Genomic DNA, 54,779 nt, shown 5'->3' with positions numbered 1-54,779 from the left:
ACGGTGCGCTGCATTTCCGTCACTTCTTCCGGGCGCTCGTCGACGAGCAGCACGATCAGGTGCACGTCCGGATGGTTGGTGGTGATGGCGGTGGCGACCTGCTGCATCAGCATGGTCTTGCCGGCCTTCGGCGGCGAGACGATCAGGGCGCGCTGGCCCTTGCCGATCGGCGCCATCAGGTCGAGCACGCGGCCGGTGATGTCCTCCGAGCTGCCGTTGCCGCGCTCGAGCTTGAAGCGCTCGCGCGGGAACAGCGGGGTCAGGTTTTCGAACAGCACCTTGCCCTTGCTGGCTTCCAGCGGCTCACCGTTGATGGTGTCGAGCTGGTTGAGCGCGACGTAGCGCTCGCCGTCCTTCGGGTTGCGGATGCGGCCGGCGATGTAGTCGCCGGTGCGCAGGTTGAAGCGGCGGATCTGGCTGGGCGAGATGTAGACGTCGTCCGGGCCGGCGAGGTAGCTCGCCTCGGCGCCGCGCAGGAAGCCGTAGCCGTCGGGCAGGATCTCGAGCACGCCGTCAGCGGCGACGCCGTTCGGGTGGCGCGACAGCACCTTCAACAGCTGGAAGATGACGTCCTGCTTGCGCATGCGGGCGACGCCCTCATGCTGGTTCAGGCGCTCGGCGAGGTCGAGCAGCTTGAACGCCGGCATCCGCTTCATCTCGGTGAGCGAGGGCACCACGAAGCCTTCCGGGAACTGGAAGGACGGGCGCGGCTGCCAGTCGTTGCCGCCCTGGCCCTGGCTTTGGCCTTGGCCGCCACTTGACTGACCCTGACCCTGGCCGCCCTGCGGCGGGCCGCCGGCCTCATCGCCCTCGGCGTCGTTCTGGAAACCGCCGCCGCCGTTGCGGCGCTGCTCCTTCTGGCGCTCGCGGCGCTCTTTCATGCGCTGCTTGAAGCGCTCGCGGCGCGACATGCGCGGCTCGCCATTGGGGCCGGTGGTGCCGCCGGCGTTCTGGCCGCCGGGGCCGCCGTCCTGACCGTCGTCGCCGTCACCGTCGCCGTCGGCATCATCGCCATCCGGGCCGTCGTCGTCTTCGTTCATCGCATCGGCGATGACGTCGCGGACAGCCGCGCTGGTGGAGGCCGGCGTGCTGGCCGGGCTTTCGGGGGCCGGAGTGGGCGGTGCGACGACCGCTTCAGGCGCGGTGTCGGGGCTTTCGGCCGGGGTTTCGGCAGCGGCTTTGCTGCGGGTGCGGCGCGGCTTTTTTTCCGCGGCTTCGGCAGGCGCGTCGGCGCCTTCGATCTCGTTTTCGGACACGGGGACTTCTCGCGATGGCGAGTGGAGAAAGCTCAGGGGATGAGCTGGAAGGGGTGTGCGGGTGGCGTCGCGGAAAGGGCGTCGCGACCGCAGAATTCGCCGGGACACTACACCCGGCAGAGGCCGCCCGGCAAGTCTCGGGCGGCCTCCGGTTCAGCAGGGGAGCCTCAGAGGCTCTTGTCGATGAAGGCGGTGAGCTGCGGCTTGCCGGCCAGGCCGACGTGGGTGCCGGCGACCTTGCCGCCCTTGAACATCATCAGGGTCGGGATGCCGCGCACCGCGTACTGGCGCGGGGTCTGCGGGTTGTCGTCGATGTTGATCTTCACCACCTTGACCTTGCCGTCGTAGGCCTTGGCGACGTCGTCGAGCAAAGGGGCGATGGCCTTGCACGGGCCGCACCACTCGGCCCAAAAATCGACCAGCACGGGGACGTCGCTGCCGAGCACCGCGGTGGAGAAATCGGCATCGCCGACGTGGGAGATCTTGTCGCTCATGGGAGGTCCTCGATGGGCTGCCGCGGGCGCTGCGGCCATGACTGGTACACTTGGGGGCCCTCGGAGCGGTTGGCAACCCCGAGGTGCCGGCCCCCGCGGCCGCAGTGTGCGACCGCGCGTGAAGCGGGCGCAAGACCGAACCGAACCGGTTCACTCCGCAGGCGCGCCGCGCCGCGAACCACGTGCTCCACGCAAGGAACACACGCAAGGATCCCATGAGCGACAAACCGCTGACCGACGTCACCCTGTCCAGTTTCGACCTTCACCCGGCCCTGATGGCCGGCCTCGAGGAAGCCGGGTTCTCCCGCTGCACCCCCATCCAGGCCATGACCTTCCCGGTCACGCTGCGCGGCGGCGACGTCGCCGGCCAGGCCCAGACCGGCACCGGCAAGACGCTCGCCTTCCTCGTGAGCATGGTGAACCGCCTGCTCACCCGCCCGGCGCTGGCCAACCGCAAGGACAGCGACCCCCGCGCCCTGATCCTCGCCCCGACCCGCGAACTCGCCATCCAGATCCACAAGGACGCGCTGAAGTTCGGCTCGGCCCTCGGCCTGCGCTACACGCTGGTCTACGGCGGCGTCGACTACGACAAGCAGCGCGAGCTGCTGCAGGCCGGCACCGACGTGATCATCGCCACGCCCGGCCGCCTGATCGACTACGTGAAGCAGCATGTCGTCAGCCTGCACGCCTGCGAGGTCTGCATCCTCGACGAGGCCGACCGCATGTTCGACCTCGGCTTCATCAAGGACCTGCGCTTCCTGATGCGCCGCCTGCCGGCCCGCGAGGAGCGCCAGACCCTGCTGTTCTCGGCCACGCTGAGCCACCGCGTGCTGGAGCTCGCCTACGAGCACATGAACGAGCCGGAGAAGCTGGTCGTCGAGACGGAGACGATCACCGCCGCCCGCGTTCGCCAGAAGATCTACTTCCCGGCCAACGACGAGAAGATCCCGCTGCTGCTGGGCCTGCTCTCGCGCAGCCCGGGCAACCGCACGATGGTGTTCGTGAACACCAAGGCGATGGTCGAGCGCGTCGGCCGCGCGCTGGAGCGCGGCGGCTACCTCGTCGGCGTGCTCAGCGGCGACGTGCCGCAGAAGAAGCGACAGAGCCTGCTGGCGAAGTTCCAGCGCCGCGAGCTCGAGATCCTCGTCGCCACCGACGTGGCCGCCCGCGGACTGCACATCGACGGCGTCAGCCACGTCTACAACTTCGACCTGCCCTTCGAGGCCGAGGACTACGTGCACCGCATCGGCCGCACCGCGCGCCTCGGCGCCGAGGGCGATGCCATCACCTTCGCCTGCGAGCTGTACGCGCAGCACCTGCCGGCGGTCGAGACGTACATCGAGCAGAAGATCCCGGTCGAAGCGGTCACCACCGACCTGCTCACCGCCCTGCCGCGCCCGGAGCGCGAGGCCCTGCCGGAGGGCGCCGAGCCGGTCGAGCGCGTCAGCGACATCTTCCGCGAAGCCCGCGCCGAGATGGCCGAGAAGGACGCCAAGCACGGCCGCGGTGGCCGTGGCGGCGCTGGCGGTGGCCGCAGCGGCGGTCCGCGTCGCGAAGGCCGCGATGACGGCCGAGGCGACCGTGGCCCGCGTCCGCCGCGTGCCGAGGGTGAGCGCGGTCCGCGCCCCCCGCGTCCGGAAGGCGAGCGTGGCCCGCGCCCCGAGCGCGCGCCGAAGCCCGAGGGCGAGGCGGTTCCGATGCAGGCAACGGACGTCCCGAACGCCGCCGAGAGCCCGGCGGAGGCCGAGCGCCGCCGTCGCCGCCGCCGCCGCAAGCCGCGCGGCGAGCGCGGCGCCGAGGGCGCTTCGTCCGAAGCCGCTGCCGTGGGACCGGTCGGCGTGTCGAAGGACAGCTTCTTCGCCCGGATGGCCGCCCGCGTGAAGGGCTGGTTCGGCGGCTGACGATGCCCCTGCTGCGCTTCGACGCGGTCCACAAGCAGTACCCGGGCGGCCGTGCCGCCCTGCAGGACGTGAGCTTCGGCGTCGAGGCCGGCGAGGTGCTGTTCGTCACCGGCCACAGCGGGGCCGGCAAGAGCACCTTGCTGAAGCTGCTGCACCTCGCCGAGCGGCCCGACCGCGGCGCGGTGCTGCTGGAAGACCGCAACCTCGCCGCCGTGCGCGGCCGCGACGTGGCGCGCTACCGCCGCCGCGTCGGCGTGGTGTTCCAGGACCACCGCCTGCTGCCGCACTGGAACGTCGCCGACAACGTGGCCCTGCCGCTGCGCATCGCCGGTGCCCCGGAAGCCGAGGTGCTGCCGCGGGTGCGCGAGGTGCTGGCCCGCGTGGGCCTCGGCGACCGTCTCGCTGCCTTGCCGCCGCAGCTCTCCACCGGTGAGCAGCAGCGCGTCGGCATCGCCCGCGCCATCGTCGGTTCGCCGGTCCTGCTCGTGGCCGACGAACCCACCGGCAACCTCGACCCGCAGCTGGCCGCGGAGATCATGGGCTTGTTCCTCGAACTCCCCGAGCGCGGCACGACCGTGCTGATCGCCAGCCACGACCTCGCGCTGATCAAGCGCACGCGCCAGCGCACCCTGGTGCTGCACGACGGGCGGCTGGTGGACGACATCGCCGCGCAGGACCTCGCCGCATGAGCGCGAACCGCAGCGCGTCGCGTCGCGAGGTGTACGGCGGCCCGGGCGTCGGGGCGTGGGGGCGCAGCCACCGCCGTGCCTTCGCCGATGCCGTCGCGCGCCTTCGCGCCGCGAAGCTCGCCACCGCGGCGACGCTGGCGGTGTTCGCGCTGGCCCTGCTGCTGCCCCTGCTCCTCGGCCTGTTCCTCGCCAACGCCTTGCGCTTCGCCGGCACGCTCGACGCCGCCCGCGAGATCAGCGTCTTCCTCGACGCGGAAGCCGACGCGGCCGACGCGCGCCGCCTCGCCGAGGCCTGGCGCGCCCGTCCCGACGTCGCCGGCGTGGTGCTGCGCACGCCGGACGAAGGGCTCGCCGAGTTCCGGCAGATGAGCGACCTCGCGGGCGCGCTCGATCTGCTCGACGGCAATCCGCTCCCCTGGGTGCTGGTGGTCTCGCCGCGGGAGGACGTGGCTGCCGACCCTTCGGCCTTGGCCGCGGCCCTGCAGGCCGAGCCCGGCGTGGACAGCGTGCAGTACGACGCCGCTTGGCGCGCGCGCCTCGACGCCTGGCTGGCGCTGGGCCGTCGTGCGGTGGGCCTGCTGGCCCTGCTGCTGGCCGCAGGCGCGGTGCTGGTGGTCGGCAACACCGTGCGCCTCGACCTCGCGACGCGCCGCGAGGAGATCGCGCTGTTGCAGCAGCTCGGCGCCGACGATGCCGACATCCGCCGCCCGCTGCTGCATTTCGGCGTGCTGCTGGGCGCGCTGTCCGGCGCGCTGGCGCTGGCCGGCGTGTTCGCCATCGGGGCCCTGCTGCGCGCGCCGATGGCCGAGCTGGTGGCGACCTATGCCGGCGGATTCGCGCTGGCCGGCCCCGGCGTGGGCGAGGCGGCCGCCGTCCTGGCCAGCGCCGCGGTGCTGGGCTGGCTTGGCGCGCGGGTGGCGGCGGGCCATTATCTGCGGACTTCGCTCCCGGCCGGCTCATGAGCACACCCGCGTTCCGCACCTTCGACAACACCTCGCCACGCATCCTCGTGGTCGATGGCTCGAAGGTGGTGCGCAAGATGATCGAGGGCGTGCTGCGCCAGCAGTTGCCGCAGGCCGAGATCATCCTCTGCGAGAACGGCGACGAGGCGAAGGTGGCCCTGCAGCAGGGCGCCATCAACCTCGTCACCACGGCGCTGCGGCTACCCGACATGGACGGCCTCGAGCTCGCGCGCTACCTGCGCGAGCACACGCCGCAGGCCTACATCCCGATCATCGTGGTCTCCGGCGACGTGCAGGACCGCCTCGAGACGCGCTCCATCACCGACGACGTCACCGACTACTTCGACAAATCGCTGGGCTTCACCGCGCTGGCCGCTTTCATCAAGGGCTACGTCGCGCCGGAAGGCGCACCCGGCGGCGAAGTGCTCTACGTCGAGGACAGCAAGGTCGTGGCCGTCGCCACGCGCCGCATGCTCGAGAAGCACGGCCTGAAGGTGATGCACTGCAGTGGTGTCGAGGACGCCATCGCCTGGCTGGAATCCGCGCTGACCCAAGGCCGCGTGCCCGGCTGCGACGTGGTGCTGACCGACGTCTACCTGAAGGGCGAGCTCACCGGCAAAGACCTGGTGAAGTCCATCCGCAACGATTTCGGCTACCCGAAGGGCCAGCTGCCTGTGCTGGTGATGACCGGTGACGCCAACCCCGCCAACCAGACCGAACTGCTGCGCAGCGGCGCCAACGACCTCGTGCTCAAGCCGATCGAGGAGCGCCTGTTGATCACCAAGCTGCTGTTCCAGCTGCGCGTCGGTCGTCTGCTGCGCGAGCGCCACGGGCACTGAGCGGCGGCGGTCGGCCAGCGTCGTCCGCGCCGCTCCCTTTTCCGTTTCCCCACCACCAAGGCCCCCCGCATGTCCGTTCGCCTGCTCGCCCCCTTCGCCATCGCCCTCTCCCTTGCCGCGTGTGGCGCTCCCAACGCCGACGGCACCGAGGATGTGGGTGTGTTCGACCTTGCGGTCGGTGACTGCTTGATCGACGACACCTCGGGCGAAGTGTCGGAGACGGTGAAGATCGCCTGCGACAAGCCGCATCTGTCCGAGGTCTACCACCTGTTCGACCTGCCGGGGGGCGCGTTCCCGGAAAGCGGCGTGATGGACAAAGCCGTCGAAGGCGGCTGCTTGGCCGCGTTCGAGTCCTACGTTGGCCTCGACTACGACAGCTCCGAGTACGTGTTCACCACGCTCGAGCCGACGCCGGAAAGCTGGGCGAATGGCGACCAGGAAGTGGTCTGCATGCTCGCCACGCAGGACGGCAGCAAGGTCACCGGCAGCCTGCGCAACGCCAAGCGCTGAGGCCGGAGCGATGGCGGCCGCCTTGCATCCCGGTTGGGCGGTGCACCTCGGGGCCTACTTCGAGCGCCCCGACATGCAGGCGCTCGCCGCCTTCCTGCGTGCGGAGAAGGCCGCGGGCAAGCGCGTGCATCCGCCGGGCCGGCAGATGTTCGCCGCGCTGGACGCCGTGCCGTTCGACGCGGTGCGCGTGGTCATCCTCGGCCAGGACCCGTACCACGGGCCCGGGCAGGCGCACGGCCTGAGCTTCTCGGTGCCGCCCGGCATCGCCATCCCGCCGTCGCTGCTCAACATCTTCAAGGAGATCGAGCGCGACCTCGGGCTGCCGATGCCGCGCCACGGCTGCCTGCAGCATTGGGCGGCGCAGGGCGTGCTGCTGTTGAACGCGGTGCTCAGCGTCGAGGAAGGGCGCGCCGGCAGCCACGCCGGCAAGGGCTGGGAAGGCTTCACCGACGCGATCATCGGCGCGCTCTCCCGCGAGCGCGAAGGCCTGGTGTTCCTGCTCTGGGGCAGCTACGCGCAGAAGAAAGGCGAACTGATCGACCGGCAGCGCCATTGCGTGCTGAAGGCGCCGCATCCGTCGCCCTTGTCCGCCCATCGCGGCTTCCTCGGCTGCGGCCATTTCGGCAAGGCCAACCGTTGGCTGCAGGGCTTGGGTTCGGCCCCCATCGACTGGTCGCTGCCGCCGGCCTGAGGCGGGGCGGCGCTCAGCCTTCGGTGCCTGCCCGTAGGGCGTCGCGGCCGAGCTCGAACGCACCGAGTACCCCGGAGGCCGTGCCCAGCGCCGGCGCCACGATGAAGTCGTCGCGCGACAGCAGGGGGCTGTCCACATAACCGCCCAGCCAGTGCTGCGCACGCGCCCGCAGCCGCGTGAACAGTGCTTGCTGCGCCATCACGCCGCCGCCGAACACCAGGCGCTCCGGCGCGGCGAGCAGGACGACCTGTGCCGCCAGTTGGCCGAGGTAGTCGGCCTGCAGATCGAAGGCGCGATGGTCGGGTGGCAGCGCGTCGAGCGTGGCGCCCCAGCGTGCCTCGATGGCGGGCCCGCTGGCCAAGCCCTCGAAGCAGTCGGCGTGGAACGGGCAGAGGCCGGGGAACGCATCGTCTTCCGCGCGACGCGGCCACAGGTGGCCCGCTTCGGGATGCAGGAGGCCGTGCACCGGGCGGCCGTCGAGGATGAGGCCGACCCCGATGCCGGTGCCGACGGTGATGTACGCCAAGGACGCGAGGCCGCGGCCGGCGCCGTGGCGCTGCTCGGCAAGCGCCGCGGCATTGACGTCGGTGTCGATGGCGAAGGGCGCGGCGCGCAGATTGACGGGCAACATCGCGCGCAGGTCGGTGCCGCCCCAGCCTGCCTTTGGCGTGCGGCGCAAATGCGCGTAGTCGGCGGCGTGCGGATCGAGCGTGAGCGGGCCGAAGCTGGCGACGCCGCAGGCGTGCGCGGTGCCATGGCGAAGCTGCGCGGCTTCGAGGAAATCACGCACCTCGGCGAGCGTGGTTTGCGGATCGCGGGTGGCGATCCGCGCCTGCTCGAGCGGTGCGCCGTCGGCGTCGCAGAGTGCGACGACCACCTTCGTGCCACCAGCTTCGATGGCGGCGATACGAACCGGATCGGCCGCACTCATGCGGGCACCCACCAGCCCTGATCGTAGGCCGAGAGATGAACGTCTCCGACCGCGGCATCGTCGTTGGCTGGCGCACAACCGTCGATCGCGAGTCGCCGCCAACGGCCGCCCGGCAGCGTCACGGTGGCGCCGTCGCCGCCCAGGTTGAAGGCGGCAAACAGTCCGGTACCGCGCGCCAGCGTGAGCACGGGGCCGTGCGCGCCGGCATCGACCGCGCGGTCGGCCAGCGCCGGCACCATGGCGCGCGCTTGCCGCATGCCGCGCAGTGCGCCGAACACGCGGCCCGCGTCGCTCGTCGGGTCATGCCGCTGCGCTGCGGCCGCGTTGTCGAGGGCGGGGCGGTGCAGCCAGCGGCCTTCGTGGCGGCGCTCGGGATCGGCGCGGAAGCTTTCGTCGTTGCCTTGGGCGAGTTCGTCGCCCATGTAGATGAGCGGGATGCCTGGCAGCACCATCGCGATCCCGTAGAGCAGCAGGACGCGTCGCAGTGCCCGCTCGCGCTCGGCCTCGTCGTCGTGTTCGTGGGCCCAGTCCAGCCCGGCAAGGGCGCTGGCCATGCCGTTGCTGCCGTGGGCGTGGCCGCCATCGCTCTGGAAGGCCTCGCCGCGCGCGGTGCTGCCCGGCGCGTCGCCGGCGTAGTGGCGCGAGAGCGCCGCGAGGTCGAAGCTCGGCACGCCGCTGCGGCCGGCCGCCTCGTCATCCAGCACGGGCCACACGATGTCGTCGTGGCAGCGCACGTAATGCAGCCATGTGGCGTCGTCCGGCAGCGTCGGCGTGCGTTTCAGCACGTTGGCGACCAGGTCGGCGCGGCCCAGCGCCAGCCCCGCCCAGCCCGCGGCCATCAGCGAGCTCTGGTAGGCGATGTGGCACTCGGGCGCCCCGGCGGTTCCGAAGTAGGGCGGCAGCTCGCGCATCGGCACGATCGCCTCCGCCTTCAGCACCACCGAAGGCATCGCGAGGTCGACGACGGCGCGCAGGGCCTGCAGCAGCTGGTGTGCCTCCGGCAGGTTCATGCACGGCGTGCCTTCGCGTTTCCACAGGAAGGCGGTGGAGTCGAGGCGGAAGCACTCGACGCCGCGGTTGGCGAGATCCAGCAGGGCCAGCGCCATGGCGCGGAAGACCTCCGGGTTCGACCAGTTTAGGTCCCACTGGTAGGGATAGAACGTCGTCCACACGTGGCCCAGACCGGAGACGAAGGTGAAGTTTCCCGGCGCCGTGCGCGGGAACACCTGGCCGAGGTGTGCCTCGTGACGCGCGACCGCCGCTTCGTCGGGCAGCACGTGGAAGAACGCGTGGTAGAACGGATCGCCGGCGCGAGCGGCCTTCGCCCACGCGTGGTCGTCCGAGCAGTGGTTGAGCACGAAGTCCGCGCACAGGTGGATGCCGCGCGGGCGCAAGGTGGCGGCGAGCGCTTCGAGGTCGGCCATCGTGCCGAGGCGCGGTTCGACATCGCCGTAGTCGCGCACGGCGAAGCCGCCGTCGCTGTCGCCCTCGCGCATGGCGAGGAAGGGCAGCAGGTGCAGATAGCGCACGCCCAGCGCCTCGAGGTGGTCGGCGCGCCGCGCCACCCCGGCCAGCGTGCCGCCGAAGCGGTCGACGTAGGTGCAATAGCCGATCGTTTCCGGATCGGTCAGCCACGCCCTTGGCGCGTCGGCATCGAGGGCACGGAGCGCGGCGGGGCGAGCCGCCGCGCGTTCCGCGATGTCGTCGACCAGGCGCGCGTACCACGCGGGATCGAGGGCGCCATACACCGAGGCCAGGGCCGCTTCGAGCCGCGGGCCGAAGCGTGCCTGCCGCGCGGCCCAGCCGGGGTCCGGCGTGGGCCCGGTGGAGGCGTTGGCGGTGCCAGTCCGCATGTGCAGCATCACGTCAGAAGTCGTAACGCAGGGACAGCGCCGTCGAACGCCCCGGGATCGAGCGCGCGCGGATGATGTTGGCCGCGTTGTCGACGATCGCGCCTTCTTCCGACTCGGTGATGCCGAACTCGTCGAAGACGTTGTTGACGTTCAGCGTCAGCGTCAGCGCATCGGTTACCCGCCAGTCGGCGAACAGGTTGGTCTGCACGAAGCCCGGCATCACCAGCGCGTTGTTGTCCTGCGCGTAGCTGTCGGTCGTGCCGATCACGTTGGCGCCGATCGTCCAGCGCTCGAACGCATAGGCCGGCGTCACCTGGTAGACCCAATCGGCCTGGCGGCGCGGCGTGTTACCCACGTTCGCCGGGCTGATCTGGTCGCGGGAGATCTCCGCATCGGTCCATGTGGCGCCACCGTTCAGCGAGAACGCGCCCGAGCGCCACGCGCCCTCGATCTCGATGCCCTTGGCGATGTACGTGCGGTTGAGGAAGCGCTGATTGGTGGCCTCGAAGTTCTGCTCCTCGGTCTCCGCGCGGAACGCGGTGAGGTAGAGGTCGAGGCCGTCCCAGCGCCACTTCACGCCGGCTTCGACCTGGTCGACGAGATCGACGGCGTCTTCCGAGCGCACCGAGCCGTCCGCGCGCACCACGCCGAACAGCAGGCGGTCGGCGTTGGCGCGGCCGCCGCGGCTGGCGCGGGCGAAGTAGGCGAGGTCGTCGCTGGCCAGCCAGTTCGCGCCGACCGACCACGAGGTGTAGCCCCAGTCGTAGTTCACCGGAGACACCGCGGCGTTGTTGATGGTCGAGACGCTGCGCTCGTTCGGCTCGATGCTGCCGTTGCCGTTGACGTCGAGGTTGGCGACCTGCACCGAACCCGCGTAGTTGCCCGTCGCCTCGCCATTGTCGCGGCGGACGCTGGCGTCCACGCTCAGGCCGTCGTTGGACCAGGCCAGCGAGAGGTAGGGCGCGTCGATGACGTACTTCGTGTTGTAGCTGCGCGTGCAGCAGTTGCCCCAGAACGGCACGCCGTAGGCGTAGAGGCCGTTCGTCGAGAGCCGCTGGCCCGTGGCGCTGATGACGTCGAGCAGGCGCGCGTCGTTGCCGTCCAGCGCCAGCACGTAGCTGTTCCAGACCCAGTCCATGTCGATGTTCTGGCGCGAGCGGTACCAGCCGCCGGCGAGGTCGAGCGTGCCGCCGGCGGTGTCGAAGGCCCTCGACAGCTGCAGGTTGTTGGCGTAGTTGCCGAAATCGTTGATCTCGGTGTTGAACAGATGCTCGCGGATCGCGAGGCCCGTGTACGCCGGGCTGGTCGCCGCGCTGCCCGCGGTCACGAGGTGCGCGCCGGCGCCACCGATCGAGGCGGCGATGTCGGCGCCATCGTCCACCTCGGCCGGGAACGGCGAGACGAAGCGGCCGTCGGTGTCGGCGTAGCGGAAGCGGTTGTCCAGCGTCCAGCCGTTGTCGAAGGCGTGCTGGAACTCGAGGCCGAAAGCCGTCGACTTCGGCCGCATGCCGTCGGCGATGTCGGTGCGGCGGCGCTGGTTGTTGCCATCCAGGCCGATGTCGGTGAGGAAGTTCGGGCTGTGCGGCGTGTCGCGGCCCGGATCGAAGCCCGGGAAGCCCGAGAAGCGCGGGTTGCGGTTCGTGCCGGTGACGCGGACCGGCATCGGCAGGTAGCCGATGGCGCGGTCGTCGAGCAGCTTCAGGTGGAAGCGCAGGAAGCCACCGTCGTGCTCGCGGGTCAGGTTGGCCTTGATCTGGCCGCCTTCTTCCGCGGTGTAACCGGGGTCGCGCACGCCATCGCCGCGGCGGTAGAAGCCGGCCACGTGGAAGCGCCACTGGTCGTTGATCGGCCCGCCGTAGCGGAAGTCGGTGCGGAAGCTGTCGTAGTCGAGGCCGGCGGTGAGGCCGATCGCGCCGCCCTGCACCTCGCCCGTGTTGCTGACGAAGTTGATGATGCCGCCGGGCGAACTGCTGGCGAAGGTCGAGGCCGAGCCGCCGCGAAGCGCTTCGATGCGATCGAGGCTCCAGTCGGCGCGCAGGAAGATGTCGGCGTTGCCGAAGGCGATGTCGCCGAACTCCAGCACCGGCAAGCCGTCTTCCTGCAGTTGCAGGAACTTCGCGCCACCGGCCGCGACCGGCAGGCCGCGCACGGCGATGTTGGCGTTGCCTTCGCCACCGGTGCTCTCGGAGCGGACGCCGGGGATGTTGCGGAAGATCTCCGCCGTCGAGCGCGGCGCCGACTGCTCGATCCGTTCGACGCCGATGGTCGAGATCGAGAAGCTTGATTCGAGCTTGGTCTGCGCCGCCGGCGTGCCGGTGACGATGATCGCGTCGAGGCTCTGGGGCGTCGGCGTTTCGTCGTCGGGCCCGGGCGACGCGGCAGGTGCCTGCGCAGCGGCGAAGGGCGCGGCGAGCAGCAGGGCAATGGCGGCCGCGAGCGCGCGGCGATTGGGTGTGCGTGGTGTGTGGTGCATGGCCTCCCCTCCCAGGAACGGCATGATGGTTTCGCCAGCGGCGGCCGCTGGTGGGCTATGGATACGCTCGAGAACAAACGATTGCAAGCTCTCGACGTGAAGGTGATTTTCTTCCGGTTGCTTGGCCTTTGGTGCTTCTAATTAGAGGGATTTCGATTTTCGCGGCCTTCATTGGGTGATCGTGGTGCGGCGCCGCATGGATCTGCGCAGCAACCGATTGCATTCGTTGTTGGCTGGGTGCATGGTGCGCCGGCGGGGAGGGGCCCGCGCTACCGGTACGATCCGCACATGGGCAACGTGAACCCGCAGCTGGCCGGCATCGACTACGCGATCGTCGCGCTCTACTTCCTCGTCGTCATCGGCCTGGGCTTGTTCGTCGCCCGCGGCAAGCAGAGCGCCCAGGACTATTTCCTCGCTTCGCGCTCGATGTCCTGGCCGGTGATCGGCTCGGCGCTGCTGGCCTCGAACATCTCGTCGACCACGCTGGTGGGCCTCGCCGGCGCGGCCTTCGCCTCCGGCATCGCGGTCTACAACTACGAGTGGATGGCCACCGTGGTGCTGGCCTTCTTCTGCGTGTTCTTCCTGCCGTTCTTGCTTCGCTCGCAGGTCTACACGCTTCCCGAGTACCTCGAACGCCGCTACAGCCGCGCGTCGCGCACCTATTTCTCCGGTCTCACCATCTTCCTCAACATCGTCGTCGACACTGCCGGCGCGCTCTATGGCGGCGCGCTGATGCTCAGCCTGGTGCTGCCCGACGTGCCGCTGTGGCAGATCGTCGTTGGCCTCGCCCTGTCGGCCGGCGTCTACACGGTGCTGGGTGGCCTGCGCGCGGTGATCTACACCGAGACGCTGCAGGCGATCATCCTTGGCGGCGCGGCCATCGTCATCGCCTGGTTCGCCTTCGACAAGGCCGGCGGTTGGGACCACGTGATGGCCAGCGTCGACCCGGAGAAGCTCTCGCTCGTCCGACCTGCCGACGATCCGCACCTGCCGTGGACCGGCCTGGTCCTCGGCGTGCCCCTGCTCGGCTTCTACTTCTGGTGCACCAACCAGTTCATGGTGCAGCGCGTGCTTTCGGCCAAGGACGAGAACCACGGCCGCTGGGGCGCGCTCTTCGCCGGCTTGCTGAAGCTACCCGTCCTGTGGGTGATGGTGCTCCCGGGCACCTGCGCGATCCTGCTCTACCCCGAGCTGGCCAAGCCCGACCTGGTCTACCCCACGCTCGTCTTCGACCTGTTGCCGGCGGGCCTGCTCGGCCTCGTCATCGCCGGCTTCTTCGCCGCGATCATGTCGTCCATCGCCAGCACCTTCAATTCGGCGGCCACGCTGGTGACGATGGACTTCATCCGCGTGTGGCGGCCGCAGATGGATAACGACGCGCTGGTGCGCACCGGTCGCCTCGCCACCGTGGGCTTCATGGTGCTGGCGGTGCTGTGGGCGCCGCAGATCGCGCGCTTTGAATCGCTGTGGCAATACCTGCAGGCCGTGTTGGCCTACGCGGTGCCGCCGATCTGCGCGCTGTTCCTGGTCGGCCTGTTCTGGCGCGGGGCGAACGCCCGCGGCGCCGTGGCCTGCATCGTGGCCGGCGTGGTCGGCGGTGGTGCCCTCTTCTGGACGAACGTCGTCGCCGCCGAGCCGTTGGGGCTGCATTTCCTGCTGGTCGCCCCGCTGCTGTTCGTGTTCTGCGTGGTGGTTCTGGTGACCGTCTCGCTGCTGTCCCCCGCCCCGGCGAAGGACGGCGTCGACGCCATGCTCTGGACCCCGGACTTCTTCCGCGCCGAGACGCGGGCGCTGGCCGGCGTGCCGGCCTGGCAGAACTACCGGCTGCAGGCCGTCGCGCTGCTGGTGCTCACCGCGGCGATCGTCTGGGTGTTCCGCTGACGCCGCGCGGGCGGCGTCCGTCCCGACTCACGCCGATTCGCGGATGACCAGCGACGGCTCGATCGGCGCCGGGCGCGGGTCGCCGCCGTTGAGCCGTTCGATCAGCGAGAGCGTGAGCAGTTCGGCACCGCGCTGTAGGTCCTGTCGCACGGTCGTCAGCGCCGGGTGCGTGTACTGCGCCAGCGGCACATCGTCGTAGCCCACCACCGAGACGTCCTGGGGCACGCGGATGCCGCGGTCATTGAGAGCGCGGATGGCGCTGATCGCGATCACGTCCGAGGCCGCGACCACGCCGTCCAGGGGGATGTCCTGAGCGAGCAGGCCTCGGAAGGCGCGGTAAGCCTCGTCCGGGTCGAAAGGCGCGCGCAGGTGCCGTCGCGGGTCGTCGTCGATGCCCGCCGTCGCCAGCGCTTCGCAGTAGCCGGCGTAGCGTTGCGCCACTTCCGGCAGCCGCTCGTCGCCGAGGAAGGCGATGCGGCGGCGGCCCTGCCGGATCAGGTGCCGGGTGGCGATCAGCCCGCCGGCGTGGTTGTCCGATCCGACGCACGGGTAGGCCTGGCCGGGCATCTGCGCGCCCCAGGCCACCAGCGGCGCGCCGCGCTCGGCGGCGGCGTTGATCGCCTCGTGTTCATGGCTCTGGCCGATGATCACCAGCCCCTCGGCGATCGACTGCGCCAGCGTCGCGTCGAGCCACGCGCCGGATTCCTGCACGGCCTTCGAGAGCAGCATGCTGTAGCCGCGGCTGGTCAGCTCGTCGGCGAGGTAGGTCAGCATCGTCATCATGAACGGGTCCGTGAGGTGCCCGCTGCGGTCGTGCTGCAGCGGCACCACGACGGCGATAACGCCGGAACGCCCCGCGCGCAGGCTGCGCGCGATGGGGTTGATCCGGTAGCCGAGCTCGCTGGCCAGGGCCTTGATCCTCACCCGGGTGGCCTGGGCTACCGTCGGGTGGTCGGCCAGCGCGCGGGAGACCGTCGACTCCGAGACCCCTGCGATCTTCGCGAGGTCGCTCATCTGAAGAGGGCCCTTGCCCTTCGTGGCGGCTTTCTTCGGCATGCGTCCTCGTCCGGATGGCCGCCTGCCCGGGCGGTCGCCCCAGTATGCGCGGGCCCTGCGCTGGCGGGCGAGGGCTGGTCGCAAGGTCGGATGAGACGAGGGGATTGCTGCTGCCGGTGGAACGCTGTGGAACTTTCCGGGGTCTTAGCACTCGTAGCAGGCGAGTGCTAAATTGCCCCCAGGACCCCCCGAGGGACGCAGGAATGACCACGACCTTGATTACCGCCAACTACCCCATCCCCAGCGCGCTCGGCTCGCTGGAGGCCTATGTGGCGGCCGTCCACCAGATCCCCGTGCTCAGCGTCGAGGACGAGCAGGCGCTCGCCCGCCGCCTCCGCGACGAGGGGGACCTCGAGGCCGCCAAGGCCCTCGTCGTCTCGCACCTGCGCTTCGTCGTCCACGTGGCCCGCGGCTACCAGGGCTACGGCCTCGGCGTCGGCGACCTCGTGCAGGAAGGCAACATCGGCCTGATGAAGGCGGTGAAGCGCTTCGACCCCGACCAGGGCGTGCGCCTCGTCAGCTTCGCCGTGCACTGGATCCGCGCCGAGATCCACGAGTTCATCCTGAAGAACTGGCGCATCGTGAAGGTCGCCACCACCAAGGCGCAGCGCAAGCTGTTCTTCAATCTGCGCAAGAGCAAGACCCGCCTTGGTTGGATGAACGATGCTGAGGTCACCGCCGTGGCCAAGGACCTCAACGTCTCGAAGCGCGAAGTGCTGGAAATGGAAGCGCGCCTGTCGGGCCGCGACATCGGCTTCGACGCCCCCGCCGGTGAGGACGACGACCACGCGCCGCCGGCGCCGATCGCCTACCTCGAACAGGGGGACGCCGACCCGGCCGCGCTGTTCGAGCGCGAGAACCACGAAGAGAAGCAGCTCGACGCGCTGGGCGAGGGCCTCGACAGCCTCGACGCCCGCTCGCGCGCCATCCTGCAGCGCCGCTTCCTCGCCGAAGAGAAGGCCACCCTGCAGGACCTCGCCGTCGAGTACGGCGTGTCGGCCGAGCGCGTGCGTCAGATCGAAGCCAACGCCCTGAAGAAGCTGCGCGGCCTGCTGCTGGCCTGAGCCCGCGGCCACCGGCCGGGCAACCTAACGACGGCGCCTTCGGGCGCCGTCGTCGTTTCGGGCTGCTAGCATCGTCCGGCCTTTCCCCACCCCCACAAGGAACGAACCCATGAGCACCCCCTTTCCGCCGCCGCCCGCCGCCCCCGAGAAGAAGCGCAAGCTTTGGCCGTGGTTCCTCGGCGGCTGCCTCACGCTCCTCGTCGTCGGCGGGCTCGCCATCGCGGCGATGTTCTACTTCGGCGCGAAAGCGGTTTCCGCGGGTGGCAAGGAAATCGTCTCGCAGGTCCCCGCCGTGCAGGAACACTTCGGTGCCGTAACCGAAGCAGGGATGGACTTCGGCGCCATGATGGAAGCCAGCCAGGCCGGCCAGAGCGTCATGATCTTCAACATCACCGGCGAGAAAGGCGAAGGCCGCCTCGTCATCGAGACGGACCAGGCGACGCAGGCCTTCAAGTCGGCCACCTTGACCCTGCCGAGCGGCGAGACTCTCGAGGTGGACGCCGCCACGATGAAACAGCTGCAGGCCCTGCAGCCCTGACGGCTGGCGTTCCCCCTTCGTAACACCCGACGACCGGCCTCGCGCCGGTCGTCGCGTTTTGGAGGTCGTTCGCGGACGTCAGTAGAGGTCGATCGGATCGACGTCGATCGACCAGCGCACGCGGCGGGCCTCCGGCAGCGCGTACCAACCGGAAGCCGCCGCGCCCAGCGCGGCCTGCAAGACGCGACGCTCGTCGGAGCGCAGCAGCAGCTGGAAGCGGGCGCGTCCGGCGCGGCGCGGCATCGGCGCGGGTACCGGCCCGGCCCACTCTAGGCCCGGCACGCGCTGGCCGTCACCGGCCGCAACGAGCAGATGGCCGCGTGCGGCGGTGAGGAAGGCCTCCGCGTCCGTGGCGTCGTTCGCCTCGGCGCGCAGCAGCGCCCAATGCGCGAACGGCGGAAGTGCGGCGGCTTCGCGTTCCGCCAACAGGGCGGCCGACAGCGCCGCGTAGCCGCCGGAGAGCAGCAGGGCCAGCCACGGGTGCTCGGGATGGTGGGTCTGCAGCATCACTTCGCCGGGGCGCTCGCTGCGCCCGGCGCGTCCCGCCACCTGCACCAGCAGCTGGCCGAGCCGCTCGCCGGCGCGGAAGTCGGCGGAGAACAGGCCCTCGTCCATCGAAACGACGGCGGACAGCGTGAGCAGGGGCAGGTCGTGGCCCTTCGCCAGCATCTGCGTGCCCACGAAGATGCCGGGGCCGTCGCCGAGTTCGGCCAGCCGCTTTGCGAGGCCGTCCTTCACCGCCGTGGTGTCGCGGTCGACGCGGACGATGCGAGCTTCGGGGAAGCGCGCGGCCAGCGCCTCCTCCACGCGTTCGGTGCCCTGGCCCTGCGGCTGCAGGGCGAGGCTGCCGCAGTCGGGGCAGGCGTCGGGCTTCGGCGCGCGGAAACCGCAGTGGTGGCAGATGAGCCTTCGACCCACGCCGTGCACGGTGAGCGGCGCGTCGCAGCGCTTGCAGGGCGCGCTCCAGCCGCAGTCGTGGCACAGCAGCACCGGGGCGTAGCCGCGGCGGTTGCGGAACACCAGCACCTGCTCGCCGCGTTCCAGCGTCTTTTCGATCGCGTCCAGCAGTTCCGGCGCGAGGCCGGCTTCGAGCTTGCGCTTGCGCACATCGAGCACGCGCACCGACGGCGCCCGTGCCCCGGCCCGCGCCCGCGCGGGAAGCACCAGCCGTGTGAGCCGCCGGGACAGGGCCTGGCGCTGCGTTTCGAGGGCGGGCGTGGCGCTGCCCAGCACCACCGGCACGCCGCAGGCCTGGCCGCGCCAGAGCGCGAGGTCGCGGGCGTGGTAGCGGATGCCGTCCTGCTGCTTGTAGCTGGCGTCGTGCTCCTCGTCGACGAGGATCAGCCCGGCCTCGGGCAGCGGGCAGAACACCGCCGAGCGGGTGCCGACGAGCACGCGGCCCTCGCCGCTGCGCATCGCCGCCCAAGCCCGGGCGCGGGCGCCGTCCGCGAGGCCGGAGTGCATCGCGTGCACCTCGACCGGAAGGCCGCGCTGGAGCCGGGCGATGGTCTGCGCGGTGAGGCCGATTTCCGGTACCAGCAGCAGCGCCTGCTTCCCCTGCGCCAAGGCATGGCGGATGGCCTCGAGGTAGACCTCGGTCTTGCCCGAGCCGGTGACGCCGTCGAGCAGGAAGGGTGCGAAACCGCGGGCGCCGGTGATCGCCGCGACCGCCCCGGCCTGCGCGTCATTGAGCGTGAGGCCGACGCCGATCGTCCGCATCGCGGACGGCATGGGCACGCGCTCGGCGGCGCCGCGCTCGGCGAGGCGGCGGGCCGCATCGCGCCATCCCGGGTGTTCGAGGTCGAGTCGCGCTTCGGGCCACGGGGCGTCGCCGGTGGCCGCCCAGGCCTCGGCCAGCGCCTTGGGGCGACCGGCGCGCAGGGTTTCGAGGCCGGCTCGGCCCGCGGGCGTCAGGCGCCAGCCGAACGCGCGGTGGTCCACCACGGGTTCGCCATCGCGCAGGGGGCCGGGCAGGGCGGTGGCCCACACCTCGCCGAACGGCGCGTGGTAGTAGCGGCTGGCGAAGCCCAGCGTGCCCCACAGCTCGGCGTCGAGCAGGGGGTGGGCGTCGAGGCGTTCCAGCACCGGCTTCAGGGCGGCCTCGGCTGCCCCGCTCGGGCCCACGCCGACCACCACGCCCACGGCACTGCCGCGCCCGAAGGGCACGCGCACCCGGCAGCCGATCCAGCCCGTGTCCGCCTCACGGCCGTCGTCGGGCAGGTAGTCGAACGGGGCGGGCAGGGGCCGGGGCAGGGCCACCTGCAGGGTCGTGAGCGGCATGCGGCGAGTGTAGCGGCGGCGTCCAGCGCGCCGCAGAGGCCCGTCGCAGGCCCTCTCCCCGCCCGGTGCGACCGTTGGGCCACTTGCCGCACAGTGCTGCCCATTCGGTGAGGTGTGCACCACAAGCTGCTGATTTGAATGGGGTCGCGGTCTTATCCACATGCGCTGTGGATAAGTCTGTGGAATGGCATGGGGTGGGGGCTGCGCAGCCCCGGTGTTTCGCGGCTTTTTTGTGTCTTGATGATTTTTTAGTCAAACTGAAATAACCCTATCCAATCAACAACTTATGGCGTGAAAGGCGGCGTTGTGCGGGGTTGCTGGTCGCCTGAACGGATCGGGAACGGGTCTCAGGCCGGGGTGTGCACAACTGCGCCACGCAGAACCCCAACAAAATCGCGGCGGAGCCGCTGTTCGGCCCCCTGTCAACCGGTTGGCGAAAAAAAGTGCGGACGACCGCACAAGGCCGCGGGAACCGGCGAAACGTGACCTTGTCGACGCCCCTGCCTAGACTCGCGGGGTGAGCTCGACCCCTTCCTCCGCCCTTCCGGCCTTCCTCCGCGGCATCGAGCCTCGCGCCCGCGTGCTCTCCCGCGCCCAGGCCGGTCCGGCCCTCGACGACGAGCGCCTGCTGGCCGAAGTGCGGGAGGAGTTCAGCGCGCGCGCGGCCCGTCTCCCATTGGCCGAGTGGCCGTTGCGCTACTGGGGCTTGCTGCTGGCTCGCGACGAGCTCGGCCGCCCTTCCGGCCAGACCCCGGCGCATCCGCTCTACAGCCTGACCCACACCCGTAGGCTCGCGCTTCTGCTGCGTCTGGTGGTCGGCCTGGAGCCGGCCGGTGCGGCTCGCGTCATGGGCTTGTCGGAAACCGCCTACCGCGCGCTCTGGGCCGATGCGGAGGACAAACTGGCTGAGCAGGGCGTGGGGTCGGCGGTGTTGATGCGCTGGAACGAGGCCTTCCAGCGCGAGGCGCGCGGCGAGGTCGCGTCCGCTGATGCCCCGCCGCGCACGCCGGCGCGGCATGCCGCGCCGATAGGGCGGCCTCGCGGGCCGCGCTGGCGCCCGACGCCCCTGCAGTGGGGGCTCGGGGCGGTGGCGCTGGTCTTGCTGGCCGTGTTGGCGGCGACTTTCATCTGGCCGCCGGCGCCGATGGTGCCGGCCACGGCCGCAGGCCCGGCCGATGCCGCCCCGGCGACCCTCGAGGCCTCGCCCGGATCGCCGCCCCGCGACATGGCGGCGGAGCTGGTCGTGGATCCCGATTTCGCCCTGCTCGACGCGGCCCCGGCCGCGCCCTGGCGTGAGGGCGTCGCCTTCCTGAGCTGGGCGACCGTGCAGCGTGGCGTGGCCCTGCCGACCCCGCCCGACCCGGCCCCGGCTGCGGCCCGGCCTTGGGGCAGCCTGCCGGCGGATCGACAGTCCCTGCTGGCCCCGGTCCAAGCGGCGTGGCCGGCGCTGGACGCCGCCTCGCAGGCCGACCTGCTGGCCAATGCGGAGGCGTGGGCCGGCTACGACACCGCCCGCCGTGAGGCCCTGCGCACGGCCTACGCCGCCTGGGTGCAGCGGCCGGCGCTGGAGCGCTCCGCCCTGCGCGCCGCCCATGCGGAGTGGAAGGCGCTGGATGCCGGGGAGCGCGAGGCGCTGACGGCCACGGTGGCCGCGCTGGCGGCCCAGCCGGTCGAGGCGCAGCAGGCGCAGCGGGCGGCCTTCGCCGCCCTGGACGCGCAAGCCCAGCGCGACTGGGCGGTCGGCCCCCGGCTTGGCGCCCAGCTGCCGGGGCTGCGACCCCTGCTGGCCTTCGTGCCGGCCAGCGAGCAGGCGGCTCTGATCGCCGCGCTCGAGGCCCTCGGCGAGCCGACCCGCGCTGCCTTGGCGGCGCGCGTGGCCACCATGGGTACGGCGCAGCGGGCTGCGCTTCGCGGCAAGGTACTGGCGGCGCCGGCGGAGGCCCGCCCGGGCCTGCTGGCCGAGGCGGCGGGGGGCTGAGGTTCCCGGTGGCGTCAGGCGCGGTGGCCGGGCGGCGCTACAGCCAGACCAGTGCCGCCAGCAGCGCGAACACCGCCACCACCGAGAGCAGCAGGATTTCGGCGAAGCCGAGGATCGCGAAGTTCAGGCTGGTCGCGAACCAGCCTTGGCCGTACACGCGCTTCAGGTGCAGCCACAGGTAGGCGGGGACCCACAGCAGGGTCAGCCACTCCAGCCAACCCATCGGGGCCGCCAGCCACGCCGGCGACCCGAGCAGCGATTCGATCGACGTCATCGCCATCAGCACCAGCAGCATCGCGCAGACGAAGGCGTGGCCGTGCAGGGCGCTGACCAGATGCTCCATGTACAGCCGGGGCTGGTAGACGTAGAGGGTCTTCAGCAGCAGGGCGAACACCGGCACCAGCACGAACAGCGCCGTCGGCAGGGCCGAATAGAACGCGTTCCGCAGCAGGTCGGGCTCCTCGCGCACGCGCTTCCAGTTCTCCGGGATGTGCCCGATCTGCACGTTGAGCCAATCGTTGGCCGTGTCCGGCAGGGAATCGATGACGAGCGGGTTGCTCTCCGCGTGCCAGGGCTTGCCGTTGAAGTTGAGGTCCGGCGCATCGTCGTTCTCGTCGAGCGTGATCCCGGGCGAGGACGAACGCCCTTGCGCATCGCCGGTCGCTGCGGGCGTCGCGCGCAGTTCGTCGATACGTTGCCGGGCGTCCTCCGCCATTTGCTCTTCGGCCGCATCGAGCACCGCGACCACGCCGGGCACGTTCTTCGATTCCTCGCGGCGTGTCGCCATCTCGGCGCGCACTTCGGCCAGCCGGGCCTCCACGCCGTCGACGGTGTCGATCTCCTCGAAGCCCTCGTTGCCGTCCGGGTTGATGACCACGGCATCGGTGCCGGCGACCCGCACCGCATCGTCGCGCCCGATCTCGAACGACGGCGTGGCGAGCTTCGCCGCGAAGAACGTGCCGATGCACAGGAACACGAACAGCCGCACCGGCGAGACGTAGCGCACGCGGTGGCCTTCGACGTATTCGCTGGTCAGGAAGCCGGGCTTCAGCAGCAGCGCCGGCAGCGTGCGCAGCAGGCGGCCGTCGATGTTGAAGATCGTGTCGGCGACATCGCCGAGGATCGAACTGAAGTGCCGGACCAGGCCCTTCGTCGGCTGACCGCAGGCGTAGCAGTGCTCGCCGTACAAGGGCGAACCGCAGTTGCGGCAATGGGCGTCGGTGGGCGTCGTCATCGCCGATATAGTAGGCCCCCGCCGTTCCCCGGGTTCCCCTGCCATGCGTCATGACGACGCCCGCCACGCGCGCCTGAAGCGCGAGCTGCGGGCCACTGCCCTGCTGTCCGCGCCGCTGGTGGTCGGGCAGCTGTCCTCGATGGGCATGAACGTCATCGACACCGTGCTGGCCGGACGCCACGGCACGCAGACCTTGGCCGCCATCGGCGTGGGCGCCCCGGCGTGGTCGGTGGTGATCCTGCTCTGCATCGGCGTGCTGATGGCCGTTCCGCCCTCGGTGGCCCAGCTCGATGGCGCCGGGCGCCGCGGCGAGATCGGCGCCCTGTTCCGGCAGGCGCTGTGGCTGGCGCTGGCCCTCGGCCTCGGCCTGTTCGCGTTGATCCGGCTCGCGCCGGTCGCGTTGTCGAACTTCATCGCGCCCGAGGTGATGCCCGGCGTCACCGGTTTCCTCCATGGCATCAGCTGGGGCGCGCCGGCGTTGGCCCTTTACTTCAGCCTGCGCTACCTCGCCGAAGGCGTGGCCTGGACGGTGCCGACCATGGTGATCGGCGCCGGTGGCCTCGTGCTGCTGCTGCCCCTCGGATGGGCCCTGATGGACGGCGTGGGTCCGCTGCCGGAGCTCGGCGCGGGCGGGCTCGGCCTCGCCACGGCGCTGGTGCTCTGGCTGCAGGTCGCGGTCATGACGGCCACGCTCGCACGCTCGCGGCGCTGTGCGGACCTCGGCCTCTTCGCCCGCTTCGACGCCCCCGATGCGGCGGCCATCGGCCAGCTGCTGAAACTCGGCCTGCCGATGGGGCTGGCGATCTTCATGGAGGGCAGCCTGTTCGTTGCCACCGCCCTGCTGATCGCCACCCTGGGCACCGTGCCGATCGCCGCCCACCAGGTCGCGATCCTCGCGGCCTCCGCGGCCTTCATGGTGCCGCTGGGCGTTGCCATGGGCACCACGGTGCGCGTGGGTCAGGCGGCCGGCGCTGGTGATGCCGAGGGCGTGCGCTGGGCGGCCAAGGCGGGCTGGATCATCGGCTTCGCCACCCAGACGGCCTCGGCGATCGTGCTGGCGCTGGGCGGGGCGTGGATCGCCTCGCTGATCACCGACGACCCGGCGGTCATCGCGATGGCCGCCACGCTGATGCTGTTCGCGGCGGTCTTCCAGTACACCGACGGCCTGCAGGCCATCTCGGCCGGCGCCCTGCGCGGCCTGAAGGACACCCGCGTGCCGGCGTGGATTTGCGTGCTCAGCTACTGGGGCCTCGGCCTGCCGGTGGCGATTGGGCTCGGCGGCATCGGCGCCGATGGCGGCACCCGCATCGTCCTCGGCCTCGGCTGGGGCCCGCCGGGCTACTGGGCCGGCCTGATCGTGGGCCTGAGCGTGGCCGCGGTGCTGCTGACCTGGCGCTTCCTCGCGCATTCTTCACGTGACCTTCGGGGCGTGACCGGCGCCGATTGAGCGGCTAAGGTCGGGGCGTCGTTTACGGAGTCCCCCATGGCCACTGTCGATCGTCCCGGTCCCCTGCGTCGCCTGTTCGGCGGTCTGTGGGACGCGCTGAATTTCACCCGCCGCCTCGTTTTCAACCTGCTGTTCCTCGCGGTGCTCCTGTTCCTGCTGGTCGCGATCCTTTCGGGTCCGTCGGTGAAGCCGGTGCACGACAAAAGCGCACTGGTGCTCGAGCTCGGTGGACGCCTCGTCGAGGAGGCACGCTCGCCGGCGCAGAAGTTCGAGGAGCAGATCACCGGCGGCGAGGCGATCCCGGAGTTCCAGCTGCGCGACCTGCTGCGCGCCATCGACGGCGCCAAGGACGATCCGAAGATCGACCGCCTTGTCCTGAAGACCGACGGCTTCTCGGCCAGCGGTTTCGCCGCGCTGCGAGAGCTCGGTGACGCCATCGCCGACTTCAAGGCCAGCGGCAAGCAGGTCGTCGCTTGGGGCACCGGCTACGACCAGGTCGGCTACTACCTCGCGGCGCAGGCCGACGAGATCTACATGGATTCCGAAGGCCTGATCCTGATCGAAGGCCTCGGCCGCTATCGCCCTTACTACCGCGAGCTGCTGGCGGACAAGCTCGGCGTCGACGTGCACCTGTTCCGCGTTGGCGAGTTCAAAAGCGCCGCCGAGCCTTACATCCTCGATGGTGCCTCGGCGGAATCGAAGGAGGCTGATCTGTTCTGGATGAGCGACCTCTGGCAGCGCTATCTCGCCGACGTGTCGTCGGCGCGGAAGTTCGAAGGCGCCTCGTTCGAGACGCTGGTGGCCGAGTTCCCCGCGCGCCTGAAGGCCGCCGGCGGCGACTTCGCCAAGCTCGCGGTCGAAACCAAGATGATCGACGGCACCAAGACCGCCGAAGAGCTCGAGACCCTGCTCGCCGAGCGCGGCGCGGAAGACGAAGAGACGGGCTACCGCCAGGTCGACCTCGGCCGCTTCCTGTCGCACCTCGGCGCGCCCACGCTGCCGACCGAGTCGGCGCCGGGAATTGGCGTGGTCGTCGCGCAGGGCGGCATCGTCGACGGCGAGCAGCCGGTCGGCGCCGTCGGCGGCGTCAGCACCTCGGCCCTGCTGCGGCAGGCGCGCGAGGACGACGCCATCAAGGCCGTCGTGCTGCGCGTCGATTCGCCCGGCGGCGGCGTGTACCCGTCCGAGCAGATCCGCCGTGAAGTCGAGCAGCTGAAGGCGGCGGGCAAGCCGGTCGTCGTCTCGATGGGCAATGTCGCGGCCTCGGGCGGCTACTGGATTTCGATGAACGCCGACACGATCTACGCCGATCCCTCGACGATCACCGGCTCGATCGGCATCTTCGGCCTGTTCATGAACGGCCCGCGCGCGCTGGAGAAGATCGGCGTGCGCACCGACGGCGTCGGCACCACGCCGCTGGCTGGCGCCTTCGACCCGACCCGCGCCCTCGTGCCGGAAGTGGGCGAGCTGATCCAGACCTTCATCGACCACGGCTACCAGCAGTTCATCGGCAAGGTGGCCACGGCGCGCGAGACCGACGTCGCGGCGATCGACCAGGTGGCCCGCGGCCGCGTCTGGAGCGGTGCGCAGGCGAAGGAGCGCGGCCTCGTCGACGAGCTCGGCGGCCTGCGCGACGCGCTGGCGAAGGCGGCCGAACTCGCGAAGCTCGAGGCCGATGCCCCGCACACCTACCTGACGGCTCCGATGACGCCCTTCGAGCAGTTCCTCGCCGACGTCAACCGCAGTGCGCAGTCCAATGCGGTACTGGGCCGCGTCGCGCCGGCACTGGCCTTCCTCGGCGACGAGCATGCCGGCCGCGTGGCCGACGATCTCGCCTTCGCGCTGGATTCGCAGGGCAAGCCCTTCCGCGCCGTCGCGCACTGCTTCTGCGACCTGTAATCCGAAGACAGCCCTGCGTGGAACGAAAAACCCCGGCGCTCGCCGGGGTTTTTCTTTGGGGTGGCGCCGGAGCGTCGCGAACGGCCTCGACGATCAGCCGCCCTCGGGCGGCGCCGTTTCGCCGTTCTCCGCCGCATCGATGGCCTCGCGCTGCGCGTCGGCGGCCTGCATCAGCGTGCCTTCGACGGCGCGTGCCTTGTCCTGCGGCGCCTGGATCGCATCGCGCAGTTCGGTGGCGTCGCCGGCCACCACCTGCGGCGTGGGCTCCTCTTCCGGCACCGGCGTGGGTTCCACGGGCGTGGGCTCGGGGCTGCAGGCGGCGAGCGAGATGGCCATAAAGCACGCCGCAGCGATCATCAGCGCAGAGCGACCGGTCGATATCGCGGTGCGATCAGGAGTAGCGCTTGAATGTTTCTGACTTTCGAGGATGGTCGTCGGCGTAGGCTCGCACGGCCCCCTGCGTCGTTCTGGAGTTGCATGTGTCGTCATTTCACTGCGTCCTCTCTGTGGCCATGTTCGCGTTCATCGCCTCGGGTTGCCGAGCTTCGAATCCGGCCCCTGTATCGGTGGGATCTCATCCGGTGCCCCCGGCATTTTCCGAGGACCAGTCACTGTCGCGCGATGCGGCCGAGATTGCACGAGCATCAGGCGAAGATCCACGCCTCGCTCAGGAACGCCTTGATTTCCAGATCAGAAGCGGCCCCGCTGTTGGTGTGCTTCGAAGGCTTTACGCAGATCGATTGGTTGGCGTTTCGAGAGTGGCTACCGAGCAAGGCTTCGTTCTCCGCGTGTTGCTCCAGGGGCTTGATCCTGCGCCTGTCGTCCCAAAGACGGCCGAGACCGAAGGCATTGATGTCATCGTCGAAGTCGGCGCGCGATTCACTGGACAGCAACTTCGCGCGCTTGTCGCGAGCAAGCAGCGCCAATTGACGGAATCCGTGCCCGCATTTCTGTCGGCGTTCGTCGAAGAACGGACGGGTGACGTCGTTGTCTTCCTCCGCCCGGTAGACGGTCGATCCGTGTCGGATGATCAGGCGGCGGTCGAAGAAGTCCTGGGAACTCAAGTGGTGGTGCGCCGGTCAACCGGTCGATTCGAGGGAATGAGCATGGCCGGAAGCGGGAGGCACGTTGGGGCGGGCCTCGGTCGGCCGGGATGCACAGGGAGCTTTCCGGCACGACGCGGACGTCAATCTGGCGTCCTTTCCGCTGCACACTGCGAGAACGACAACGTTTACTACAACGGTGTCGATGGAGAGGGCTATCGGCTGTCGGTGTCCCAGGAAAGTTGGACGGCCTCGACAGACGTGCAATTCATGGTTGGCCATTCTCTGGCCAAGCAAGCTTTGCGGGTTGGCGTGCGTCCGGAGTTCTACGAGAACGCTTGGCCGAACGTTCGCGTGCGCGAGCTCGTAGGCTCCATTGCCCAATCCTCGCTTGCGGAGGGAGATACGATCTGCAAGTACGGCGCCGTCAGCGGATACTCCTGCGGAAAGGTGGTTCGGGTTCTCTTCGCGCCGCCCTATCCTTTCTCGGACTGCAACGGTGGGCCCTGCGGTGAGACATGGGTGCTCATGGGGCCGCTGGATGTTGGCACGCCCTTCAACTGCGCCAAGGGCGACAGCGGCGGCCCCTGGTTCGTTGGCGGCAGGGCCGTTGGCATCATGATGGGATCGGAGATCGATGAGGCCGGCCGGTGCTTCTATGCCGTTTTCATGAGTGTCGATCGCATCAGCGTCGTGGGTGCCGAGTTGCACATCGCAGGGCGGGAGATTCCGATACCCAAGCAGTAAACCTAGGAGATGCCGTTGGCATTCGTGAAAACCATGGATCGACATTCCTTGCGCTGGCGCCTCGACGGCCAGGTCGCCCTCGTTACCGGCGCGAGTGCCGGCATCGGCCGCGCCACCGTCGCCGAATTGCTCGGCCTCGGTGCCACCGTGCTGGCCTGCGCGCGCGACATCGACACCCTCGAAGCCGCCGCCGCCGAGTGGCGCGAGGACCATCCCGAAGGCGAGGTGCACGTGCTGGCCTGCGACGTCGCTGAAGCGGTGGGCCGCGAGCGCCTGTTCGACTGGATCGACGGTCTCGGCCTCGGGCTCTCGATCCTCGTCAACAACGTCGGCGCCAATCAGCGCCGCGCGACCATGGATTACGACGAAGCGGAGTGGCGCGCCATCTTCGAAACCAACGTGTTCGCCACCTTCGAAATCTGCCGCAGCGCGTATCCGCTGCTGCGCGAACATGCGAGTTCGGCGATCGTGAATGTCGGCTCGGTGTCCGGCGCCACGCATGTGCGCACCGGTTCGCCCTACGGCATGAGCAAGGCGGCGATGCACCAGCTCACGCGCAACCTCGCGGTCGAGTGGGCGCCCGAAGGCGTGCGCGTCAACGCGGTGCTGCCCTGGTACATCCGCACGCGGCGCACCTCCAGCGTGCTGGCCGACGCCGACTACCTCGAGGACGTGCTCGACCGCACGCCGATGTCGCGCATCGGCGAGCCCGAGGAAGTGGCCGCGGCCATCGCCTTCCTGTGCCTGCCGGCCTCGGGCTACATCACCGCGCAATGCCTCGCGGTGGACGGTGGCTTCCTGAACTACGGGTTCTGAGGCGCCCGCTAGTCGCGGCAGTCGTTCTCGACGACGGCCTTGGCGCGATCGCGCTCGCGACGGCGGGTGGCCTGCGTGTCGCTGAAGGCATGGCGAAGCGCCGACTCCGCGTCCGCCAGCCGCTCTTCCCACGCCGCGCAGGCGGCTTCGCCACCCAGTTCGACGCAGGCATCCTCGACGGTGCGGCACAGCGTCGCGGCTGAGGGCGGCGCGCGCGACAGATCCACCCCGAGCACGGACAGCGGCACGCAGCGCGGCTGCGGGTCGTAGGTGTCAGAGAGGCGCGACGTCCCGTTGAGGTCGGTGCAGCGCCATAGCGGTGGGGGCAGCACGCTTCGTCGCGGCGGCGCGGCTTCACCCGGTGTGATCCCCGGCGGAGGCGAGCCCGCGCTTCCGCCCGTGGGCTCGCCGTTGGCCTCCGAGGCCGGCAGCGAGGAAGCCGAAGGCGCCGGTGGCGGTGCGAACGCGGCGATCTCGCGCAACTCCTGTTTCTGGCCGCGCGGGCAGGGTTCGTCCTGCAGCGCGACCGAGCCATCGGCCGCGGTGCAGCGATAGATCACGGCCGTCGGAGCGGCGGCCACCGGGGTGGCCACCGAGGGCAGGGCCAGCAGCGACAGCAGGGCCGCCACGACGGCGCGGACGCCCGCGCCGCCGCGATGCCCGCGCCGGCGCGCCGGGCCCACCTCAGATCTTCGAGAGCGTCACCGTGCGGTTCACGGTGCCGTCGTTGAAGGTCAGGGTGGCCGAGGTGGCCGAGGTGAAGGTCATCGTGCCGGTGCCGACGGTGCTGTAGCTCACCGCGTTCGGATTGAACGTCGGTCCCCAGTTCGGGCCGGTGGCGCGGTCGAGGTTCGCCGTGACGACGTCCGCGCCCGTCCAGGCGCCCTGGAAGCGGTACCACGCCGGACGGCCCTGGCTGTCGTAGACGAAGAACAGCGCGAACATCTGCCCGGGGAAGTTGAAGACCGTGAGGCCCCAGCCCGACTCGGCCGGCACGAACCACGCGCCGGTGTAGTCGCGCGTCGGGCCCGCCGCGGTGCCGAGCCACTGCTGCAGCGAGGGGTAGACCTGGTCGAAGCGCGAGTAGTAGTCGACGTTCCCGTTGCCTTCCGACTGCCCGGTGTTCGCGCAGGATGCGCCGCCGCCGGCCAGGCCGCCGCGCAGCTGGTAGTCCGACCCGCTGAGCGTGAACAGGCCAGAGCCCGAGCTGCCGCCTTCAGTGGTGCCTTCGGCCCAGCTCGAACGGGCTGTGCTGGTCACGACCTGACCGCCGATGTTGACGTTGGCGCTGAAGCCGTTGTGCGTACCGCGGCTGTACTTCTTGTTGTCGCCGTCCGGATGGTGGATGGCGATGGTGGCGGTCGGTGCCGTCAGCGTGGTTGCGTTCCAGCCGGCGAAGAAGGCGCCGCCCGGCGGTGTGGTGCGCAGGCGCAAGAAGGAGGCGTCGGTGGCCAGCGTCGCGAACAGCAGGTCGGCGCCGCCGGTGAGCTGCGTGTTCGGGCCGGAGTTGGACACGCCGCAGGTCGGCGTCTCGTAGTTCCAGAACGTCGACAGCGTGCTGGCTTCGCTCTGGAGGCTGATGCAGTGCGCGGCGGTGTAGAAGTAGGGCACCTGGGTGGCGGGCACGCTGTCGTTGAGCAGGGTGCCGGTGCAGGTGAACGAGCCGTCGCCGGTGGTGAAGGCCATGCGCGCCACGGCGTTCTTCGCGTTGATGAAGGGCTGGCCCAGCGTGCCGGTGCGGCAGACGACGTCGATGTTGCAGGCCCCCGACGTGCCGAGCGCCTTCGCGAGGCTCAGCGGCCGCAGCGGCGAAGTGACGAAGTGCGAGGCTGCGCGCGTGGCCGGTGTGAAGGCGGCGGCGCCGTTCGGAACGAACAGTTCGAGGCGCTGGGTGTCGCCGTCGGTCACGGGCGACCAGTACACGCCATTGCCGTCGACACCGCTCTTCATCGCGTCGGCATCGGCGAACTCGATCACGCCGCCGGTGCTGCTGGCGACGCGCAGCTCCGCGCCGTCCGGCAGGCCGCGCAGGTCGAGGCCGACGCGCAGCGCGGCGGCCTGCGGCGAGGCCACGTCGAAACGCAGCACCTTGCCGCCGGCGACCGGGGACCAGGCGAGCCCGGACGGCAGCAGCGTGTCGGCCTCGTCGGCCACGTTGCGGTGGATGCCGATCTGCAGGCGCTTGGCGCCATGGGCGACGTTGTGCCGCTGCATGGCGGCCACGCGTTCGCCATCGAGCGACTGGAAGCGCAGCGTGGCCTGCGGCGCCAAGGTGGCGGCCTTGAAGGCATGTGCGATGTCGCGCTTGGCGTTCTCGAGCTTCAGCGGCTCGCCGCGGACGCTCTGGGCGGAAGTGTTCGGCGCAGCCAGAGTGGCGAGGCTGGCGAGGACGGCGGCGGCAAGGATCTGGGGACGAAACGACATCGCGGGGCTCCTGAGGGTCGGCCGTGCGGTGGCCGAGGGGGAACCCGATGCTACCCCCGCGGCGGCGTGCGCTGCACGCCACCCGGGTATCTGTTCAGCCGCCGTGGCCCCGTCTGAACGGGCCCGCGGATTCAGGCCTTCGCAGCGGCCTTCTTCACCGCCTTCTTCGCGGCCGTCTTCTTCACGGGCGCCTTCTTGGCCGCGGCTTTCGTCGCCGCCTTCTTGGCCGGGGCCTTCTTCACGGCGGCTTTCTTCGCCGTCGCCTTCTTCGCCGCCGAGGGCGCCTTCACGGCATCCCCCTCGGGGGCGGCGGCTTTGGTGGCCTTCTTCGCGGGCGCTTTCTTCGCCGCGGCCTTCTTCGCCGCGGCCTTCTTGGCGGCCGCCTTCTTGGCGAAGCGGCCCTTGGCTTCCGGCGCGGCCTCGAGGATGGCCTTGCACTCCTCGAGCGTCAGGGAAGCGGGCTCGCGATCCTTCGGGATCTTGCCGTTCTTGTTGCCGTCGGTGATGTACGGGCCGTAGCGCCCGTTGAGCACCTCGATGCCGGCGTCATCCCACTTCTTGATTATGCGGTTGGCGATGGCCAGCTCGCGCGCGTCGATCAAGGCCACCGCCTGCTCGAAAGTGATCGTGTACGGGTCGTCTTCCTTGCCCAGCGAGGCGTAGGTGGGCCCGCGCTTGGCGAAGGGCCCGAAACGGCCCACGGCCACCGTCACCGTCTCGCCGTTCGACACGCCCAGCGTGCGCGGCAGGTCGAAGAGCTTGATCGCCTCGTCGAGCGTGATGGTGTGCATGCTCTGGCCGCCGCGTAGGGAAGCGAACTTCGGCTTGTCCTCGTCCTCGGCGGTGCCGATCTGCGCGAACGGCCCGTAGCGCCCGAGGCGCACCGACACCGGCTTGCCGCTCGCCGGGTCGACGCCCAGCACGCGCGAACCCGAGGCCTCGCTGCGCTCGACGCTCTCGCCTTTCTCTTCCACCGTCTTCGAGAACGGCCTCCAGAACTTCTCGAGCAGCGGAACCCACTCGGCCTCGCCGCGCGAGACCTCGTCGAGCTCGTCCTCGAGCTTGGCGGTGAAGTCGTAGTCGACGTACTGCGCGAAGTGCGCCGACAGGAACTTCGCCACCGCGCGGCCCACGTCGCTCGGCCGGAAGCGGCGAGCGTCGAGGAAGACGTACTCGCGGTTGAGCAGGGTCTGGATAATGCTGGCGTAGGTCGAGGGACGGCCGATGCCGTGTTCCTCGAGCGCCTTCACCAGCGAGGCTTCCGAGAAGCGCGGCGGCGGCTCGGTGAAGTGCTGCGTGGTCGTCACCTCGGCCAGCGGGATCCGGTCGCCGGGCTTCATCTCGGGCAGCTTGCGGCCCTCTTCGTCGTCCTCCTCGCCCTTGGCGTCCTTGCCTTCTTCGTAGACGGCGAGGAAGCCCGGGTCGACGACCGTCGTGCCGCTGACGCGGAAGCCATGCTGGCTGCCGGCGGCGAGGTCGACCGAGACGGTGTTCAGCGTGGCCGGCACCATCTGTGAGGCCAGCGTGCGCTTCCACACCAGCTCGTACAGCCGACGCTCGTCGTCGGCGAGGAAGCGTGCCACCGAGGCCGGCGTGCGCAGCGCCGAGGTCGGGCGCACGGCCTCGTGGGCCTCCTGCGCGTTCTTCGACTTCGACTGGTAGACCACCGGCTTGTCGGGCAGGGCCTGGGTGCCGAAATCGCGGGCGATGACGTCACGGATCTCGGCCACGGCGTCCACCGACAGGCTGACGCCGTCGGTACGCATATAGGTGATCAGGCCGACCGTGCCCTCGTCGCCGAGGGCCACGCCCTCGTAGAGCTTCTGCGCGACGCGCATGGTGCGGCTGGTGGAAAAGCCGAGCTTGCGCGCGGCCTCCTGCTGCAGGGTCGAAGTGATGAAGGGCGGCGCCGGGCGGCGTTTGCGCTGCTTGCTTTCGACATCGGTGACGACCAGCAGGCCCTGCGCGTCCTTGGCGATGCGCGCGCGGGCGGCCTCGGCCGTCTTGCCATCGGTGATCGTGAACTGCTCGACCTTGCCGCCGTCGAGCTTGGTCAGCTTGGCGGTGAAGGGCTGCTTCGGGTGCGTGGCATCGGCGGCGATCGACCAGTACTCGCGCGCCTTGAAGGCTTCGATCTCTTCCTCGCGCTCGACGATCATCCGCAGCGCCGGCGACTGCACGCGGCCGGCGGAGAGCCCGCGCTGCACCTTGCGCCAGAGCAGCGGCGAGAGGTTGAAGCCCACGAGGTAGTCGAGCGCGCGGCGCGCCTGCTGGGCGTTCACCAGTTCGTCGCTGACCTTGCGCGGGTGCTCGACCGCTTCCTTGATCGCCTTCGGCGTGATCTCGGTGAACACCACGCGGTGCAGCGTCTTGTCCTTCAGCAGCTTGCGCTCCTTCAGGATCTCGGCGATGTGCCAGCTGATGGCCTCCCCTTCGCGGTCCGGGTCGGTCGCGAGGTAGATGGAGGTGGCGTCCTTGGCGGCCTTGGTGATCGCGTCGACGTGCTTCTCGTTCTTGTCGATCAGCTCGTAGCGCATGGCGAAGCCGCGCTCGGGATCGACCGCGCCCTCCTTGGGCACGAGGTCGCGGACGTGGCCGTAGCTGGCCAGCACCTGGAAATCCTTGCCCAGGTACTTGTTGATGGTTTTCGCCTTAGCGGGCGATTCGACGATGAGGAGGTTCTTGGCCATGTCCGGTTTACCGTGAGGGCCGCGCGCGGAAGGCCGCGCGAAGGGGCGAAAGCCCGCCATGCGGCGGGCTTTCCTTTTTTCATTAGGGCCACCGGTTCGGCGGCGGTGTCAAGTTTCAGCCCCGGCAGCCGGCCGGCAGGAGCTTGTCTTCCATGCTGCCGCCGCAGTCCCAGCCGCCGGCGCCGTCGTGGGAGAACCACAAGTATTCGCCATCGAAAGGGCCCGCCTGGGCGCCGCCCAGGGTGAAGCGGAGGCTGCATTGGCCGGCGTCGATCTCGCCGAGTTCGGTGGACTGCACGAGAGCGCTGGACGGCTCGACGAGCCCGGCTTCCTCGAGATTGGCCGGGCAACGGTCGGTTGCCAGCACGAACTCGTCGATGGCGAGGGTCATGCTGCGGCCCTGCGCCACCACTTCGGCGACCTTCGCGCGCTGGGTGTAGTCCTGGTAGGCCGGCAGCGAGATCGCCGCGAGCATGCCAACGAAGAACACGAGGCCCAGCAGCAGGCCGCCGACGAGGATGGCGATGCCGCAGCCGCCGAGGCCACGCTGCTGCCGCTCGGGGTTCGCGGTGTAGGCCCACTGGTCGACAACGCGGGTGCTGGCCACCATGTCGTGCAGGGCCAGCTTGCGGTCGGTGAAGGCCGCCATCAGGAAGCCGATGTAGAACGTCAGGTAGGACAGCGCCGCGGCGAACCAGCGCCCGGTCGAGCGCGCCAGCGTGATGCGCTGGCCGTCCTGGTCGACCACCTTGATGCCCAGCACGCGCTTGCCCGGGGTGGCCTGCCAGGCGGAGCCGGTGAACAGGATGTGGTACGCGCCCTGCATCAGGATCGGCAGCACGTAGAACCCGATCACGAAGACCCACAGCAGCGGGCCTTCCGGAAGGCCGCTGCCGGTGCTCGACTGGAACATCGTCGCGATGCCGCCAATGCCGAAGCCCAGCACGATCAGCATTAGGAAGATGATCGCGTACATCGCGATGCCGAGCACGAAGCTGTCGACGATGAACGCGGCGAATCGACGCAGGAACCCCGCGTCGACGATGTCCTCGCCATCGACCGTTCCGGTGGCCGAGGCATCGCGCGAGCTCGCCGCATAGGCCTGTGCCATGGCGGCGTCGGCGGCAGGTGCCCGCGGCGTTTCGGCGGTGATCACGCTCGCCGCGGGGGCCGCCGGCGGTTCCGGCATCACGGCCGCCGGCGCCGGCATCGGCGCCTCGGCGGCGAGGGCGATGCCGAGCTCACCGGCCACCGACTCGAGCGGCTGCCACTGCGGCATGCCGTTCTGCCAGACCAGGCTGCGGCGCTGCAGTTCGCCGGCTTCGAAGCGGCGGCGGATCTCGTCGGCCGCCATCGGGCCCAGCCGCTCGCGCGCGGCGTTGACGCAGTACCAGGTGGGCGAGGACATCAGTTCCAACCTCCGGAGCCAATGGCGGCGATGAAGAACACCGTCGCCCCGATGATGCCGAGGATCATCAGGCCCCAGAGCACCAGCACCGCGATGGCGCAGCCGCCGAGTTCTTCGGTCTGGCGTTCGGGGGTGTCGGTGAAGGCCCAGCGGTCGACCACCACGGTGTCGCAGATCAGGTCGTGCAAGGTCTGGCGCTTCTCGGTGAACAGCGGCAGGAGGTAGGACAGGCCGAGCGTGAAGATGTTCAGCCAGTTCGCGAAGTAGCGGCCGACGCTGCGCGCGAAGCTGATGCGTTCGCCATCCGGCCGCGCGACCTTGATCCCCACGAGCTGCTTGCCGGGCGACGCCTGCTGGTCCGAGGTGTAGAAGTAGCCGAAGTAGGCGATGCCGATGGCCACACCGATCAGCTGCGTGACCAGTTGCATCAGCGCCGATCCGAGGCCGGCATCGCCGCCGGCCAACCCGAGGCTGACGCCACTGATGAGGGCGATCGGCGTCTGCACGACCACCGTGATGATGCCGACGATGAAGCCGTCGATGATGCTGGCGGCGACCCGCTTCAGGAAGCTGGCGTACAGCACGTGGCCGTCGCCAATGAAGGCGGTCCGCGCCTGCGGATCCGCGCCGACCTGCGCGGCGTAGGCCTGCTGCAGGGCCGCGTCGGGATAGGCGCTAGCGGGCGGGGTCCGTTTCGGCTCCGACAGCGGCGATTCGGCACCGATGTCGGCGAGTCGCGGTTCGGAGCGCAGCACGCGGGTGGCTTCAGTGTCGGCACTCGCGGTCGGAGCCGGGCTGTCCATGCGGGGCGCGGGGGCTGGCGCGGGCGGCGGGGAAGGCGGCGCCGGCATCGACGCCTCGGAGGCGAGGGCGATGCCGAGCTCACCGGCCACTGATTCGAGCGGCTGCCACTGCGGCATGCCCTGGCGCCAGACGAGGGTTCGGGCCTCCACCGAACCGGCGGCGGCCAATTCGCGGATCGTCGCCGCGGGCACCGGCCCTTGGCGCTGCCGATCGGCGTTCACGTAGTACCACGGGGCCGTTTCCATGCCCGGACTCCAAGACTTCAGGGGGATGGCCGCGCGTGGCGGCGTCCCGGGAAGGATGCCCGTGAACGGCAGGTCAATGGAAGCCGAGCCGGCGCCGCCGGCGCGAGGAATGGCACCGCCGGTCAGTGCGTCGGAGCGGGTTCGTCGCCGAACATCAGGTTCTCCATCCAGGCGTAGGCGGCCTCGGCGCCCGGCTGGTTGAAGAGCACCATCAGTACCACCCACTTCAGGTCGTCGAGATCGATGTCGTCCTGGTCGAGCGCCATCGCGCGATCCACCGCCAGTTCGCGCTGCTCGGCGTTCAGTACGCCCGACTGCTCGAGGAACATCAGGAAGCCGACGCCTTCGGCGTCGAGCTTGGCGTACTCGGGGGCGGTGTACAGGCGCACCGGGCCGTCGAAGCGGGTGCTCGCGACGGCTGGGCGTTGCTCGGCCAGCTCATCCAGCCATTCGAAGGCCTTGTGGATCTCGGCCGGGCTGAAGCCGGCTTCGAGCAGGCCGTTCTGGAGCGAGTCGCGGTCGCGGACGAGGTCGGCGTCGTCGCTGAAGTAGTGTTCGAAGAGATAGAGCAGTACGTCGAGGATCGATTCTTTCATCACCCTATCGCCTGCGCTGCGAACCAGCGCGTGTGGGAGGGGCGGAGCCGCGGGGGAGATACACCCCGTGCTGCTGCGTGAGACGACCTTCCAACTCCATGCCAAGCAGGATGGGGGCGAGGGTGGCGGACGTCAATCCCGCGCGCTGAAGCAGTTCATCGAAGCCCGCGCCGTCCGGGCCGAGGGCCTGCCAGACCCGTTCGTCGTCGGCGCCGATGAAGGGCAGGGACTCCGTGGTCACGCACGGCGACGGTCGCGGCCCCCGCAGCGCCGAGCGCAGGCGGCCGATGGCTGCGCCAGTGCCGGTGGCCAGCGCTTCGATCACTTGGGCCGGATCGTCGGCGAGGGTGGCGCCGTCGCGGATCAGCCGGTGGCAGCCGCGCGCCTTCAGGTTCTCGGGCGCGCCGGGCAAGGCGAACACGTCACGGCCGGTCTCCGCCGCGAGCCGGGCGGTGATCAGCGCCCCGGAGCGCTGTGCGGCTTCGACCACGACGGTGGCGAGCGACAGCCCGGCGATGATCCGGTTGCGGCTGGGGAAATGCTCGGGCCGCGCGTCGGCCCCCGGCGGGTGCTCGGTGACGACGGCGCCGTGCCGGGCCACGTCGGATTGCAGCCGGCGGTGCGCGGCGGGGAAGCAGCGGTCCGGGCCGGTGGCGATGACGGCGATGGTTCCGGGCTCGTCCATCGTCGCGGCATGCGCTGCGGCATCCACACCAGCGGCCAACCCGCTGGTGACGACGTAACCGGCGTCGGCAAAGGCGCGGGCCCAGCGGGCCGCGCGCTCCCTGCCCGCCGGTGTCGGCGCCCGGCTGCCCACGACGGCGACCTGCGGCCACCACAACCGCTCCGTGTGGCCATGCACGAACAGCGCCGTCGGCGGGTTCGCTATCTCGCGCAGGAGGCTTGGATAGTCGGCATCGAACCAGCCCAGCATCGTGTGTGCCGGGTCAGCTTCGAGCCAGGCCCGTATCCCGCGCACGTAGGCGTCGGCCTCCGGGCCGAAGGCCGCTTCGCGCGCGCCGATCGGCGCACCCGCCGCCAACCAGTCGGCCACTGGCGCGGCCAACAGGCGTTCCGGGAGCCATCCAGCGTCGTCCGCCGCTTCCGGTGCGCGGGGTTCGTTGGGGCGCAGCGCCTCCCGCAGCCAGCCAGCATTGCCGGCAGCGTGGTGAAGGCGAAGGAAGGCATCGACGGTGTCCATGCCGGGAACGATGAAGGCGCCCGGAGGCGCCTTCAGTCGGAAAACCCCGCGATGTCGGGTCTTACTGCGCTGCGTCGGGCGCCTTCAGCGTGTCGCCAATCTGGGTCGGGCGGATGCCGTCCATCACCAGCGCATAGCTCACGCGATCGAAGGTGCGGAACACCATCACGCGGCCGTTGAACTCGTCCGGCAGCTGGACCTTGTCGCGAGCGGCGGCGATGCGGTTCGCGTTCTTCACGTCGTCCGGCACGGCCTCGCCGGGGCGCCAGGTCGAGAACACGGTGCCGTTCTTGACGCCGTCGGCACTGCCGACGGACAGCGCGATCACCGACCTCGGGCCGCCCGACAGGCCGGCGTCGGCCACGCCAATCACCGCGGCATGATCCGGAATCGATGTCGGCGCCTGCGGCAGGAAGCTGTCGTCGTAGGGCTGGGCTTCGGCCGGCACGGCGCGGTCGCCCGGGCGGACGTCGCCCGTGCCGTCGACGAGCAGGGCCAGCGCGACGTCACCTTGGACCTGCGTGATGCGCGCGAGGCTCTGGCGGGTCAGCTCGTAGCCGAGGCTCTCGCCGCGGGCCAGGTCGCGGCCCCAGGCGCTGCGGACATCGCGGTAGGTCTCGTCGCCGCGGAAATCCAACTCCGTCGGGATCGTGTTGGTGATGCGGCGCGAGGCCGGAAGGCGGAAGTGGTGCGTCGGACGCGCGAGCATGACCGTGTCGCCCACCGAGGCGCCCTCGAGGCCGCGCACGTAGGCGATCTGGCCGTCCACGCCACGCAGATGGCCTTCCTCGATGCTGACGACGTGCGGCAGGTCCTCGAACTCGTCAACGACCGAGCTCTGGCGCAGGAAGGCCTCGATGTCGGCCAGCGGCACGGTGGTGATGGCCGCTTCCGAACGCGGCCCGGCTTGCGTCGTCTGCACGACGGCGCGGCCGTCGAGGTAGGCGAGGCTGATAACGTCGCCCGGGTAGATCCGGTGCGGGTTCTCGATCTGCGGGTTCGCCTGCCAGATCTCCGGCCAGAGCCAGGGCTTCGACAGGAAGCGGCCGGCGATGTCCCACAGCGTGTCGCCGCGTTGCACGGTGTACGTGGTCGGATGCCCTTCACGCATCTCGACGGCAGCGGCGTAGGACGCCACCGTCAGCAGCGCGGCTGCGGTGACTGCACAAAGCCGTTTAAACATGGCCGCTATCCCCCTGATTTTCCGCAAGGTTAACACTTGTCACTATAGACCAGATCGTCCACGGCATTGCAATCGGCCAGCGCCGGTTGGGGTGCGGCCGCTAAACTGTGCGGCCAGCGGGCCCGGCCCGCGCCCCTTGCCGAACCCCTCGCCATGGCCCTGCTGCCGATCCTCCGCTTCCCCGATCTCCGCCTCCGCACCGTCGCCAAGCCGGTCGAGCACGTCGACGACGCCCTGCGGGCGCTGATCGACGACATGTTCCAGACCATGTACGACGAGCCGGGCATCGGCCTTGCCGCCACCCAGGTCGACCAGCACATCCGCCTCATCGTCATGGACGTCTCGGACGACAAGTCGAACAAGAAGGTGATGATCAACCCGGAGATCGTCGCCTCCAGCGGCGTGCAGAACTGCAAGGAAGGCTGCCTGTCGGTGCCGACCGTGTTCGCCGAGGTGAAGCGTGCGGAAACGGTGACCGTGCGTGCGCTGGACCGCGACGGCCAGACCTACGAGTTCACCTGCAGCGGCCTCGAGGCCGTCTGCGTGCAGCACGAGATGGACCACCTCGACGGCAAGGTCTTCGTCGACTACCTCACGCCGCTGAAGCGCGAGATGGCGATGAAGAAGCTCGCCAAGCTGGCCAAGGCCGAGGGCTGATGGCGCTGCGGATCGTCTTTGCGGGCACGCCGGAGTTCAGCGTGCCCTGCCTCGACGCCGCCGCCGCCCGCGGCGAGGTCGTCGCGGTGTACACCCAGCCCGATCGCCCTGCCGGTCGCGGCCGCGCGTTGGCCGAGTCGCCGGTGAAGCAGCGGGCGAAGCAGCTGGGCATCGACGTCTTCCAGCCCGCGACCTTGCGCGACGCCGAGGCGCAGGCGCAGTTGCGCGAACTGAAGCCCGACCTCCTGGTGGTGGTGGCCTACGGGCTGATCCTGCCGCAGGCGGTGCTCGACATCCCGACCAACGGCTGCTGGAACGTGCATGCCTCGTTGCTGCCGCGCTGGCGTGGCGCCGCGCCGATCCAGCGCGCGATCGAGGCGGGGGATGCCGAAACCGGCGTCGACTTGATGCGGATGGAAAAGGGCCTCGACACCGGCCCGTTGATGCTGCGTCTCACCACGCCCATCAAAGACGAAGACACCGGCGGCACCCTGCATGACCGCCTCTCGGCGCTCGGCGCGGAAGTGCTGGGCGACGGCCTCAAGCTGCTGCGCGCCGGCATGGTGCCGGTAGCCACGACGCAGCCCGCCGAGGGCGTCACCTATGCGCACAAGCTCGACAAGGCCGAGGCGAAGCTCGACTGGTCGCTGTCGGCCGAGGCGCTGGCGCGCAAGGTCCGGGCCTTCCACCCGTGGCCGATCGCCGAATGCGAACTCGTCGGCGAGCGCCTGCGCGTGCATGGCGCAATGCCCCTGTCGGACGCCGCCGCGCGCGCGCTTGGGGTCGAGCGCCACTCGCCCGGCACGCTCATCGCGGGCACGCGGGAGGGCCTCACCGTCGCCTGTGGCGAAGGCGCGCTGCGCCTCACGCACGTGCAGCGCGAAGGCGGCAAGCCGCAGCCGGTGGCGGATTTCCTCAACGCGCGGCCGCAGCTGAAAACCGCATGAGTACGTTGGGCCCCGGTGCCGCGCTGCGCGCCGAGGCGGCGCGCGTGCTCGTCGCCGTTCTCGACGACGGACGCTCGCTGAAGGCGGTGCTGTCGGCGGCGCTGCCCAGGATTGCCGACCCGCGCGACCGTGGCCTGCTCGAGGCCATCGTCTTCGCGGCACTTCGCCACGAGCGCCGCTACACCTTCGTGCTCTCGCGCTGGCTCGCGCGGCCGCTGCCGGCGGGCACGGCGAAGGATCGCGCGGTGGCGCGCCTGTTGCTGGTCGGGCTCGCCCAACTCGATGCGCTCGGCATGGCGCCCCATGCGGCCGTGGGCGCGACGGTCGATGCGGTCAAGCAGCTCGGTCGCGACGGCCTGGCCGGCCTGTTCAACGCCGTGCTGCGCAAAGCCACGCGCGAGCCGTGGCCGGTTGCGGAATCCCGCGCCGTGCGGACGAGCCACCCCGATTGGATGGTGCGGCGCTTCGAGGCCGATTGGCCGGAGCGCGTCGATGCCTTGCTGTCGGCGAACAACACCGAGGCCCCCTTGTGGTTGCGCGCCAACGCACCGCGCATCGGTCGCGAGGTCGTGGCCGCACGTTGGTCCGAGGCCGGCATCCCCAGCGAGCCCGGAGTCGCGGCGGAAAGCCTGCGCATCCTCGAACGTGCGAACCCGACGCAGCTGCCGGGATTCGATGACGGCGCCTTCCATGTGCAGGACCTTGCCGCGCAACTGGCCGTCGAGGCCCTTGGCCCGGTGCAGGGCCAACGCGTGCTGGATGCGTGCGCGGCGCCCGGTGGCAAGACGCTGGGGCTGCTTTCGGCGGTCGGCGATGGGGGCGAGGTGCTGGCGCTCGACGTCGATGCGAAGCGCTTGGATCGCGTGGGCGCGCTCGTGGCCTCGCTCCAGCCGTCGCGGGCTCGTTGCGCGACGAAGGCTGCCGACGCGACCGAGCCCGCGCGCTGGCACGACGGCCGCGCCTTCGACGCGATCCTGCTCGACGCGCCCTGTTCGGCCACCGGCATCCTGCGCCGTCAACCCGACATCAAAGCGCACCGGCGCGAGGACGACATCGCCGTGTTGGCGGCGACGCAAGCGCGCCTGCTCGAAGCGCTGTGGCCGCTGCTCACCCCCGGCGGCGTGCTGGTCTACGCCACCTGTTCGGTGTTGCGCGAGGAGAACGACCAGCAGGTCGCGGCATTCCTCGCGCGCCATCCGGACGCCCGGCTCGAGCCGCTTGATGCACGCTTCGGCCTCGACACCGGGAACGGCACGCAGCGCTTCCCGGGCGACGGCGGCGGCGACGGCTTCTTCTACGCCCGGCTCGTCCGCGCGGGTTGAGCCTTCAGGCGTTGCGCCACGCCGGTAGCCGCAGCCGCGCCTGCAGGCCACCGAGCGGGCTTCGGCCGAACTCCAGCTCGCCGCCGTAGCTTTCCGCGATGTCGCGGCTGATCGAGACCCCCAGGCCTGTGCCCGGGGTGCTCTCGTCGAAGCGCAGGCCGCGTTCGCCCAAGCGGGCGAGCGCGTCGTCGTCGAGGCCCGCACCATCGTCGTCGAGGATCAGTCGCACCGCACCGGCCTCCATGCGCCGCGTGACGCGAACCTGGCGCCGCGCGGCGCGAAGCGCGTTGTCCAGCAGGTTGCCGAGCATCTCCTGCAGGTCGCTGGCCTCGCAGGCCACCTCGAAGACATCGGCCGCCGGCGGTGCGTGGATCGTTTTCGAGGGATGCAGGCGCTCGAGAAGTGCGACCAGCCGATTCAGCTCCGCACCGGCATCGCAGCGCGCCTTGCGCCGCCGCGCGTCGGCCGAGGCGCGGGCGAGGTGGCGGTCGACGATCTCGTCGATCCGCGCCAAGGCCTCGCGCTGCGTGGTGTCGCCCGGTGGCACGAGGGTGCGCAGCAGGGCCAAGGGCGTTTTCAGCGCGTGCGCGAGGTCGCCGGCGCGCTTGCGTCCACTCTCGGCCAGACGCCGGTTCTGTTCGATCACCGGGTTGAGTTCCTCGACCACGGCATCCAGCTCGCGGACCGGCAAGCGTTCAAGGGCCTCGCGTCGGCCCGCGGCGAGTTCGGCGACCTGCTCGCTGAAGCGGCGCAGCGGGGCCAAGCCGAGGCGAAGCTGCAGGCCGATGGTGGCGAGCGCGAGCAGGGCGAGGCCGGCGGCGGCCAGCCAAGACAGCTGCACGAAGTCGGCGACTTCCGCGTCGATGTCGTCACGGGGTCCGGTGAGCAGGACCGTGATCGGTGCGCGTTGCCCTGGCAGCTCGATGCGTCGCACGACGGCGCGCAAGGGGGCGGCCCCGTCGTGGGCGAGGTCCATGTGGCGGGCCTGGCCGTCGGCACGGGCGCGTGGCATCGGTAGTTCGCGATCCCACAGCGAGCGAGAGCGCAGTCGCACCCCCGTGTCGTCGGCGACCTGCCAATGCCAGCCGGAGCCGATGCTGTCGAAGGCCGCTTGGCCGATGGGGCGGCCCACCACGACGCGGCCGTCGGGCGTGGCCTCGAGGCCGCCGATGAAAGCGGCCAGCGTGCGATCGAGCCGCGCATCGAACGCACGGCGAACGGTGTCCTCGAAGGCCCACTGCAGCAGCAGCAAACCGACCACGACAAGGGCGACGAGCGGGAGGGCCGCTGCCCACCAGAGCCGGCGCTGCAGGCTGGCGCTCATGCCTCCGCGAGCCGGAAGCCGAGCCCGCGATCCGTGTGCAGCAGCTTGTGCGGGGCGAGCTTCTTGCGGATGCGCCCGATCTGCACATCGATGACGTTGGAGTCGAGGTCGAAGTCGCGATCGTAGAGGTGTTCGGCGAGTTCGTTGCGCGGCACCGTGCGCCCGGCATGGTGCGCGAGGAAGGCGAGCAGGCGGTACTCGCCCGCCGTCAGCGCTAGGCCGCGGCCGTCGACCCGGAAACGGTTGGCCAGCGTGTCGAGCTCCAGCGCGCCGACGCGGATCACCGAGGACGCGTGGCCACTGGCGCGGCGGATCAGCGCTTTCAGTCGCAGCACCACTTCATCGATCTCGAAGGGCTTGGTCAGGTAGTCGTCGGCGCCGGCGCCGAAGCCAGCCAACTTGTCGTTCCACCGGTTGCGTGCGGTCAACACGAGGACGGGGAAGTTGCGTCCCGCTTCGCGCCAAGCCTGCAGCACGGAGATGCCATCGCGCCGCGGCAGGCCGAGGTCCAGCACGGCGGCGTCGAACGGCTCCTCGGTGCCAAGCCACAGCGCTTCATCGCCATCGGCGCAGGCGTCCACGACCCAGCCCTCGGCGACCAGCGCTCCTCGGACGGCCTCGCGCAGCGGCGCGTCGTCTTCAACCAGCAGCAGGCGCATCAGTCGTCCTCGAGGATGGCGGCGCTGAGGGCATCGACCTCGAGCTCGCGGACTCGACCGTCAGTGCCGAGGAATTCCAGTTCGTACACCCAACGACCATCCTCGCGGTCGAACTCCGCTTCGATCAGACGCTCACCCTCGCGCAGCGGCAGGCGCGCGAGGATCTGGTCGAGCGGCAGGGCCTCGCCGCGCAGCACGGCGGCGCGGGCACGCTCGTGGTCCGCGTCGTCATCGTCGGCGTGGACCGGTGACGGGAGCGGGAGCAGCGCCAGCAGCGCGAGCAGGACGACGGTGGGCAGGGTGCGGAGCATGGCGCCATGGTGCCCGGCGCGATTAAACGGTGGATGAAAAAACGCCTCAGAGCCGATTTCAGAGGGCGCTGCGAATCTGGCGCCGTTCCACCCCCAAACCCCAACGGAGAACCCCCATGAAGACCCTGACCCTCGCCGCCACCCTCGCCCTGTCCCTTGCGGTCGCCGTGCCCGTCGTCCACGCCCAGGCTGGTGCGCCGATCGGCCTCGAGCAGGCCACCCGCATCGCCCAGCAGGCCGGCTACGGCGCCGTGCGCGGCGCTGAGCTCGACGAAGGCGTGTGGGAAGTGCTCGCCAGCGGCGCCGATGGCGCGCGCGTTACCGTCCACATCGACGCCGCGAGCGGCGAGATCCTGTCGCCGGCCCAGCCGGGCCAGCGCCAGCTCGGCATCGAGGAGGTGATGGCCCGCCTCGCCGCCGCCGGTTACAACGACGTCAAAGAGATCGAGCGTGACGACGGCTTCTGGGTCGCCGAGGTCCGCACGTCGATGGGTTTCGAACGCGACGTGCGCGTGCACCCGATCACCGGTGCCGTCGAGGTCGAGCGCTGGGACGACTGATTGTCCCGCACGGCGCCGTCTCGCTTGCCGGACGGCCTCAGATGGAAGGCTGTGGGCTCGAGAGGGCCCGCAGCCTTTCGTATTTCAGGGCCGCGTAGCGTGCATGCAAGGCGTGGAAGCGCCACGCGCCCGAGCCATCGAGCATTCCGCCGCGCAGCAGCAGGTTCTTGAGCAAGTAGGCGAGGGCTGCTGCTGGGCCGCGCAGCGCCGCTGCGCGCTTGCCGCGCGCGGCGCGTTCCTTGGCCCAGAGCCCTGCGTAGCGCTGCAGCTTCGCCCAATACTCGGCTTCCGAACGCGCGGTGTCGTGCTCCATGCGAATGTCCGACACCCGGAGGCGCAGGCCGTCGGTGATGAAACGCTCGTGGACCGGGCTTTCCTCGTGGCGGCAGTGGGCCCGGAACAACCGGTGCACCGGCTCGCACGCGAAGCTGCCGAAGCGCATCACCGTCCCGAGGAAATGCGTGCGCCTGGGCAGCGTGAACACATCGGTCGTGTCCGGCGCGCCCGATGCGAAAAGCGCGCGCAGCGCCGCCTGCGCATCGGGCTCCAGCCATTCGTCGGCGTCCAGCAGCAGCACCCAGGGTTGGGTGGCCTGTTCGATCGCGAGGTTCTTCTGGCGGCCGAAGCCGAGCCAAGGCTGGTCGACCACTCGGGCCCCGAGGCGGCGTGCCAGCTCGGGCGTGCCGTCCGTGGACTGCGAATCCACCACCGTCACGTCACGGCAGACGGCCAGCATCGAGCGCAGGCAGCGCTCGATGCGGTCGGCCTCGTTGAAGGTGATGACGACGCCGGAGAGGGGCAGGGGATCGGCCATGCCGGTATTGTAGGCGCCGATTCCGTTACCGCCGACGCGTGTCGCGCTCCCCGATGCCCCCTTCCGACGCGATACCGAGCCCGGCAGCGCGCCCCCTGCGCGTCATGCACTTCGTCACCGGTGGGTTCTCCGGCGGTGCCACCCAGGTGGCGATCGCGCTGGTGAACGCGGCGCGCGCCGAGCCCGGTTTCGAGCCCCTGCTGGTGCTGCGGAGGAAACGCCGGACGCCGCCGGAGCGCCTTGCCGAATTGGACGCCGCGGGCACGCCGTTCCGCGCCGTGCCGGGCTGGTCGCACGCGGCCACGATCTGGGCGCTGGTGCGGCTGTGCCGCGAGTTCCAGCCCGACGTGCTGTTCTGCCACGGCTTCTCGGAACACCTCTGGGGGCGCTACGCCGGCCTGCTCGCCAAGGTGCCGCACCTCGTGCACGTCGAGCACAACATTCGTGAGCGCTACACCCGTTGGCGGCTGGCGCAATCACGCTGGTTGGCGAAGCGCACGGCGCGCATCGTCGGCTGCTCGGAGGGTGTGCGGGACGTGCTGTTGGCGCAGGGCATGCCCGCCGAGCGCACCGTCGCGATTCCCAACGGCATCCGCCTCGAGCCCTTCGCTGCCGCCGATTCCGTGGACTTCGCCTCGCGCGTGCCCGGCATCGTCATGGTGGCGCGCTTCGCCAAGCAGAAAGACCACGCCACCCTGCTGCGCGCCGTGGCGCTGCTGCGCGAACGCGGCCTCGCGCCGCCCGTGCAGTTCGCCGGGGGTGGCAAGTCCCTGCATCGCGCGCCGCTCGAACGGCTGGCCAAGGAGCTGGGCATCGCCTCGCAGGTGGCCTTCCTCGGCGTGGTGCGCGACGTGCCGGCGCGATTGATGGCGCATCGCATCGCTTGCCTGTCGACGCACTACGAGGGCATGCCGCTCGCCCTCATCGAAGGCATGGCCGCCGGTTGCGTCGCCGTGGCCAGCGCGGTGCCGGGGGTGCGGGAAGTGCTGCGCGACGGGGTGGACGGCCGGCTGGTGCCCGAGGGCGACGCCGTCGCCCTCGCCGATGCGCTGGAGGCGCTGTTGCGCGATCCGGCCGAGGCGGAGCGGCTGGCCGCGGCTGGCCGGGCCCGCGCCGTCGCCGAGTTCAGCCGGGAACGCATGAACCGGGATTACGCGGCGCTCTGCCGCGCCCTCGTGGGCGTATGATCCGCCCGCAACGACGAGGTGCGGGGAGCGCGTGAATATTCTGATCCTTGGGGCGGGCCAGGTGGGCACCTCCGTGGCGGCCGCGCTGGCCTCCGAGAACAACGACATCACGGTCGTCGATACCGACCACCAGCGCCTTCGCGACCTCGCCGAGCGGCTCGATATCCGCACCGTCGTCGGCCACGGCTCGCTGCCGTCGGTGCTGTCGCATGCCGGCGCGGAAGAGGCCGAGCTGCTGGTGGCCGTCACCTCGAGCGACGAGGTCAACCTGCTCGCCTGCCAGATCGCGCAGTCGCGCTTCCGCACGCCAACGCGGGTGGCACGCCTCCGTGAATCGGAGTACCTCGACCTCGGCGTCCTGAAGGACCCGCGCACCTCGCCAGTGACGGCGGCCATCAGCCCCGAAACCCTGGTGGTCCGCCACATCGAGCGCCTCATCGGCTACCCCGGTGCGCTGCAGGTGCTCGATTTCGCCCAGGGCCGCGCCCAGCTCGTCGCCGTGCGCGCCATCGAAGGCGGCGCCCTGGTGGGGCACCAGTTGCGCGAACTGCGCAACCACCTGCCGGCCGGCGCCGACGCCCGCGTGGCGGCGATCTTCCGTCGTGGCAAGCCGGTGAAGCCGGAGGCCTCGACGGTCATCGAGATCGACGACGAGGTGTTCTTCCTCGCCGACCGCCGGCACATCCCGGCGGTGATGGCCGAACTGCGCCGCGTCGAGAAGAGGCCGACGCGCCGCGTGCTGATCGCCGGCGGCGGCAATATCGGCCGCAACCTCGCCAAGGCGCTGGAGAACCGCTACTCGGTGAAGGTGATGGAACGCTCGCGCGAGCGTGCGCGGTCGATCGCCGAAGACCTGCTCAACTCCATCGTGCTGGTCGGCGACTGCGCCGACGAAGAGCTGCTGCGCGAGGAGAACATCGACCAGACCGACATCTATTGCGCGCTGACCAACGACGACGAGGCCAACATCCTCTCGGCCATGCTCGCCAAGCGCCTCGGTTGCCCGCGCGTGCTCGCGCTGATCAACCGCCCGGCCTACGCCGAACTGGTGGAAGGGGGCAGCATCGACATCGCCGTGAGCCCCCAGCAGGTGACGCTCGGCGCCCTGCTCGCGCACATCCGCGAGGGCGCGCCGGCGCAGGTGTATTCGCTGCGTCGTGGCGTGGCCGAGGCCGTCGAGGTCGTTGCGCGCGGCGATCGCCGCAGCTCGCAGGTCATTGGCCGCGGACTGGAGGATCTCGCCCTGCCGCCCTCCGCGACCATCGGCGGCATCGTCCGCGGCGACCAGCTGCTGATCGCCCACCATGACGTCGTGGTCGAGCCTGAGGACCACCTGATCGTCTTCGTGATGGACAAGCGCGAGATGCCGCAGGTGACGGCGCTGTTCCAGGCCGGCGCGACGTGGCTCTGAGTCCGTACTCGCTGTTGTCGGAGCGCTCGCGCACCCTGCTGCGCATCTTCGGCGCGATCATCGCCCTCTCGGCGACGATCTCGCTGCCGCCGCTTTTCCTCGCCTGGTGGTGGGACGAGCCCAGCGCCACGGCTTTCCTCGAGAGCTTCCTGGTCGCGGGCATCGCCGGTTTCATCCTGTGGTTCCCGGTGCGCAACGCCCACTACGAGATGCGGCTGCGCGACGGCTTCCTGATCGTCTCCGGGGTGTGGATCATCGCGATTCTCGTGACGGCCCTGCCGTTCATGCTCACCGAGCCGAACCTCAGCTACACCGACGCGGTGTTCGAGGCCGCGTCCGGCCTGACGACCACGGGTGCCACCGTCATCGTCGGCATCGAGAACCTGCCCAAGAGCGTGCTGTTCTACCGGGCGTCGCTCTGCTACTTCGGCGGCATGGGCATCGTGATCCTCGCGGTGGCGATCCTGCCGATGCTGCGCATCGGTGGCATGCAGCTGTTCCGGGCCGAGACCACCGGTCCGCAGAAGGACAGCAAGCTGACGCCGCGGATCGCCGACACCGCCAAGGCGCTGTGGCTGGTCTACACCGGCCTCGTGCTGCTGTGCACGCTGTCGTTCTGGGTCGGCGGCATGACTTTCTTCGATTCGATTACCCATGCGATGAGCACGGTGGCGACCGGCGGCTTCGGCAACTACGACGCCAGCTTCGGCTACTGGAACAGCCCGCTGCTGGACAGCATCGCCATCCTCTTCATGTTTCTCGGCGGCCTTAATTTCGGCCTGCACTGGTACGCGTGGCGGCGCGCCACGCTCGGGCACTACAAGGCCGATGCGGAGTTCCTGAGCTTCTTCTGGATCTGCGTGGTGATCAGCGTCATGGTGGCCTTGGCCGTATGGCTGGGGGGGCGCTTCGACAGCCCGATGGAAGCGCTGCGCCACGCCACCTTCCAAGTGGTGTCGAACATCACGACCACCGGCTTCGTCACCACCGGATTCGTCGATTGGCCGGGCCTCGCGCCGCTGGCGCTGATGATGGTCGGCTTCATCGGTGGCTGCGCGGGTTCCACCTCCGGCGGCATGAAGGTGGCGCGCGTGCAGATGGTGGTGCGCCAGGGCTATCGCGAGCTGAAGCAGCTCGTGCACCCGAAGGGCCAGTTCCTGGTGAAGGTGGGCGGGAAGCGCGTCTCCGAGAGCGTGGTCATCTCGGTGGCGGGCTTCTGCACGCTCTACATCCTCAGCTTCCTTGTGATGACGTTGGCGCTCACGGCTGATGGCGTCGACATCGTCACCGCGTTCTCGGCGATCGCCGCCTGCATGAACAACATGGGGCCGGGCCTCGGCGCGGTGGCCTCGCACTTCCGCGACATGAGCGATTTCGCGGTGTGGGTGTGCAGCTTCGCGATGGTGCTCGGCCGCCTCGAGGTGTTCACGCTGCTGGTGCTGCTGACGCCCCAGTTCTGGCGGGATTGATTCCCGCGTCGCGCGGCATCAGTGCGCGCAGGCGGGCTGCCAGCGCCTCGGCCTCGGCGACGGCGAGATAGGGGATCCGTAGCGCCGGTTCCATCGGCGAAGCGCCCGCCGTGTCGAGGTGCAGCGTGGCCATGCCGTGGCGGCGGTCGAAGGGCGACTGGGTGATCTGCAACGCGTGCAGCTTGCGTGCTTCGGCGAAGCGCCAGTGGCGATCGAGCCAGCCCTGGCGGAACGCAACCACGCCGCCGCCGAGGGTCCATGCCGAATAGCGGGCCCAGACCCGCGCGCGCAGGTAGACAGGCGCCAACAGCGCCAAGGCCCAGAGGCCCACTGGGCCCTCGAAGTAGACGAGCAGCGCGGTGCCGGCGAGCACGGCCATCGCGAGTGGCGCGAACACGCGCCACCAGGCGCGCGGATGCAGGGCTTGCCAGTCCTGCAGCGGCCAACTCCCGTCCGGCAGGAGGGCCGCGAGCATGCCGTCCATGCCGTCGGGCGCGGCCAGTGGCACGAGGTCGCGCACCGACTGGCTCTCGTTCACGGCTTCCACCGAGGCGCGGTCGACGCGCAGGCTCTGCCGGCCGAACCAGCGGTGCAGCAGTGTTTCGCGCAAGGAGTAGGCCTGGATGCGGCGCTTCGGCAGGTGGCTGCGCACGCGGCTGATGAGCCCGCGTTCGACGCGCAGTTCGCGCTCGCCCGCGTGCAGGCGGAAGTCATGGAACTGCAGGATGGCGAGTGCCACCGATAGCAGGCGCACGGCAACGATCATGGCCACCAGCAGGCCGAAGGCCAGGCCCGCATAGGCCACGGGGCCGAGGTGCCAGGCTTCCGCCATGGCGATGCCCTCGCGGCCCACCGATTCGATGCCGTTGCTCAGTCGCTTGGTGAAGACGTCACCCGCCTGAGTCACGTAGGCGAAGCCCGCGGCGACCACCAGCATGCCGCGGTTTGAAATCAGCCCGAGGCGAACCAGCTCGCGCGTCGGCAAAGCGAGCCAAAGCACCGGGGCGTCGTCTTGCGCCGCGTTGCCGCCTCCGTCCGCCACCTGCGCCGCACGCGCCCGGTTCGCACCTTCTCGCACCCTGGCCTCGAGGGCGTTCGCCTGCTCGAGCTTGAGCACCTGCATCTGCGCCTCGGCCTGGCCCATGCCGCCCGCGGACTCCAGCCGCACCTCCGCCACGCCCACGAGGCGATGCAGCAGGTTCTGGTGCAGGGTGACGTTCTGCACGCGGTCGAAGGGAATGAGGCGCAGGTTGCGCTGCAGCAGCCCGCTGCGGATCACTAGGGCGCTCTCGAGGAAGCCGTAGCGGTAGGTGAAGTACTGCCAGACCGCCACCACGGCCAGCATCGCGGCCCCGGCGAGGCCGATCAAGTCGCCGATGTCGTCCCCGTCCTCCCGGCTGCCGCCGAGCAGGAGGACGAGCAGGGGCAGCGCGAACATGCGCAACTGGGCGATCAGCGTGAACAGCCAGGACAGCGGATGCAGCCGCTGCGTGGCGGCGGCCTGCAAGGCCTCGCGGTCGTCGCGCCCCGGCGCGTCGGTGGCATCAGCCATGCGCGGCGTCGTCGTGCTCGCGCTGGCGCGGCACCAGGGCATCGCGCAGCTGGTTGGCGCTGTCCTCGTCGAAGCCGGGCTGGCGAACGGCGCTCAGGCGCGTTCCGGCGGTGTGCACCACGAGGGTGGCGAGGCCGTAACGGCGTTCGATCGGCCCGCGCTCGATGTCGAGGTGCTGCACGCGCGCGCGCGGCACCAGCACTTCCGAACGCCAGAAGCGGCCGCGGCGCACCCGCAGGCCATCGTCATCGAGCCGCCAGCGGGTGTAGCGGAAGGCGAGGGTGGCGCGCCACAGCGCCAGCGCGAGGCAGAGCGCCAGCGCACCGAGCGCCATGCCGAGATGCCACCACGCCGGCCCGTCGGCGAAGGCGAGGACGACCGCTGGGATCGTGCCGAAAGCCAAGCCGAACACCGCGCCGGCGATCGCCGAGGACAGTCGGAAGCAGCGTCGCGCGGCGTCGGGCAGCGGCTGCCAGGGGGTGTCGCCCGGCCAGTCCATCAGCGAGTCGGTCATCAATAGCATTCCGGCCAATACGGGTTCACGGGGGCTTCGTTGGCACGCTGGCCCTTGAAGCGCTTGTAGGTCCACTGGTACTGCGCGAGATCGCGGCGGGCGAACGCCTCGACTGCCGAGTTCAACGCGTCGAGCCCCGCCTGCACAGGCCCGGAGGTCACGGCGGCCGGCAGCGGCTCGATGACCATGCGGAAGCGCCCGCCGGGCAGCCGTTCCGCGGCCGCGAGCAGGAAGCGCGCCTCCGGGTGGCGCGCGCCGAGACGGTGCAGCAGGGTCATGGTCAGCGAAGGTACGCCGAAGAACGGCGACCACTGGCCGCCGGTAGCGTCCGGGGTCTGGTCGGGCGTGATGCCGAGGGTCTCGCCGCGTTGCAAGGCGCGCAGCAAGGGCTTCATCCCGTGCACGTCGGCGGGCACGGCGCTGACGCCACCGCGTTCGCGGGCGAGCCGCAGGAAGGCGTCGACGGCGGCGAACTTGCCGCGCGTGTAGATCAGCGTGATCGGGCGCCGGTTGGCCATCCACTGCACCAGCAACTCCCAGTTGCCGTAATGCGGCGCGACGATGACCACCGGCCCGCGACGCTCGGCATCCTCGAGATGGGGCAGGCCCAAGACATCGATGATCGCCTCGAGGTTGCGGGCCCGCGGGCGCGTCCAGAAGCGCAGGCTCTCCATCAGGGTGAGGTAGGTCTGCACCAGCGAGGCGTGGGTCAGCGCGGGATCGATCCCGGTCAGACGCAGGTTGCAGTCGATCACCCGAACCGCGCCGCCGCGGCGGCGGCACTCGCGGGCGGCGAGTCGTTCGGCGATGGCCGCGCGCAGGCGCGGGCCGGGCGATCCAGCCAACCAGGCGAGGGCGCGCAGGGCATGGGCCGACAGGGGAGAGCGCATGGCCGGAGTCTAGCGGAGCCGGCTTGACGCCCCGCAGGGTGGATCGCGAGCATTCATCGATGATCGCCCTCATCCAGCGCGTCCTCCACGCCAGCGTCGACGTCGACGGCGAGACTGTCGGCGCCATCGGTCCGGGCCTGTTGGCCTTCGCCTGCGTGCAGCCCGGCGATACCCCCGCGCGCATCGCAAAGATGGCCGACCGCCTCGCCGCCTACCGCGTGTTTGCCGATGCCGCGGGCCGCATGAACGTCGGGTTGAGGGACCATGGCGGCGGGCTGCTGCTGGTCAGCCAGTTCACGCTGGGTGCCGACACCGCCTCCGGGCTGCGGCCGAGCTTTTCCACCTCGGCGCCGCCGGGCGAGGCCCGCGCCGGTTTCGACGCTCTCGTCGCGGTCTGTCGCGCCCGCCTCCCGGTGGTCGAAACCGGGCGTTTCGGCGCCCACATGCAGGTGTCCCTGGTCAACGACGGACCGGTCACGTTCTGGCTCGAAACCTGAGGGCGGCACGCCCGCCTGAACGAAAACCCATTTCCGATCAATTACTTGGCGTGAATGCCGAGGGCGCCGGTATAATAGCCGGTTCCCGCTCTCTCCTCTCGGTACCCCCTCCATGGCAACTCCGCGTCCGGAGCAGCAGTCCGAAATCAAGCAGCTGATCAGCAAGGGTCTGGAACAGGGTTACCTGACCTACGCCGAAGTCAACGACCACCTCCCCGACGACGTCGTCGATCCGGAGCAGATCGAAGACATCATCGGCATGATCAACAGCATGGGCATCGAGGTGCATGAAGTCGCACCCGACGCCGAAACCCTGTTGCTCACCGACGCGACGAGCACCCGCGAGGCGGACGAAACCGCCGCCGAGGAAGCCGCCGCCGCGCTGAGCGCGATCGACGCCGAAGGCGGTCGTACGACCGACCCGGTGCGCATGTACATGCGCGAGATGGGCACGGTCGAGCTGCTGACCCGCGAAGGCGAGATCGCCATCGCCAAGCGCATCGAGGAAGGCCTGCACCAGGTGCAGAACTCGCTCGCGGCGTTCCCGTGGACGATCCAGATCATCCTCGACGACTACGCGCTGCACCAGGAAGGCAAGAAGCGCCTCTCCGAGATCGTCACCGGCTTCGCCGACCTCGAGACGCCCGAGCTGTTCGGTGGTGCGCCGATCGAAGCCGTCGCCGACGAAGAGGAAGAGGTTGAGGTCGAAGGCGGCGACGACGAGGAAACCGAGACCCAGACCGGCCCGGATCCGGTCGAGGTCGCGCGTCGCATGGAGCTGCTCAAGGGCCACTTCGGCAAGTTCGAGAAGACGCACGCCAAGTACGGCTCGGCCGACAAGAAGACGGTCAAGGCCCGCGAGGAAATGGCGGGCGAGTTCATGAAGCTCAAGCTGCCGCTGGCGCTGATCGACGCGCTGGTGCGCAAGGTCCGCGAGGTGGTTTCCGAGATCAAGGACCACGAGCGCAAGGTGCTCGACATCTCGACGCGCCTCGCGAAGATGCCGCGCAAGGACTTCATCAAGGCCTGGCCGGGCAACGAAACCAACCTCGAGTGGGCCGACGAGATCATCCGTCGCAAGCAGAAGTGGTCGTCGGGCATGCGCGAGCATCGCGATGCCATCCTCGCCCAGCAGAACGCGCTGATCGCCCTCGAGGGTGCACTGTGCCTCGCGCTGGGTGAGATCAAGGACACCGCCCGCGCGATGGCCTATGGCGAGGCCAAGGCCCGCAAGGCGAAGAAGGAGATGGTCGAGGCCAACCTGCGCCTCGTGATCTCGATCGCCAAGAAGTACACCAACCGCGGCCTGCAGTTCCTCGACCTCATCCAGGAAGGCAACATCGGCCTGATGAAGGCCGTCGACAAGTTCGAATACCGCCGCGGCTACAAGTTCTCGACGTATGCGACCTGGTGGATCCGCCAGGCCATCACCCGCTCGATCGCCGACCAGGCGCGCACCATCCGCATCCCGGTGCACATGATCGAGACGATCAACAAGCTCAACCGCATCTCGCGGCAGATGCTCCAGCAGT

The 54,779-nt window shown here is 70.2% G+C and carries 48 protein-coding genes; 23 read left to right on the top strand and 25 right to left on the bottom strand.

The window, feature by feature from the left end; genetic code table 11:
• Together ACIQ6S_RS12430 and trxA are read right to left on the bottom strand one after the other, a co-directional pair.
• The coding region (locus tag ACIQ6S_RS12430) for a Rho termination factor N-terminal domain-containing protein (protein ID WP_397608637.1) at positions 1-1,241 on the bottom strand (1,241 nt) is incomplete at its 3' end.
• A 182-nt stretch (positions 1,242-1,423) separates the two neighbouring features.
• Positions 1,424-1,750, bottom strand: a complete 327-nt coding sequence (trxA, locus tag ACIQ6S_RS12425) for a thioredoxin TrxA (RefSeq protein ID WP_297865013.1) — start codon at positions 1,748-1,750, stop codon at positions 1,424-1,426.
• 215 nt (positions 1,751-1,965) lie between these two features.
• On the opposite strand from trxA, the gene rhlB reads away from it, so the two are divergent.
• The 6 genes from rhlB to ung all read left to right on the top strand — a co-directional run bounded on the left by rhlB (position 1,966) and on the right by ung (position 7,342).
• Positions 1,966-3,651 carry an ATP-dependent RNA helicase RhlB gene (gene rhlB / locus ACIQ6S_RS12420; protein WP_397608635.1) on the top strand — a complete coding sequence of 562 codons (1,686 nt, stop codon included), beginning with the start codon at positions 1,966-1,968 and terminating at the stop codon, positions 3,649-3,651.
• A 2-nt stretch (positions 3,652-3,653) separates the two neighbouring features.
• The gene (gene ftsE / locus ACIQ6S_RS12415) at positions 3,654-4,340 is read left to right on the top strand and encodes a cell division ATP-binding protein FtsE (protein WP_397608634.1); all 687 of its coding nucleotides are present in this window, start codon (positions 3,654-3,656) and stop codon (positions 4,338-4,340) included.
• Positions 4,337-5,302 (top strand): cell division protein FtsX, encoded by a 966-nt coding sequence (locus tag ACIQ6S_RS12410; RefSeq protein ID WP_397608633.1) that lies wholly within the window; start codon positions 4,337-4,339, stop codon positions 5,300-5,302. The genes ftsE and ACIQ6S_RS12410 overlap by 4 nt, the downstream gene beginning before the upstream one ends.
• Positions 5,299-6,141 (top strand): response regulator, encoded by an 843-nt coding sequence (locus ACIQ6S_RS12405; protein WP_298338165.1) that lies wholly within the window; start codon positions 5,299-5,301, stop codon positions 6,139-6,141. The genes ACIQ6S_RS12410 and ACIQ6S_RS12405 overlap by 4 nt, the downstream gene beginning before the upstream one ends.
• 69 nt (positions 6,142-6,210) lie before the next feature.
• Positions 6,211-6,651, top strand: a complete 441-nt coding sequence (locus ACIQ6S_RS12400; protein ID WP_397608632.1) for a septum formation family protein — start codon at positions 6,211-6,213, stop codon at positions 6,649-6,651.
• 10 nt (positions 6,652-6,661) lie between these two features.
• A complete protein-coding gene (ung, locus tag ACIQ6S_RS12395; RefSeq protein WP_397608631.1) occupies positions 6,662-7,342 on the top strand; it encodes a uracil-DNA glycosylase in 681 nt (226 codons plus the stop codon).
• A gap of 13 nt (positions 7,343-7,355) precedes the next feature.
• Here the strand turns inward: ung and ACIQ6S_RS12390 are convergent, their stop codons facing one another.
• From ACIQ6S_RS12390 to ACIQ6S_RS12380, 3 genes are read right to left on the bottom strand one after another with little or no spacing between them, the layout of a single operon-like run.
• A complete protein-coding gene (locus ACIQ6S_RS12390) occupies positions 7,356-8,273 on the bottom strand; it encodes an ROK family protein (protein WP_397608630.1) in 918 nt (305 codons plus the stop codon).
• On the bottom strand, positions 8,270-10,126 hold the full coding sequence (locus ACIQ6S_RS12385; RefSeq protein WP_397608629.1) for an alpha-amylase family glycosyl hydrolase: 1,857 nt from the start codon (positions 10,124-10,126) through the stop codon (positions 8,270-8,272). Before ACIQ6S_RS12385 ends, ACIQ6S_RS12390 begins: the two co-directional genes overlap by 4 nt.
• Before the next feature lie 13 nt (positions 10,127-10,139).
• The gene (locus ACIQ6S_RS12380; RefSeq protein ID WP_397608628.1) at positions 10,140-12,599 is read right to left on the bottom strand and encodes a TonB-dependent receptor; all 2,460 of its coding nucleotides are present in this window, start codon (positions 12,597-12,599) and stop codon (positions 10,140-10,142) included.
• Positions 12,600-12,887: 288 nt separating this feature from the next.
• Between ACIQ6S_RS12380 and ACIQ6S_RS12375 the strand changes: the two genes are divergently transcribed.
• Positions 12,888-14,480, top strand: coding sequence for a sodium:solute symporter (locus ACIQ6S_RS12375; RefSeq protein WP_397608627.1), 1,593 nt, complete (start codon positions 12,888-12,890; stop codon positions 14,478-14,480).
• Positions 14,481-14,507: 27 nt separating this feature from the next.
• On the opposite strand, the gene ACIQ6S_RS12370 is transcribed toward ACIQ6S_RS12375, so the two are convergent.
• Entirely contained in the window at positions 14,508-15,536 is a 1,029-nt protein-coding gene (locus ACIQ6S_RS12370; protein ID WP_397608626.1) for a LacI family DNA-binding transcriptional regulator, read from the bottom strand.
• 203 nt (positions 15,537-15,739) lie between these two features.
• Here ACIQ6S_RS12370 and rpoH point away from each other — a divergent pair, with 203 nt between their 5' ends.
• Entirely contained in the window at positions 15,740-16,600 is an 861-nt protein-coding gene (gene rpoH / locus ACIQ6S_RS12365; RefSeq protein WP_397608625.1) for an RNA polymerase sigma factor RpoH, read from the top strand.
• Between the two features lie 109 nt (positions 16,601-16,709).
• Positions 16,710-17,138 (top strand): hypothetical protein, encoded by a 429-nt coding sequence (locus ACIQ6S_RS12360; RefSeq protein ID WP_397608624.1) that lies wholly within the window; start codon positions 16,710-16,712, stop codon positions 17,136-17,138.
• Positions 17,139-17,216: 78 nt separating this feature from the next.
• On the opposite strand, the gene ACIQ6S_RS12355 is transcribed toward ACIQ6S_RS12360, so the two are convergent.
• Positions 17,217-19,418, bottom strand: coding sequence for a primosomal protein N' (locus ACIQ6S_RS12355; protein ID WP_397608623.1), 2,202 nt, complete (start codon positions 19,416-19,418; stop codon positions 17,217-17,219).
• 517 nt (positions 19,419-19,935) lie between these two features.
• On the opposite strand from ACIQ6S_RS12355, the gene ACIQ6S_RS12350 reads away from it, so the two are divergent.
• Positions 19,936-21,396, top strand: coding sequence for a DUF3106 domain-containing protein (locus tag ACIQ6S_RS12350; RefSeq protein ID WP_397608622.1), 1,461 nt, complete (start codon positions 19,936-19,938; stop codon positions 21,394-21,396).
• Positions 21,397-21,433: 37 nt separating this feature from the next.
• Here ACIQ6S_RS12350 and ACIQ6S_RS12345 read toward each other — a convergent pair whose 3' ends face one another.
• Complete coding sequence (locus ACIQ6S_RS12345) at positions 21,434-22,630, bottom strand: DUF3667 domain-containing protein (RefSeq protein WP_397608621.1); 1,197 nt, start codon at positions 22,628-22,630, stop codon at positions 21,434-21,436.
• Positions 22,631-22,673: 43 nt separating this feature from the next.
• On the opposite strand from ACIQ6S_RS12345, the gene ACIQ6S_RS12340 reads away from it, so the two are divergent.
• Both ACIQ6S_RS12340 and sppA read left to right on the top strand, forming a co-directional pair.
• The gene (locus ACIQ6S_RS12340) at positions 22,674-24,077 is read left to right on the top strand and encodes an MATE family efflux transporter (RefSeq protein WP_397608620.1); all 1,404 of its coding nucleotides are present in this window, start codon (positions 22,674-22,676) and stop codon (positions 24,075-24,077) included.
• Positions 24,078-24,113: 36 nt separating this feature from the next.
• Complete coding sequence (sppA, locus tag ACIQ6S_RS12335) at positions 24,114-25,976, top strand: signal peptide peptidase SppA (RefSeq protein ID WP_397608619.1); 1,863 nt, start codon at positions 24,114-24,116, stop codon at positions 25,974-25,976.
• Between the two features lie 93 nt (positions 25,977-26,069).
• Here sppA and ACIQ6S_RS12330 read toward each other — a convergent pair whose 3' ends face one another.
• Positions 26,070-26,312: a hypothetical protein gene (locus ACIQ6S_RS12330; RefSeq protein WP_397608618.1), complete on the bottom strand. Its 243-nt coding sequence runs from the start codon at positions 26,310-26,312 to the stop codon at positions 26,070-26,072.
• A gap of 308 nt (positions 26,313-26,620) precedes the next feature.
• Positions 26,621-27,040, bottom strand: a complete 420-nt coding sequence (locus ACIQ6S_RS12325) for a hypothetical protein (protein ID WP_397608617.1) — start codon at positions 27,038-27,040, stop codon at positions 26,621-26,623.
• A 36-nt stretch (positions 27,041-27,076) separates the two neighbouring features.
• On the opposite strand from ACIQ6S_RS12325, the gene ACIQ6S_RS12320 reads away from it, so the two are divergent.
• A complete protein-coding gene (locus tag ACIQ6S_RS12320) occupies positions 27,077-27,766 on the top strand; it encodes a trypsin-like serine protease (protein ID WP_397608616.1) in 690 nt (229 codons plus the stop codon).
• A 33-nt stretch (positions 27,767-27,799) separates the two neighbouring features.
• Complete coding sequence (locus tag ACIQ6S_RS12315; RefSeq protein WP_397608615.1) at positions 27,800-28,582, top strand: SDR family oxidoreductase; 783 nt, start codon at positions 27,800-27,802, stop codon at positions 28,580-28,582.
• An 8-nt stretch (positions 28,583-28,590) separates the two neighbouring features.
• Here ACIQ6S_RS12315 and ACIQ6S_RS12310 read toward each other — a convergent pair whose 3' ends face one another.
• The 8 genes from ACIQ6S_RS12310 to ACIQ6S_RS12275 form a co-directional block, all read right to left on the bottom strand.
• Complete coding sequence (locus ACIQ6S_RS12310) at positions 28,591-29,265, bottom strand: DUF4124 domain-containing protein (protein WP_397608614.1); 675 nt, start codon at positions 29,263-29,265, stop codon at positions 28,591-28,593.
• Between the two features lies 1 nt (position 29,266).
• The gene (locus tag ACIQ6S_RS12305; RefSeq protein WP_397608613.1) at positions 29,267-31,006 is read right to left on the bottom strand and encodes a serine protease; all 1,740 of its coding nucleotides are present in this window, start codon (positions 31,004-31,006) and stop codon (positions 29,267-29,269) included.
• Positions 31,007-31,137: 131 nt separating this feature from the next.
• Positions 31,138-33,696: a DNA topoisomerase I gene (locus tag ACIQ6S_RS12300; RefSeq protein ID WP_397608612.1), complete on the bottom strand. Its 2,559-nt coding sequence runs from the start codon at positions 33,694-33,696 to the stop codon at positions 31,138-31,140.
• Positions 33,697-33,811: 115 nt separating this feature from the next.
• Entirely contained in the window at positions 33,812-35,104 is a 1,293-nt protein-coding gene (locus ACIQ6S_RS12295; protein WP_397608611.1) for an RDD family protein, read from the bottom strand.
• Positions 35,104-36,153 carry an RDD family protein gene (locus tag ACIQ6S_RS12290; protein WP_397608610.1) on the bottom strand — a complete coding sequence of 350 codons (1,050 nt, stop codon included), beginning with the start codon at positions 36,151-36,153 and terminating at the stop codon, positions 35,104-35,106. Before ACIQ6S_RS12290 ends, ACIQ6S_RS12295 begins: the two co-directional genes overlap by 1 nt.
• 122 nt (positions 36,154-36,275) lie before the next feature.
• The gene (locus ACIQ6S_RS12285; protein ID WP_297865041.1) at positions 36,276-36,749 is read right to left on the bottom strand and encodes a DUF494 family protein; all 474 of its coding nucleotides are present in this window, start codon (positions 36,747-36,749) and stop codon (positions 36,276-36,278) included.
• 4 nt (positions 36,750-36,753) lie between these two features.
• A complete protein-coding gene (dprA, locus tag ACIQ6S_RS12280; RefSeq protein WP_397608609.1) occupies positions 36,754-37,950 on the bottom strand; it encodes a DNA-processing protein DprA in 1,197 nt (398 codons plus the stop codon).
• A 61-nt stretch (positions 37,951-38,011) separates the two neighbouring features.
• The gene (locus tag ACIQ6S_RS12275) at positions 38,012-39,133 is read right to left on the bottom strand and encodes a LysM peptidoglycan-binding domain-containing protein (RefSeq protein WP_397608608.1); all 1,122 of its coding nucleotides are present in this window, start codon (positions 39,131-39,133) and stop codon (positions 38,012-38,014) included.
• A gap of 153 nt (positions 39,134-39,286) precedes the next feature.
• On the opposite strand from ACIQ6S_RS12275, the gene def reads away from it, so the two are divergent.
• The 3 genes from def to rsmB are packed head-to-tail and all read left to right on the top strand — an operon-like array spanning position 39,287 to position 42,059.
• Entirely contained in the window at positions 39,287-39,790 is a 504-nt protein-coding gene (gene def / locus ACIQ6S_RS12270; RefSeq protein WP_397608607.1) for a peptide deformylase, read from the top strand.
• A 5-nt stretch (positions 39,791-39,795) separates the two neighbouring features.
• Positions 39,796-40,737 (top strand): methionyl-tRNA formyltransferase, encoded by a 942-nt coding sequence (gene fmt / locus ACIQ6S_RS12265; protein ID WP_397608636.1) that lies wholly within the window; start codon positions 39,796-39,798, stop codon positions 40,735-40,737.
• Positions 40,734-42,059, top strand: coding sequence for a 16S rRNA (cytosine(967)-C(5))-methyltransferase RsmB (gene rsmB / locus ACIQ6S_RS12260; RefSeq protein WP_397608606.1), 1,326 nt, complete (start codon positions 40,734-40,736; stop codon positions 42,057-42,059). Before fmt ends, rsmB begins: the two co-directional genes overlap by 4 nt.
• A 4-nt stretch (positions 42,060-42,063) precedes the next feature.
• Here rsmB and ACIQ6S_RS12255 read toward each other — a convergent pair whose 3' ends face one another.
• From ACIQ6S_RS12255 to ACIQ6S_RS12245, 3 genes are read right to left on the bottom strand one after another with little or no spacing between them, the layout of a single operon-like run.
• Positions 42,064-43,383, bottom strand: coding sequence for a sensor histidine kinase (locus ACIQ6S_RS12255; RefSeq protein WP_397608605.1), 1,320 nt, complete (start codon positions 43,381-43,383; stop codon positions 42,064-42,066).
• A complete protein-coding gene (locus ACIQ6S_RS12250) occupies positions 43,380-44,042 on the bottom strand; it encodes a response regulator transcription factor (protein WP_397608604.1) in 663 nt (220 codons plus the stop codon). The genes ACIQ6S_RS12255 and ACIQ6S_RS12250 overlap by 4 nt, the downstream gene beginning before the upstream one ends.
• Positions 44,042-44,353 (bottom strand): PepSY domain-containing protein, encoded by a 312-nt coding sequence (locus tag ACIQ6S_RS12245; RefSeq protein ID WP_297865048.1) that lies wholly within the window; start codon positions 44,351-44,353, stop codon positions 44,042-44,044. Before ACIQ6S_RS12245 ends, ACIQ6S_RS12250 begins: the two co-directional genes overlap by 1 nt.
• 116 nt (positions 44,354-44,469) lie before the next feature.
• Here ACIQ6S_RS12245 and ACIQ6S_RS12240 point away from each other — a divergent pair, with 116 nt between their 5' ends.
• Positions 44,470-44,913 carry a PepSY domain-containing protein gene (locus ACIQ6S_RS12240; protein ID WP_397608603.1) on the top strand — a complete coding sequence of 148 codons (444 nt, stop codon included), beginning with the start codon at positions 44,470-44,472 and terminating at the stop codon, positions 44,911-44,913.
• A 37-nt stretch (positions 44,914-44,950) separates the two neighbouring features.
• Here the strand turns inward: ACIQ6S_RS12240 and ACIQ6S_RS12235 are convergent, their stop codons facing one another.
• The gene (locus tag ACIQ6S_RS12235) at positions 44,951-45,727 is read right to left on the bottom strand and encodes a glycosyltransferase family 2 protein (RefSeq protein ID WP_397608602.1); all 777 of its coding nucleotides are present in this window, start codon (positions 45,725-45,727) and stop codon (positions 44,951-44,953) included.
• Positions 45,728-45,780: 53 nt separating this feature from the next.
• On the opposite strand from ACIQ6S_RS12235, the gene ACIQ6S_RS12230 reads away from it, so the two are divergent.
• From ACIQ6S_RS12230 to ACIQ6S_RS12220, 3 genes are read left to right on the top strand one after another with little or no spacing between them, the layout of a single operon-like run.
• A complete protein-coding gene (locus tag ACIQ6S_RS12230; RefSeq protein ID WP_397608601.1) occupies positions 45,781-46,914 on the top strand; it encodes a glycosyltransferase in 1,134 nt (377 codons plus the stop codon).
• A gap of 31 nt (positions 46,915-46,945) precedes the next feature.
• Positions 46,946-48,325 carry a Trk system potassium transporter TrkA gene (gene trkA, locus ACIQ6S_RS12225; protein WP_397572928.1) on the top strand — a complete coding sequence of 460 codons (1,380 nt, stop codon included), beginning with the start codon at positions 46,946-46,948 and terminating at the stop codon, positions 48,323-48,325.
• Positions 48,316-49,794: a potassium transporter TrkG gene (locus ACIQ6S_RS12220; RefSeq protein WP_397608600.1), complete on the top strand. Its 1,479-nt coding sequence runs from the start codon at positions 48,316-48,318 to the stop codon at positions 49,792-49,794. The genes trkA and ACIQ6S_RS12220 overlap by 10 nt, the downstream gene beginning before the upstream one ends.
• Here ACIQ6S_RS12220 and ACIQ6S_RS12215 read toward each other — a convergent pair.
• The 3 genes from ACIQ6S_RS12215 to ACIQ6S_RS12205 are packed head-to-tail and all read right to left on the bottom strand — an operon-like array spanning position 49,751 to position 52,750.
• Positions 49,751-51,346, bottom strand: coding sequence for a PH domain-containing protein (locus ACIQ6S_RS12215; protein WP_397608599.1), 1,596 nt, complete (start codon positions 51,344-51,346; stop codon positions 49,751-49,753). The genes ACIQ6S_RS12220 and ACIQ6S_RS12215 overlap by 44 nt on opposite strands.
• Positions 51,339-51,860, bottom strand: coding sequence for a PH domain-containing protein (locus ACIQ6S_RS12210; protein ID WP_397608598.1), 522 nt, complete (start codon positions 51,858-51,860; stop codon positions 51,339-51,341). Before ACIQ6S_RS12210 ends, ACIQ6S_RS12215 begins: the two co-directional genes overlap by 8 nt.
• Entirely contained in the window at positions 51,860-52,750 is an 891-nt protein-coding gene (locus tag ACIQ6S_RS12205; protein WP_397608597.1) for a lysophospholipid acyltransferase family protein, read from the bottom strand. The genes ACIQ6S_RS12210 and ACIQ6S_RS12205 overlap by 1 nt, the downstream gene beginning before the upstream one ends.
• Positions 52,751-52,809: 59 nt before the next feature.
• On the opposite strand from ACIQ6S_RS12205, the gene dtd reads away from it, so the two are divergent.
• Positions 52,810-53,247 carry a D-aminoacyl-tRNA deacylase gene (gene dtd / locus ACIQ6S_RS12200; protein ID WP_397608596.1) on the top strand — a complete coding sequence of 146 codons (438 nt, stop codon included), beginning with the start codon at positions 52,810-52,812 and terminating at the stop codon, positions 53,245-53,247.
• A 112-nt stretch (positions 53,248-53,359) separates the two neighbouring features.
• A partial coding sequence (rpoD, locus tag ACIQ6S_RS12195) for an RNA polymerase sigma factor RpoD (protein WP_397608595.1) occupies positions 53,360-54,779 on the top strand: 1,420 nt, incomplete at its 3' end.

The organism is Silanimonas sp. (assembly GCF_044377035.1).
Taxonomy (GTDB): Bacteria; Pseudomonadota; Gammaproteobacteria; order Xanthomonadales; family Xanthomonadaceae; genus Silanimonas.
The sequence above is the reverse complement of the archived record's forward strand: the minus strand, read 5'-3'. Positions and strand labels throughout refer to the sequence as shown.

Coding starts and splice junctions, on each gene's coding strand:
- trxA (WP_297865013.1), bottom strand. CDS start 1,750: ATGAGCGACAAGATCTCCCACGTCGGCGATGCCGATTTCTCCACCGCG.
- rhlB (WP_397608635.1), top strand. CDS start 1,966: ATGAGCGACAAACCGCTGACCGACGTCACCCTGTCCAGTTTCGACCTT.
- ftsE (WP_397608634.1), top strand. CDS start 3,654: ATGCCCCTGCTGCGCTTCGACGCGGTCCACAAGCAGTACCCGGGCGGC.
- ACIQ6S_RS12410 (WP_397608633.1), top strand. CDS start 4,337: ATGAGCGCGAACCGCAGCGCGTCGCGTCGCGAGGTGTACGGCGGCCCG.
- ACIQ6S_RS12405 (WP_298338165.1), top strand. CDS start 5,299: ATGAGCACACCCGCGTTCCGCACCTTCGACAACACCTCGCCACGCATC.
- ACIQ6S_RS12400 (WP_397608632.1), top strand. CDS start 6,211: ATGTCCGTTCGCCTGCTCGCCCCCTTCGCCATCGCCCTCTCCCTTGCC.
- ung (WP_397608631.1), top strand. CDS start 6,662: ATGGCGGCCGCCTTGCATCCCGGTTGGGCGGTGCACCTCGGGGCCTAC.
- ACIQ6S_RS12390 (WP_397608630.1), bottom strand. CDS start 8,273: ATGAGTGCGGCCGATCCGGTTCGTATCGCCGCCATCGAAGCTGGTGGC.
- ACIQ6S_RS12385 (WP_397608629.1), bottom strand. CDS start 10,126: ATGCGGACTGGCACCGCCAACGCCTCCACCGGGCCCACGCCGGACCCC.
- ACIQ6S_RS12380 (WP_397608628.1), bottom strand. CDS start 12,599: ATGCACCACACACCACGCACACCCAATCGCCGCGCGCTCGCGGCCGCC.
- ACIQ6S_RS12375 (WP_397608627.1), top strand. CDS start 12,888: ATGGGCAACGTGAACCCGCAGCTGGCCGGCATCGACTACGCGATCGTC.
- ACIQ6S_RS12370 (WP_397608626.1), bottom strand. CDS start 15,536: ATGCCGAAGAAAGCCGCCACGAAGGGCAAGGGCCCTCTTCAGATGAGC.
- rpoH (WP_397608625.1), top strand. CDS start 15,740: ATGACCACGACCTTGATTACCGCCAACTACCCCATCCCCAGCGCGCTC.
- ACIQ6S_RS12360 (WP_397608624.1), top strand. CDS start 16,710: ATGAGCACCCCCTTTCCGCCGCCGCCCGCCGCCCCCGAGAAGAAGCGC.
- ACIQ6S_RS12355 (WP_397608623.1), bottom strand. CDS start 19,418: ATGCCGCTCACGACCCTGCAGGTGGCCCTGCCCCGGCCCCTGCCCGCC.
- ACIQ6S_RS12345 (WP_397608621.1), bottom strand. CDS start 22,630: ATGACGACGCCCACCGACGCCCATTGCCGCAACTGCGGTTCGCCCTTG.
- ACIQ6S_RS12340 (WP_397608620.1), top strand. CDS start 22,674: ATGCGTCATGACGACGCCCGCCACGCGCGCCTGAAGCGCGAGCTGCGG.
- sppA (WP_397608619.1), top strand. CDS start 24,114: ATGGCCACTGTCGATCGTCCCGGTCCCCTGCGTCGCCTGTTCGGCGGT.
- ACIQ6S_RS12330 (WP_397608618.1), bottom strand. CDS start 26,312: ATGGCCATCTCGCTCGCCGCCTGCAGCCCCGAGCCCACGCCCGTGGAA.
- ACIQ6S_RS12320 (WP_397608616.1), top strand. CDS start 27,077: ATGAGCATGGCCGGAAGCGGGAGGCACGTTGGGGCGGGCCTCGGTCGG.
- ACIQ6S_RS12315 (WP_397608615.1), top strand. CDS start 27,800: ATGGATCGACATTCCTTGCGCTGGCGCCTCGACGGCCAGGTCGCCCTC.
- ACIQ6S_RS12305 (WP_397608613.1), bottom strand. CDS start 31,006: ATGTCGTTTCGTCCCCAGATCCTTGCCGCCGCCGTCCTCGCCAGCCTC.
- ACIQ6S_RS12300 (WP_397608612.1), bottom strand. CDS start 33,696: ATGGCCAAGAACCTCCTCATCGTCGAATCGCCCGCTAAGGCGAAAACC.
- ACIQ6S_RS12295 (WP_397608611.1), bottom strand. CDS start 35,104: ATGTCCTCGCCCACCTGGTACTGCGTCAACGCCGCGCGCGAGCGGCTG.
- ACIQ6S_RS12290 (WP_397608610.1), bottom strand. CDS start 36,153: ATGGAAACGGCCCCGTGGTACTACGTGAACGCCGATCGGCAGCGCCAA.
- ACIQ6S_RS12285 (WP_297865041.1), bottom strand. CDS start 36,749: ATGAAAGAATCGATCCTCGACGTACTGCTCTATCTCTTCGAACACTAC.
- dprA (WP_397608609.1), bottom strand. CDS start 37,950: ATGGACACCGTCGATGCCTTCCTTCGCCTTCACCACGCTGCCGGCAAT.
- ACIQ6S_RS12275 (WP_397608608.1), bottom strand. CDS start 39,133: ATGTTTAAACGGCTTTGTGCAGTCACCGCAGCCGCGCTGCTGACGGTG.
- def (WP_397608607.1), top strand. CDS start 39,287: ATGGCCCTGCTGCCGATCCTCCGCTTCCCCGATCTCCGCCTCCGCACC.
- rsmB (WP_397608606.1), top strand. CDS start 40,734: ATGAGTACGTTGGGCCCCGGTGCCGCGCTGCGCGCCGAGGCGGCGCGC.
- ACIQ6S_RS12255 (WP_397608605.1), bottom strand. CDS start 43,383: ATGAGCGCCAGCCTGCAGCGCCGGCTCTGGTGGGCAGCGGCCCTCCCG.
- ACIQ6S_RS12250 (WP_397608604.1), bottom strand. CDS start 44,042: ATGCGCCTGCTGCTGGTTGAAGACGACGCGCCGCTGCGCGAGGCCGTC.
- ACIQ6S_RS12245 (WP_297865048.1), bottom strand. CDS start 44,353: ATGCTCCGCACCCTGCCCACCGTCGTCCTGCTCGCGCTGCTGGCGCTG.
- ACIQ6S_RS12240 (WP_397608603.1), top strand. CDS start 44,470: ATGAAGACCCTGACCCTCGCCGCCACCCTCGCCCTGTCCCTTGCGGTC.
- ACIQ6S_RS12235 (WP_397608602.1), bottom strand. CDS start 45,727: ATGGCCGATCCCCTGCCCCTCTCCGGCGTCGTCATCACCTTCAACGAG.
- ACIQ6S_RS12230 (WP_397608601.1), top strand. CDS start 45,781: ATGCCCCCTTCCGACGCGATACCGAGCCCGGCAGCGCGCCCCCTGCGC.
- ACIQ6S_RS12215 (WP_397608599.1), bottom strand. CDS start 51,346: ATGGCTGATGCCACCGACGCGCCGGGGCGCGACGACCGCGAGGCCTTG.
- ACIQ6S_RS12210 (WP_397608598.1), bottom strand. CDS start 51,860: ATGACCGACTCGCTGATGGACTGGCCGGGCGACACCCCCTGGCAGCCG.
- ACIQ6S_RS12205 (WP_397608597.1), bottom strand. CDS start 52,750: ATGCGCTCTCCCCTGTCGGCCCATGCCCTGCGCGCCCTCGCCTGGTTG.
- dtd (WP_397608596.1), top strand. CDS start 52,810: ATGATCGCCCTCATCCAGCGCGTCCTCCACGCCAGCGTCGACGTCGAC.